This is a genomic window from Pseudolabrys sp. Root1462, assembly GCF_001426945.1.
Classification (GTDB): Bacteria; Pseudomonadota; Alphaproteobacteria; order Rhizobiales; family Xanthobacteraceae; genus Pseudolabrys.
Genome location: NZ_LMFS01000004.1, coordinates 206,632 through 264,302 on the forward strand (window position 1 = coordinate 206,632; position 57,671 = coordinate 264,302).

Consider the following 57,671-nt stretch of genomic DNA (forward strand, 5'->3'; position numbering starts at 1 on the left):
CCCCGCAAAGCGGGGAGAGGTGAAGAAAGCGGCCACCCGTTATTCGCCAGCACATGGGCCGTGAAGTCGGCGACCGCGGCGAGCGTCGCCTCCGGCGCCTCGCGCTGCGGCGAGTGCTTGGCGCCGGGCAGCAGCGCGACATCGACCGGGCAATAGCATTCGCGCTCGGCCACCTCGATCTGCTTCACCGTGCCGTATTGATCGCCCTCGCCCTGCACGATCAGGATCGGCACGCGGATGTAGGCGAGCTGTTCGGTGATGTCCCATCGGCGAAAACCGGGATCGAGCCAGGCGTCGTTCCAGCCGCGAAAGGCGTTGTCCGGATCCTTGTGCCAGCGCGCCAGCTTGGCGCGCAGATCGGTCGTCTCATACGCCGTCTTCGCTTCGGCAATCGAGGCGATGCTGACGTCCTCGGTGAAGAAATGCGGCGCCATCAGGATGAGACCCCCGAGGCGATGATCCTGATGCGAACCGGCATAGATCGCGGCGATCGACGCGCCGTCCGAATGGCCGAACAGGATGTGATGCCGGGCGCCGATTGTGTCGAGCAGCTCCGGCAGCACGTCGCGCGCCTCATCATGCATGTAGGTCAAGGGCCGCGGCAGCTTGACCGGCGACGACTGGCCGTAGCCGGCGCGCGAATAGACGAACACGCCGCAGCCGGTGGCCTTCTGGACCTTGTCCGGAAAATCGCCCCACAGGCCGACGCAGCCGAGCCCTTCGTGCAGCATGACAATTGTCGGCGCGGCGTCGGGCCGCGGGCCGATCATGCGGTATTCGAGCGAGTGGCCGGTGATGGAGAGGAAGCCGGAATCGGATAAAGCCATTTGCACCTACCTCAATCGGCCTCATGGTGAGGAGCGTTGCGAAAGCAACGCGTCTCGAACCATGCGGCCGCCCATCCTTCGAGACGCATCGCTTCGCGATGCTCCTCAGGATGAGGCGGATTGCTCCTCCGCCCGCAGCTTGAACCTCTGGATCTTGCCCGTCGCCGTCTTTGGCAGCTCGGTGCGAAACTCGATCCACCGCGGATATTTATACGGCGCCAGCTTCTGCTTGACGTGCTCCTGCAGCACGACCACCAGCGCGTCGCTGGCCTTGCCGGCGTCCTTCAGCACGACGAAAGCGCGCGGCTTGATCAGCTTCTGTTCGTCGTGCCAGCCGACCACCGCAGCCTCCAGTACGTCCGGGTGCGACGACAGCGCCGCCTCGACCTCGAACGGCGAGACATAAATGCCCGACACCTTCAGCATGTCGTCGGCGCGGCCGCAGCAGATGAAATAGCCGTCCTCGTCCTCGATGTATTTGTCACCGGAACGGGTCCACTCGCCCTGGAAGGTCGAGCGCGACTTCTCGCGGTTGGCCCAGTACATCACCGCGGCCGTCGGTCCGCGCGAATACATCTCGCCGATCTCGCCCTTCTTCACCGGCTGGCCGTTCTCGCCGACCAGTTTGATCTCGTAGCCCGGCACCGGCTTGCCGGTGGTGCCGTATTTGGTGGCGCCGGGGCGGTTGGTGAGGAAGATGTGCAGCATCTCGGTGGTTCCGAGACCGTCATAGATCGGCACGCCGTAACGCTCGTTCCACTTGCGCGCGATCTCTTCCGGCAAGGCCTCGCCGGCGGAGATGCAGCACCGCAGCTTGACCTCGGATTTCTGCGGCGCCTGCGGGTTGTTGAGGAAGGCGGCATAGAACGTCGGCACCGCGAAGAACATGGTGATCGGATGCTTCTTCAGCAGCGCGGCGACGCCATCCGGCGTCGGCCGTTCCGGATTGAGCACCGTGGTGGCGCCGACGCTGAGCGGAAACGTCATGGCATTGCCGAGACCGTAGGCGAAGAACAACTTCGCCACCGAATGCACGACGTCGCTTTCCTTGAGCCCCGCGACCGGCGTGCCGTAGAGATCGGCGGTGAGCTTGAGGCTGCCGTGGACATGCACGGCGCCCTTCGGCTTGCCGGTCGAGCCCGAGGTGTACAGCCAGAACGCCATGTCGTCGGCGACCGTCGGCGCGGTGTAGTCGTCGGCGTCTTCGCCGCCGATCAAATCCTCGAACAGGCGATAGCTCTTGGCGTCAAGAATGTGCGGGTTGGTGCGCGAGACGACGACGTGCTCGAGGTCGGGGCACTGCGCGATGATCTTTTCGAAGCGCGGAAACAGCACCTCCGATACCACCAGCGCCTTGGCGCGGCTGTTCGTCAGCATGAAATGGTAGTCGGCCTCAGTCAGCAGCGTGTTGACCGGCACGGCGATGATGCCCGCCTTGAGGCAACCGAGAAACGCGGTCGGCCAATCGACCGTGTCGGTGAGCGCCATCAGCACGCGCTCCTCGCGGCGGATGCCGAGGCCGCGCAGCGCCGCGCCGAAGCGGCTCACGCGATCGGCGAGTTGACCATAGGTGCAGGTGCCTTGCGCATCGATATAAGCCGGTTTGTTGGCACGGCCGGCGTCGAGATTGAGCCGCAGCACGTCGGCGGCGAAATTATAATATTGTGGGCTTTCGCCCACCACCGGGTCCGCGCCCGTTTCCGCCGCGATTTTTTCCGCGACCTTCATCTTGTTTTCCTCCCGAAGTATTCGGGTATTATGGCAGAAACCGCCGCAAACTGCCTAGCGCAGCATAATTCCAAAGCAGGCGGCTTGAGGGAGTGAAACCGCATGATTTCGAGCCGCGATCGTATCCTCACCACGCATGTCGGCTCGCTGCCGCGCAACGACAAATTGTCCGACCTGCTCGTGCGCCAGGAACAGGGCCAGCCTTACGATGCCGCCGAGATGGCGGCGGAATTGGACAAGGCCGTCGCCCATGTCGTCGACAAGCAGGCCAAGGCCGGCATCGACATCGGCAATGACGGCGAACAGCAGCGCGTCGGCTTCCAGACCTACGTGCCGCAGCGCATGTCGGGCTTTGCCGGCGTGTCGAACCGGCGCCGCGGCAAGGAGTTCGAGGATTTTCCGGAGCTGGTCGCAAGCCTGGTGCGGCGCTTCCCGCACACCTCGAAGCAGCAGAACGCGCCGGAGTGCCAGGGCGAACTGAAGTACCTCGACGTCAAGCCAATTAATGACGAACTGGCGCGCTTCAAGCGCATTGCCGGGAGCCAGTTCGCCGAGACCTTCATGACGGCGCCGTCGCCGGGCATCATTTCGTCGACGATGCTGAACGCGCATTACGACACGCACGACGCCTATCTCGCCGCTTTGGCGCGCGAGATGCGCCACGAATATCTCGCCATCCATAATGCCGGATTGCTGTTGCAGATCGACGCGCCCGATCTCGCCATGGACCGCACCATGCTGTATCGCGATCTCGACGACGCTCAATTCATCAAGCGCGTCGAGGCGCATGTCGCCGCGATCAATGCCGGCATCGACGGCATTCCGGCCGACCGCGTGCGGCTGCATGTTTGCTACGGCAACTGGGAAGGCCCGCACATCTACGACGTGCCGCTCGAGAAGATCCTGCCGGCGCTGTACCAGGCCAAGGTCGGCGCGCTGACCATCGAATTCGCCAATCCGCGCCATGGCCACGAATACGCGGCGTTCCGCAAGCATCCGCTGCCCAAACACATGTTGCTGCTGCCGGGCGTGATCGAAACGACGTCGAATTTCGTCGAGCATCCGGAAGTCGTGGCGCGCCGCATCGAAGACGCGGTGGCGGCGGTCGGCGACCGCGAGCGCGTCATCGCCTCGACCGATTGCGGTTTCGGCACTTTCACCAACCGCGAATGGGTGATCGAGCCGGCGGTGTGGCTGAAGTTGAAATCGCTGCGCGACGGCGCCGACCTCGCCTCCAACCGGCTGTGGGGCAGGAAAGTGGCTTAACTGACGGCCCGCCCGCTCCAGGGGACCAAAAGCAAGCCTGCCCAACCCTGTCGCCGCGCCGCCGGACCGCTATAATGCCGGCCGACCAAACCGGCCGTCGCCCGCTACCGCGACGGCCTACAACAAATAACGACTGAACGAGGAAGCCCCGATGGACCAGACCGTCCGCAAGATCAGCGCCGAGGACATCAACCCGCGCCACAACTGGGGCCGCGCCCTGCCCTCGCTCGGCATCACCGGCGTCGACTTCGAGGAGCGCGTCGATTATCGCCGCCTGCACCGCTATCGCCTCGGCCGCGCCAAGCAGGCCCTCGACAAATCCGAACTCGGCGCGCTGCTGGTCTTCGACGTCAACAACATCCGCTACATCACCTCGACCAAGATCGGCGAATGGGAGCGCGACAAACTGTGCCGCTGGGCGCTGCTGACGCGCACCGGCGAACCGATCCTGTGGGACTTCGGGTCCGCCGCGGTGCATCACAAGCTCTACGCGCCGTGGCTGGCGCCGGAGAACTGCAAGGCCGGCATCATCGGCATGCGCGGCATGGTCGATCCGGCCTTCGGCCTGATGACGAAGCACGCCAGGGAGATTGCTTCGCTGATCAAGGAAGCGGGAGTCGGCGACATGCCGGTCGGCGTCGATATCATCGAGCCGCCAATGATGTTCGAATTGCAGAAGGCCGGCATCAACGTCGTCGACGGTCAGCAGGTGATGCTGGAAGCGCGCGAGATCAAGTCGGCCGACGAAATCCATCTGCTCAACCGCGCAGCGGCGATGGTCGACGGCGCCTATCACATGATCAACGAAGAACTGAAACCCGGCGTGCGCGAGAACGACATCGTCGCCAAGGTGAACGAGTTCCTCTACCGCCACGGCTCCGACGACGTCGAGGCGGTCAACGCCGTGTCCGGCGAGCGCTGCAATCCCCATCCGCACAATTTCACCGACCGCATGATCCGCCCCGGCGATCAGGCGTTCTTCGACATTCTGCAGGCCTTCATGGGCTATCGCACTTGCTACTACCGCACCTTCAATGTCGGCCGCGCCACGACCGCGCAGCACGACGCCTACAAGCAGTGCCGCGAATGGCTCGACAACGCCATGATGCGCATCAAGCCCGGCGCCACGACGTCGCATATCGCCGAAGCGTTCCCGACCGCGCAGGAATTCGGCTTCCCCGACGAGACCTCGGCCTTCGGCTTGCAATTCGCGCACGGCCTCGGCCTGGCGCTGCACGAACGCCCGATCATCTCGCGCGTGGTGTCGATGGATCATCCGACCGAGATCAGGGAAGGCATGGTGTTCGCCATCGAAACCTACTGCCCGGCGACCGACGGCTATTCGGGCGCGCGCATCGAGGAAGAAGTCGTCGTCACCGACAAGGGCTGCAAGGTGATCTCGCTGTTCCCGGCCGAAGAGCTTCCGATCGCGAACCGGTATTGAGCCTCGACGGCCTCATCCTGAAGAGCGCTCAAACGGAGCGCGTCTCGAAGGATGGGGCCGCCTGTGGTTCGAGACGCATGCCTGCGGCGTGCTCCTTACCATGAGACGGTTAGAGCGGACGCGTCACCCCCCGGATTGCCTTCGCCGTGTGGCGCTGTGGTACAATGGCGACCACACAGGCAGCCGGCACGGAACGAATGAACAGCGACACGCCATCTACGCCGGCCATGACGGACATGCCGCGACGCTGGCCGCATGGCATCCTCGGCGCCATCGGCCGCGGCTTGCGCGGCAAATGCCCGGCCTGCGGCGAGGGCCGGCTGTTTCGCGCCTATCTCAAGGTGGCCGATAACTGCCCCGCCTGCGGCGAAGAACTGCACCATCACCGGGCCGACGATTTTCCGGCTTATCTCGTGATCATCATCACCGGACATATCCTGGTACCGATCGTGCTGGCCGTCGAGACCGAGATCGTGCCGCCGATCTGGCTGAGCGTCACGCTGTGGCCGACGCTGGCCTTTGCCACCGCGCTCGCGTTGCTGCAGCCGGTCAAAGGCGCGGTGGTCGCCGTCCAGTGGTTCGGTGGATTGCACGGCTTCGAAGCCGCAAGGAATGCGCGGCAGGCTGCGGCCCGCTAGGCCGCCCGCACCCGGGCGATGAAATCCTGCGCTTCGGCCTGCAGCGCCGCGGCCTGCCGATTGAGGTCGGCGGCGGCGCTCTGGATTTCGACCGCACCGTTGCGGGTGCGGCTGGCGAATTCGGTGACGCCTTCGATGGTCTGCGACACCTGGCGCGTGCGCACGGCGGCGCCCTCGACGGTCTGCGCGATCCTTTGCGTGGCCTCGCTCTGCACGCTGACGGCCTCGGTGATGGCGCGCGCCACCGTGTGAATGCGGGCGATCGATTGTGAAATCGATTGCGTGGTGTCGCGTACGCCGTCGATGACGCCACCGACCTGCTCGGTCTTGTTGCGAATATTCGCGAGCGCCTGCGTCGTCTGCGTTGCCAGCGACTTGACCTCCTGCGCAACTACGGCGAAGCCGCGGCCGGCTTCGCCGGCGCGCGCCGCCTCGATCGTGGCGTTGAGCGCGAGCAGATTGGTCTGGCTGGCAATGGCCTGGATCATGCCGACCACCTTATCGATGTCGCCAACGGCCTGCGTCAGGTCGTCGACATTGGACACCGCCATCTCGGCGCGGCGCGAGGCTTCGTTGACGACGCCGCCGGCGCTGGCGAGTTGGGAATCGATGTCGTTCATCGACGCCGACAGTTCATCGACCGCAGCCGATACCGTGCCGGCGACTTCGGTCGTCTCCTGCGCCACCACCGCGGCGGTGCCGGCATGGCGCCCTGATTCGTCGGCGACGTCGCCCATCGCCTGCGCCGAGCGATCGAGCTTCGACGCGGACTTGGCCAGCGCCGCGGCGACGTTCAAGATCTTGGTTTCAAAATTGCGCGCGAACTGATCGAGGGCCTGGCGCTTGTCGGCTGCGGCCTGCTCGCGGGCGCGCTGGCGCTGGGTCTGCGCTTCGAGCAGCGCCGCGGCGTTGTCGCGAAACACCAGCACCGCGCGCGCCATGGTGCCGACTTCGTCACTGCGCTTGACGCCATCGATCGGCGCGTCGAGCCGGCCTTGCGTGATCTCGTGCATGACGACGGCGAGACGCCGCAGCGGCCGCGCCACGGCACGGTGCGCCAGGATCATGGCGACGAAGATCGTGGTCAGCGTGCCGCCGACCAGCATCGTCGTCAGCAGCCGGTAGGTCCTCGCCTTCTGCTCGCTGACGGCATCGACCGCGGTGCGCACCTGACCGCCGAGAATGTCGATCAGCCGGTTCATGCTGGTGGTGGCATCGACCAGCGCCGGGTCGAATTTGAACTCCAGCAAATGGCGCGCGGCCTCGCCGTCGCCGGTCTTGATGGCGATCTGCACCTGGTTGGCGATGTCGTTGACGAGGTCGAGACGCCGGATCATGCCGCGCACGTCGTCGGCACGCGCCGGCAGCGACGTCACGACTTCGTCGAGCCAATGCATGGCGGAGGCGTATTGGCCGGCGCGCTCGTCGATGGCCTCGCGCATCGTGTCGGGATCCCGGGTCGAAGCCATCTTGTAGGTGGCAAGGCCGAGCGACTCGGCGGCGATCTTCGATTCGGTCAGGATCAGGCGGAGCGGCGCGATCTCCCGGATGATCACGTCGTTGACGCGATCGATCTCGTGCAGGCTTCGCAGGCTGTACCAGTTGGCGGCGGCGGACAGGATACCGAGGGCGCCGATCAGTAGCATCGCCTTGGCGGCGATCGGCAAACGAATCGAATATGCGCGCGGCATCGAAAGTCCTGGCGATAAGTCCTGGCGATCCGGGAAGGTCGGTCGCGCGGTATGTAGCCGCCGAGTTGTTCCCGATTGCTTAATGACGCGTTCACGCAAATGTCGCCTTTTGCTGAAATCCGCCGTGATCAAAATTCAGGCACTGTCACAATTGGCCAGGTTACCCGTCCAAGGCGCGCCGCGCCCGAGCCCACGCGGCCGGGTTGCGACCGCGGATTGAAGCTCTTTGTTACGGCTTCTTTACTTGAGCCGGCCGGCACGAAGGGCTTGAGTTATTAGGTTGTGCGCGCAAGACTGCCGATCTCCTTTCCTGTGGGGCCGGCGGCCGAATCCTCCACACCTGTGCAACAAGGGCTCCCTCGTGGGAGCCCTTTTTTTATGCGGGTCTCTGTTTATTCCAGGCGGCGGCGAAAATTTCTTCTCCGTCAGCGGGGAATAGAACGCCGCCACCGGGATTCTCCTCGGCGAGGGCGATCTGAAACGCCCATCAGCAGAGAAAGAACGGCCATGAACAAATTTATCGTTTCCATCGCCGCGTTGGCGCTCGCCACCACGGCGGCGCTGGCGCAGTCGGCCCCGGTGAAGACCGGTGACAGCGCCAAAGGCAAGGTGCTCACCGATACCAGCGGCATGACGCTCTATACGTTCGACAAGGATGCCGCCGGCAAGTCGGCCTGCAACGGCCCCTGCGCCACCAATTGGCCACCGCTGATGGCCGCCGCCGACGCCAAGGCGGCCGGCGGCTTCACCGTCATCGTGCGCGACGACGGCGGCAAGCAATGGGCGCAGGGCGGCAAGCCGCTGTACACCTGGAAGAACGACAAGAAGCCCGGCGACGTCACCGGCGACGGCTTCGCCAATGGCGCCTGGCATATCGCCAAGCCGTAAATCTTGTGCTGTCGTCCCGGGCGAGCGTATTCGAGCGCGAGCCCGGGACCCGTACGCGGTTTACTCTCGACAGGGCACGGCGTCACTCGGCTTTGATCAACCCTTTGCGCAGGTCTTCAAGGCGCTGCTGATAGCCCTCGCCGTTTCCATAGTCGTCAAACATGGCGTAGCGCGCGTGCGTGCCGATGACGCGGCGCGCATGCTTGATCGGACACCAATACTGCTCGGTGCGCGCCGCGATCTCACGAATATAGGCGATGAGGCCGTTGGCATAGGAGCAATAGGCGCAATTGAGTTTTTCGAGCGCGTTGAGATAGGCCAGATGGTGCCGATCGAAGACCAGGTAATCGGAGCGCTTCACCTTGGCGATGCCGTAAACCGGAAAGCACACCGCTTGATAGGCCGAGACGAACAGGTCGAGCAGCATGAACGGCACGATGCCGGCATAGATCACCGGCGCGGTCAGAATAACCAGCGGATTGGCGCCCAGCACATAGGGCAGCAGCTTCTGCCGCAGTTCGCGATGGCGGCGCAGCAGTTCTTCCTCGAAAGCAACCCGGCCATGTTCGAGGCCGTAGCGAAGCTCGGCGCCGCGCTTGGCGAGCTCGGCGTCAAGCTGGGCCTCGAGCGCCCGAATCTTGGCGCTCAACTCATTGATCGTGGGATTCATTGACGCGCCCCAGCCGGACACCGGATGACGTCCGCGGCAGGCAGCATGGACCGGCATGGGGCCGAATGACAGGCAATTCGCCCGTCGCAATCTACTCCAGCCCGGTGCCGACCTTGACGTTCTCCGGCTCGAGCTTCATGCCCGCCGCGAGCGCCATGGTTTCCATTAGCGCGGCAAAATCCCCCTGCAAATAGGCTTCGGGGTCCTTCTGCAAGGTGGCGGCGCCGAAATGCGTTTGCAGCACCTCGCGCGTCGCCGCCGTCACCGGCATCGGCACATCGAATTCGCGGCCGAGTTCGAGGCCCAGATCGAGATCCTTGCGCAGCAGTTCGGGCGTGAAGGTGGTGGTCCAGTCGAGATTGACCAGCGCCGGCGACTTGTACCGCGTGAACATCGAACCCATGACGCCGTTGTTCATGAAGGCAAGGAAGGCATGGCGCGGCACGCCCATCTTGTTGGCGAGCAGCGTGATCTCGATCAGGTTCTCGATGACGACGCCGAGCATGACGTTGTGCGCGATCTTGCAGACGCGCGCCAGATCGCCCTCGCCGACATAAGCAACGCCCTGCGGCGCGATGATCTGCAGCAGCGGCGTCACCGCTTTCGATGAGTCCTCGTCTCCCGACACCACGGTCGACAGCTTGCCCGCCTTGATCACCTTGGCATTGCCCGACACCGGCGCGCAGATGTAGTCGGCGCCGGCCTCGACCAGCTTGCGGCGGACCACGGCGGAATCTTCAATGGAGATGGTCGAGCAATCGACCACGATCTTCGGCGCCTTGCCGCCGCCGGCGAGCACGCCGTTCGGACCGAAATAAACTTCGTCGAGATCCTTGCCGGTGGAGACGATCGAGAACACGACATCGAGACCGGCGAGATCGGACAAGTTATCGGCGATCTTGCCGCCGCTCTTGGCGAGCGGCTCGGCCTTGGATCGCGTCCGGTTCCAGACGGTGACATCGTGCCCCGCCTTGAGCAGGCGCTCGGCCATCGGCGCACCCATGCGCCCGGCGCCGATCCAGCCGATCTTCTGTGTATTCTTGGACATTCCAACCGCCTCCCTGACATGCCGTGTCGCGTTGACCGCGCCGACTTTCTATCCCCTTTCGCATAGCCGTTCCGCGTTCGCCGCGCCAGAGGTGGGCAACGGGTGCAACAGCGCACAATTGCCTGCTATGAACGCTCCGCCGCGGCCGCGCATCTTGCCCACCGGCAGTGGGTTCGACCGCAGCGGCCGATCAGAAGAGACAAGGAAGCGCGCCATGACCGTGACCATTCCCGCCCGCAGCAAATCCGAGCCGCGCGTCGAGGACGATGCTCTGGTGCGCGGCGCCGGCCGCTTCATGGATGACCCGCGCCTGCCCGGTCAGACCTATGCCGCCTTCGTGCGCTCGCCGCATGCCCATGCGCGCGTGCTCACGGTGAACACGGACGCTGCGCTCAAGGCCAAGGGCGTGCTTGCCGTATTGACCGCCGCCGACATCAAGACCGCCGGCGTCGGCAGCCTGACGCGGCACAATCCTCTTGTCGGACGCGGCGGCGTCAAGCTGGTGACGCCGTTCCGTCCGGCGCTGGCGGGCGACAAGGTGATGCATGGCGGCGATCCGGTCGCTCTGGTGGTGGCGGAGACGCACGCGCTGGCGCTCGACGCCGCCGATCTGGTCGACGTCGCGTACGAAGAACTGACGCCGGTCGTCGATCTCAATCAGGCGATGAAAGCCGCGACGGTGCTGTATGACGATGCGCCCGGCAATGTCGCGATCGACTGGCCGGGCATGACGGAGGACAAGGCCAATGAAGCCGAGGTCGACCGGCTGATCGCCGCCGCCGCGCATGTCGCCAAAGTCACCGTTACCAACCAGCGCATGGTCGTTGCCTCGATGGAGACGCGCGGCGCCACCGGCGTCTACGACAAGAGTGCCGATCATTATACGCTCTACGCCAGTTCGCAGGGCGCCGACACGCTGCGCGGCATGGCGGCCTCGATCATGGGCGTGCCGAACGACAAGCTGCGCGTCATCACCCAGGATGTCGGCGGCGCCTTCGGCATGAAGACGCCGGTCTATCCGGAATACATCGCGGTGCTGGTGGCGGCGAAGAAGCTGGGCCGCCCGGTGCACTGGATGTCGACGCGTTCCGAGGCTTTCGTCACCGACACGCAGGCGCGCGACACCGTCACCCATGTCGAACTCGCCTGCGACGGCAACGGCAGGTTCACGGCGCTGCGCGTGCGCCACCTGTGCAATCAGGGCGCCTATGTCTCCAATGCCGGCGTGCAGATCAACACCGTGAATTTCTGGCGCTGCCTGCCGGCGATGTACGACATTCCGAAGATGGATGTGTCGGTCGCCTGTTACTTCACCAACACGTTGCCGATCGGCCCGTATCGCGGCGCCGGCCGGCCGGAAGCCAACTACGCGCTGGAGCGCGCGGTGGAGGAAGCGGCGAGGCTTCTGAAGATGGACCCGGCGCGGCTGCGCAGGAAGAACCTGATCCCGGCGAAAGCGATGCCGTTCAAGACGCCGATCCAGACTTACGATTCCGGCGACTTCCCCGCCATCGTGGAGAAGGCGCTCAAGCTCGCCGACTACGACGGCTTCGTCAGGCGCAAGCGCGAGGCGCAAAAGCGCAAGAAGCTGCGCGGCATCGGCATTTCCTGCATGCTCGAACATGCCGGTTCGATGCCGACGGAGACGGCGTCGGTGAGCTTTCCCGGGGGCGACAAGGTGATCGTCGGCTGCAACGTGCAATCGACCGGACAGAGCCACGCCACCGTGTTCAGCCGCCTGCTGGCGACCAGACTCGGCATCGATGCGAAGGCGGTCGAACATCGTCACGGCGACACCGATCTCGGTCTCACCGGCTTCGCCTCTGTCGGCTCGCGCTCGGCGATGTGCGCCGGTTCGGCGATCCTCGTCACCGCCGACCTGATGCTGGAGAAGGCATCGAAGATCGCCGCCGCGGCGCTGGAAGCGGCCGACAGCGACATCCAGTATCGCGACGGCCGTTTCGAGGTGGTCGGCACTGACCGGCGCATCTCGCTGTTTGAAACCGCGCAGCGCGCGCAGGCGATGGGCGAGAGCCTCGACACCAAGGGCAAGGCGGAAGCGCCGCTGACCTTCCCCAATGGCTGTCACATCGCCGAAGTCGAGATCGATCCCGACACCGGACATTTCGACATCGTCACCTACACCGCGGTCGACGACTGCGGCAACGTCCTCGATCAGGCCGTCGTCGAGGGCCAGGTGCAGGGCTCAATCGCCAATGGTCTCGGCCAAGCGCTGACGGAGAATGCGGTGTACGATTCAGCCAGCGGCCAGCTCGTCACCGGCTCGTTCATGGATTACGGCATGCCGCGCGCCCACGACATGCCGCTCGAACTGCGCGAGGCGACGCATGCAGTGCCGGCCACCACCAACCCGCTCGGCGTCAAGGGCACCGGCGAAGCCGGCACCACGGCGGCAATTGCCGCAGTGATGAACGCGATTTCCAATGCGGTGCCGAACGGCGCCGCCGATCACATGGACATGCCGGCGACGCCGGCCAAGGTGTGGGCAGCGGTCCAGAAGGGGATGGGGAAGTAGTTTCCCCGTTGTCCCCGCGAAGGCGGCATTGAGCGTCGTCCCCGCGCAGGCGGGGACCCATAACCCCTGCGCTCGTTGATGAGCACCGCGGAAGAAAGTAACGATGACATCGCTGACGACTTCTGCTGCGGCGTATGGGTCCCCGCCTGCGCGGGGACGACAGAAATGAAAAACGGCCGGGCATGAGCCCGGCCGTTTGCGTTTGAAGCGCTGGATCGTCCGCCTGCGCGGACGATGACTAAGCCTGCGAGATAAACTTCGTGTTCAGATAAGCCTGCAGGCCTTCGATGCCGCCTTCCGAGCCGTAGCCGGAATCCTTGACGCCGCCGAACGGCGTTTCCGGCGTCGACACCGCCACCGAGTTGATGCCGACCATGCCGGCCTGGATGGCGTCGCCGACGGCGTTGGCGGTCGCCGACGAATTGGTGAAGGCGTAGGAAGCCAGACCGAACGGCAGCGAGTTGGCGCGCTCGATCACCTCGTCGAAGGTCTTGAACGAAACGATCGGCGCCAGCGGCCCGAACGGCTCCTCAGTCATGATCTTGGAGTCGTCCGGAATGTCGGTGATCACGGTCGGCTCGAAGAAGAATCCCTGATTGCCATGGCGGTTGCCGCCGGCCGCGATCTTGCCGCCGCGCGCCTTGGCGTCGTTGACGAACGACTCCATCGCATCGAGGCGGCGCGGATTGGCGACCGGGCCCATCTTGGTATCCTTGTCGAGGCCGTCGCCCAGCGTCAGGCCCTTGGCGTATTCGACGAAACGCTCGACGAACTTGCTGTAGTTCTTTTCCTGCACGTAGAAGCGCGTCGGCGAAATGCAGACCTGACCGGCGTTGCGATATTTGAATGCGGCGATGGTGTCGGCGGCCTTGATCGGATCGGCGTCATCGAACACCAGCACCGGCGAGTGACCGCCGAGCTCCATGGTGGCTCGCTTCATGCCGCGCGCGGCCAGCGCCGCCAGATGTTTGCCGACCGGCACCGAGCCGGTGAACGACACCTTCTTGACGATGTCGGAAGGAATGATGTGCTCCGACACTTCAGCCGGCACGCCGAACACGAGATTGAGCACGCCCGCCGGTACGCCGGCGTCGGCGAAGCACTTCACCAACTCGACGGCGCCGCCCGGCACTTCTTCCGAAGCCTTGATGATCAGCGAGCAGCCGGCCGCCAGCGCGCCGGCGATCTTGCGGATCGGTGTGAGCGTCGGGAAATTCCACGGCGTGAAAGCGGCGGCAACGCCGACCGGCTCCTGCAGCACGATCTGTCGGATGCCCTTCATGCGGCCCGGCACGATGCGGCCATAGGCGCGACGGCCTTCCTCGGCATACCAGTCGGTAATGTCGGCCGAGGTCATCACCTCGATCCGCGATTCCGGAAACGGCTTGCCCTGCTCCTGGGTCTGAACGCGCGCGATGTGATCGGCGCGCTCGCGCATCAGATTGGCGGCTTTGCGCAGGATGTTGGAGCGGTCATAGGCCGAAGTCCTGCTCCAGGTTTTGAACGCCTTGTCGGCGGCGGCCAGTGCGTGATCGAGATCCGCCTTCGACGCATGCGGCAGCTTGCCGAGTACCTTGCCCGTCGCCGGATTGATGACGTCTTCGCTCTTGCGGTTTTCGGCGCCCAGCCACTGCCCATCGATGTAAAGCTTGAGATCGGTATACATGCGAACCTCGTCGTTTTCGGTGACTGAGAAAATCTCGTGGCGTGCCTTAGCACTTTCAACCCCGACCGGCCACAGGGCCGGTCCGCCGCACCCTCGTTGATGCAGCGCAGCATCCGGGGCCGCGAACGATAATTCGCGCGGCGCTTCAGGAGCGGACGAACTCAGGAGCCCGTGAATTTGGGCTTGCGCTTTTCCATGAAGGCCTGCCGGCCCTCGATATAGTCCTTGGACGCAAAGCAGGCCTGCACCATGGCCTCGGCTTTCGCCATGTCGCGGTCGGGCGCGTCCTTCAGCACTTCGCCGACGATGAACTTGATCGAGTCGACGGTCAGCGGCGCATTGCCGGCGATGGTGTCGGCATAGTTCTGGACGTAGCTTTCGAGCTCGCCGTCCGGCAGCACGCGGTTGACGAGGCCCATCTCCTTGGCCTCCTGCGCGGTGAATTGCCGCGCGGTGTAGAAAATTTCCTTGGCGTAGGACGGGCCGACGACATCGACCAGCTTCTTCACGCCGGAATAACGATAGCCGAGCGACAGCTTGGCGGCCGGTACGGCGAATTTCGAACCCTCGGTGCAGATGCGCATGTCGCAGGCCAGCGCCAGACCGACCCCGCCGCCGATGCAATAGCCGCGGATCATGGCGATGGTCGGCTTGGGGAAATTGTAGAAAGCGCCGTAGGCGCGATCGACCGCTTCGTTGTAGCGGTCGGACGCCGCCTTGCTGGCGCGCTCGTCGGCGAACTTGGAGATGTCGGCGCCCGAGACGAAGGCCTTGCCGCCGGCGCCGGTAACGACGACGACGCGAATGTTGTTGTCGTTCTTGAACTCGTCGAGATAACCCTCGGCCGCTTCCCACATGTCGAGCGACACGGCGTTGTGCCGCTCGGGGTTGTTAAAGGTGAGATAGCCGACCTGGCCTTCCTTGCGGGACAGCATCTTGTCGGTCTTCACGGGCGCGTTCATTCGTTATCCTCTTGATCTCTGTGCTCTGTCATTCCGGGGCGCGAGCCCAGCGAGCGAACCCGGAATCCAGATATAAACTCGGTGTCCTTGTCCGGATTCCGGATTCGCCGCCTTCGGCCGCGGCCCGGAATGACGGGGTTGGGTTACACCGCCTTCGCGTCGTGAAGGGCGGTGATCTCGGCGTCGGCGAAGCCGAATTCCTTCAACACCTCGTCAGTGTGTTCCCCTTGCTTCGGCGGCGTCACTGCGACCTTGCTCGGGGTACGCGACAGCGCGAAGGGCTGGCCGACAAAGGTCTGCGTCTCGCCGTTCGGCTTCTTGCCGTCCCACGCCATCTTCAGATGCTTGACCTGCTCGTCGGCGAACACCTGATCGATCGAATAGATCGGCCCCGACGGCACGCCGGCTTTCTCGAACAGCGCGATCCATTCGGCGCTGGTCTTGTGCACGGTCTTCTCGGCGATCGCGGCGTTGACGGCCTTGCGATTCTTCGAGCGCAGGCTGTTGGTCTTGTAATCGGGATTGGCGATGAGCTCCTGCGCGTCGATGGCGTTGCACAACCTTTCCCAGATCACCTGGCCCGCGGCGGCGATGTTGATGTAGCCGTCGGCGGTCTGAAACACGCCGGTGGGAATCGTCGTCGGATGATCGTTGCCGGCCTGGCCGGCGACCTCATGCTGCTGCAGCCAACGCGCCGCCTGGAAGTCGAGCATGAAGATCTGCGCCTGCAGCAGCGAGGTGTTGACCCACTGGCCCTCCCCCGACACTTCGCGCTCGAGCAGCGCTGTCTGGATGCCGAGCGCACAGAACAGACCGGCGCAAAGATCGGCGACCGGAATGCCGACGCGCATCGGGCCGCGGCCCGGTTCGCCGGTGATCGACATCAGGCCGCCCATGCCCTGCGCGATCTGATCGAAGCCGGGGCGGTCGCGATACGGACCGTCCTGGCCGAAGCCGGAGATGCTGGCGAGGATGATGCGCTTGTTCACCTTCTTCAGTGACTCGTAATCGATGCCCAAACGGTCCTTCACGTCGGGGCGGAAATTCTCGACCACGACATCCGCCTTCTCGACCAGGCGCTTGAAGGCCGCGAGGCCCTGCGGCGACTTGAGGTCGAGCGTCATCGAGCGCTTGTTGCGATGCAGGTTCTGAAAGTCGGCGTTCTCGCGCGGCCCGCCCGGGCCCTCACCTTTCTCCAGATGCGGCGGCGTCTCGATCTTGATGACGTTGGCGCCCCAGTCGGCGAGCTGCCGGACGCAAGTCGGGCCCGAACGTACCCGGGTAAGATCGAGGACGGTGAAACGAGAAAGGGCGGTAGAAGCCCGGGAAAACGGCATATTTCAAGCTCCGGCGGTCAGAAACGTCATAAAACAGGCCCCCAGACCATCCCCGATCCAGCCCAGGATGTCTATTCGCAAGGGAATTGCCGCCGCCAGGCAGGGTTCCGTTCACGATCCGGACGGATATGACCGAAACACGCCTTGAAATGAACACGCGGCGCTGTCATATCAGCTTTGCGGATGAAGGCTCGATTCGAGCTCCGCGGGCTGCGTGCACGAATTTCATTCAAACCGATATTCGCCCCGCCTCTTCCGTCTCACACGAGACCCGACACGACAACCCTGGCAACGCGGGATGTCACAAACCCCGCGATCCGCCGCGCGCACCACGCGTGCCCGGCCGTGTCGCCGCATTTAGAAAAGAGACCTTTTGACTAACTTCAACGACTTCGGCCTCGCTGAGCCGATCCTCCGTGCCCTCACCGAGGAAAACTACTCGACCCCCACTCCGATCCAGGCCCAGACCATTCCCTTCGCGCTTCAGGGCCGCGACATCGTCGGCATCGCGCAGACCGGCACCGGCAAGACCGCGTCCTTTGCGCTGCCCATCCTCAACCATCTGATGAAGATGCGCATGCGCCCGGCTCAAAAGGCCTGCCGCGTCCTCGTGCTGTCGCCGACCCGCGAACTGTCCGGCCAGATCGCCGATAGCTTCCGCGCCTATGGCCGTCACATCCGTCCGATGGCGATCGAACTTGCGATCGGCGGCGTGCCGATCAACCGTCAGGTGCGCGGCATGGCGCGCGGCGTCGAAGTCCTGGTGGCAACGCCGGGCCGTCTGCTCGACCTCGTCAACCAGCGCGCGGTCAACCTGCAGCAGGTCGAAATCCTGGTGCTCGACGAAGCCGACCGCATGCTCGACATGGGCTTCATCCGCGACATCCGGAAGGTCGTCGCGATGCTGCCGAAGCAGCGCCAGACGCTGTTCTTCTCGGCCACCATGCCGGGCGAAATCGCCAAGCTGGCCGGCGAAATGCTCAACGATCCGGCGAGCGTTTCGGTGACCCCGGAATCGACCACCGTCGAACGCATTACCCAGAGCGTGATCCTGACCGACCGGGCTTCGAAGCCGGGCCTGCTGGTCGATATGCTCAAGACCGAAACCGTCGACCGCGTGCTGGTGTTCACCCGCACCAAGCATGGCGCCGACAAGGTCGTGAACCAGCTTGAGAAGAGCGGCTTCGCGGCCGCCGCGATCCACGGCAACAAGTCGCAGAACCAGCGCGAGCGCGTGCTCGCTCAATTCCGCGACGGCTCTTTGCGCATCCTGATCGCCACCGACATTGCCGCGCGCGGCATCGACGTCGACGGCATCAGCCATGTCGTCAATTACGACCTGCCGAACATTCCGGAATCCTACGTCCATCGCATCGGCCGCACCGCGCGGGCCGGCCGCGACGGCGTCGCGATCTCGTTCTGCGATCACGAAGAGAACGCGTTCCTGCGCGATATCGAGCGCACGATCCGCATCAAGATCCCCTCGACCGACAAGCGCACGGGCGGCCCTCGCGCCGCCGCCGAGCCGGCCGGACGTCATCACGCCAACGGTCGCAACGGCGAAAGCCGCCATCGCGGCCGCGGCGGCAACGGCCAGAGCCGGGGTCACCAGAACGGCGGCCAGCGCAATGGCCAAGGTCACGGCGGTCAAGGCCAGGGCCAGCAAGAGCGGCCGCAGCGCGCCAAAGGTCAGCACAGCGGCCAGCCCAGTGGCGGCCGTCAGCCGGCTGCCGCTGTCGGTGCTGCTGCTGGCAACGGTCAGGGCAAGGACATCGGGGGCATGAAATTCATGCAGCGCGGGCAGAACCGGCCCCGCAGCCACGCCCCCCGCTAAGGATTGCCTGCTAAATTCCCCGTCCCGAGGTCAAATCGGCCTTGGGGCGGGGTCACTTTTTCGGATAAAGGTAGCCCGCCCACGGCGCGGCTGACCGGGAGAGGATTTGGATGCCGAAAGAAGAAATGCTGGAATTCGACGGGACGGTGACCGAAGTGTTGCCGGACGGCAATTTCCGGGTAAAGCTCGATAACGAGCACGAAGTGCTGGCCTATACCGCGGGCAAGATGCGCAAATTCCGCATCCGCACCGGCGTCGGCGACCGCGTCATCGTGGAAATGTCGCCTTACGACCTGCAGCGTGGCCGTATCAGCTTCCGCCACAAGGGCGACGCGCCAACGGCGGCGCCGCAACAGCGACGGCCGAATTTCCGCCGCCGTTAATGACTCCGTACCGGCAGGCGGATCCCCGCCTCGCCCGCACCTAGCGACAATGCGATTGCCGCCCCGACAATCATTTGATTTCGTCGGTAATCACCTTGAATCCCACCATCGTGCAGAGGCCGAACGACGTCACGATAGCGACGTCGGTGGCATCGCGCCCGCGCGCCATCAGGATGCGGCCGACGCGCGGCACGTTGTTGCGCGGATCGAACAGGTGCCAGGCGCCGCCGAGATAGACCTCCATCCAGGCCGCGAAGTCGCCCGGCGGATAAGGCGGCGGCATCCCGATATCGCCGAGATAGCCGGTGCAATAGCGCGCCGGAATATTCAGGCAGCGGCAGAAGGTGATGGCGAGATGCGCGAAGTCGCGGCAGACGCCGCGCCGCTTGTTGTAAACCTCCCAGGCCGACATGGTCGGATCGGCATGCTCGTAGCCGAACGTGATGTGGTTGTGCACGTAGTCACAGACCGCCTGCACCAGCGACCATCCGGCCGGCAGGTGGCCGAAGGTCTTCCATGCGACGTCGCCGAGCCGGTCGGTTTCGCAGTATCGGCTTCCAAGCAGATAGATCAGCACGTCCGGCGGCAACTCGGCGAGCGGATGCTGATAGGCATTGGCGACGACGGGATCGGTCCTGCCGCTGTCCTCGATCGTGAAATCCGCCGTGATCTGCAGCCGGCCTTCCGGCGCGGTGATGACGTGGCAGAAATTGCCGAAGCTGTCGTGATAGGTGCGCGCCGGCAGCGGCGGCTTGAAATTGATGCGGTCCCAGCTCAGAAGGTCGGGCGTGCGCGAAGGATGCACGCTCAACTGCAGAATCATGGGCGTAGGCTGCGGACAGTTATAGGCGATCTCGTAGCCCGCGCGAATTTTCATACAAACTCCATCGCCGGCGTGACGTCGTCCGCCGGACGCATGCTAAGAAAAAAGCGGCTAATAAGTTCCGAAACGTAACGTCGCGTGCGCCCGACGTTCAAGGGCGCTTCCGTCGGCGGCACCTGCACTCTACCAGATTGCGGCGGCAAGGTCGCTCGCGAATAACAGCCGAAAGGCCCGTAATGCCAGCCACTCTGTTGTCACCCGACGAACCGTCGCCCGTTACCGTCCACAATGCGGGCGGCGCCTCGCCCTTGCTTCTGGTCGCCGATCACGCCGGCAATCGCATTCCCGCCGCGCTCGGCGACCTCGGCGTTTCAAAGATCGAGCGTGCGCGCCACATCGGCTGGGACATCGGCATTGCCGGCGTATCGCGGCGCCTCGCCGACGCACTCGATGCGGTATTGATCCAGCAGAATTATTCGCGCCTGGTGATCGACTGCAACCGCCCGCCGGCCGCGCCGTCGTCCATGCCGGAGATCAGCGAACTGACGCCGGTGCCCGGCAATATCGGGTTGAGCGATGCCGACCGGGCCCGGCGCGTCGCCGAAATCTTTCAGCCCTACCATCACGCGATCGAAGTCGAACTGACCCGCCGCCTGCAGGACGGGCGCCCCGTGGCGCTGGTCGCGATGCACAGCTTCACGCCGGTGTTCAAGGGCTTCGTGCGGCCATGGCACGCCGGCGTCCTCTACAATCGCGACGACCGGTTTTCGAAAAGGCTGAAAGCCGTGCTGGAAGCCGAGGGCGATCTCATCGTCGGCGACAACGAGCCTTATCGCGTCGACGATCTGACCGACTACACGATCCCGGTGCACGGCGAAAAGCGCAACCTGCATCACATCGCCATCGAGATCCGGCAGGACCTGATCGCCGACGAGACCGGGCAAGCCGCCTGGGCGGCGCGACTGGCGCGGCTGTTGCCGCTGACTTATCGGGCGCTGTGAAGGCTGCGGCATCGCGGCACGCGTCCGCGGCATCGCGCCGCCGTTTGCCGCTCGCCGCCTCACAAAGCCCACATTACAATCGGGTAATCGCCGCCTCGTCTTTCATCGGGTGCGCCATGGAATTCGCCGGCCTTCGTCTCGCATGGACTGTGCTGCTCGCCGGCATGATCGCCGCGGCGCCCGCTATGGCATCCGCGCAAGAGGCCGCACCGACGGCCGCGCCGCCAAGGCAGAACGAAAAGCACGACGCCGGCCCCGGCATTCTCAAACTGCTGCCGGCCGACGCCGTTACCCAGCATTCGATCGACACGCCGCAAGGCCGCATCGACTACACGGCAACCGCCGGCACGCTCGCCTTCTATGACCAGTCCGGCAGCCAGAGCGCCTCGGTGTTCTACACCGCCTATGTGGCGAAGAACCGCGGCGCCAATCGGCCCTTGACCTTCGCTTTCAACGGCGGCCCGGGCGCGGGCTCGGCCTTCCTGCATCTCGGCGTCGTCGGCCCGCGCATTCTCGAACTCGGGCCCGACGGTCATGACGCGACGCGCGCCGAACTGCGCGACAATCCGCAAACCTGGCTCGCCTTCACCGATCTGGTGCTGATCGACCCCATCGGCACCGGCTGGAGCCGCGCCGCCAAGAGCGACGACGCCAAGAATTTCTGGGGCGTGCGCAGCGATGCCGACGCCATGGCCAAGGCGATCGCGCTCTATGTATCGCACAACAACCGCTCCTCGGCGCCGAAATATCTGCTGGGCGAAAGCTACGGCGGCTTGCGCGCCCTGAAGACGGCGCGCGCGTTGCTGCGCGATCAGGGCCTCGCGGTCAGCGGCATCGTCATGCTGTCGCCGTTGCTCGAAGGCTGGCTCACCTTCGGCGACGACACATCGGCGTTGCGCGCGGCGCTGCAATTGCCGTCGCTGGCCGCCGCCGAACTCGAGCGCAAGCACACCTTCACGCCCGAGGCGCAGGCCGCCGCGGAAAACTTCGCGATGACCAATTATCTTACCACGCTCGCCGGCCGGCCGCCGCAGGGCGACGACGCGCAGAAATTCTACGGCCGCGTCGCCGAGGTCAGTGGCGTGCCGGAACAGACCATCGCCAACGCGCGCGGCTTCATCAACGACTTCGTCAAGACGGTGCGATTGGGCAAGATCGTCAGCCGCTACGACGCCGATTACGCGGTGGACGATCCCAACCCTGAACGAACGTCGGACCGCGGTTCCGATCCGATCCTCGACGGCGTGGCGCGTGCCTATGGCGGCGCTTTCGCCGACTACGCCCGCAACGAACTCGGTTTCAAGACCGAGATGACCTATACCCTGCTTGCCAACGATATCAGCGGCAAATGGGACTGGGGCCACGGCGGACGTTTCGCGGTCAGCGGCGAGGATGACATTCGCACCCTGCTCGCCTTCAACCCGTCGTTCCGCATTCTCGTCGCCCACGGCTATGCCGACATGGTCACGCCCTACGGCATGACGCGTTACGTCCTCGACCACCTGCCGCCGATCGGCGCCGCCGGGCGCGTTCAGCTCAAGCTCTATCGCGGCGGCCACATGTTCTACATCGCCCAGGATTCGCGGAGAGCCTTCAGCGCCGACGCTGCGGCGTTCTATCGGGCGGCGGAATAAGCCAGCCACCGGCTCCCTTGAACTACCGGGCGGCCATCTGTCATGGTGGCGCGGCCGGATGTTCTGGGGGCCGTTGCGTGGACTTCTATCTCGTCGTTTCCGAACTTGTCAGCGCGACGCTGCGATGGCTGCACGTCATCGCCGGTATCGCCTGGATCGGCTCGTCGTTCTACTTCATCCACCTTGACCTCAGCCTGCAGAAGCGCGTCGGCTTGCCCGACGGCGTCAAAGGCGACGCCTGGCAGATTCACGGCGGCGGCTTCTACCAGATGATCAAATTTCTGGTGGCGCCGAAGCATATGCCGGATGAGCTCACCTGGTTCAAATGGGAAGCCTATGCCACCTGGCTGTCCGGCTTCGCGTTGCTGGTCGTCGTCTATTACCTGCAGGCCGACCTGTTCCTGATCGACAAGTCGGTGCTGAACATGAGCGCGCCGACCGCGGCGGCGATCGCTTTCGTGACGCTCGTCGTGAGCTGGCTCATCTACGAGGCTTTGTGCCGCTCGCCGCTCGGCAAGCACGCGGTCGCACTGGCTCTGGTCGGCTATGTTTATCTCGTTGCGCTGACCTACGGCTTCACCCATGTGTTCAGCGGCCGCGGCGCCTTCACCCAGATCGGCGCGCTGATCGGCACCATCATGGTCGCCAACGTCTTCGCCGTGATCATGCCGAACCAGCGCAAGACGGTGGCCGCACTGATCGCCGGCGAGAAGCCCGATCCGGTGTGGGGCGAGCTCGGCAAGCAGCGTTCGGTGCACAACAACTACCTGACGCTGCCGGTCGTGTTCCTGATGCTGTCCAATCACTATCCGCTGTTCTTCGCGACGAAGTACAACTGGATCATCGTCGCCATCGTGCTGATCATCGGCCCGGTGATCCGGCATTTCTTCAATGCGCGGCACGAAGGCAAGGAGAGTCCGTGGTGGACCTGGTTCGTCGCCGCCTTCGCGATGATGCTGGTGCTGTGGCTGACCACGACCGGACCGAAGGATGCCGGCAAGACCGGCGCGCTGGAACAGAAGCCGACTTTCGCGCAGGTCAACGAGATCGTGTCGTCACGTTGCAGCATGTGCCACGCCGCCGAGCCGGTCTGGGCCGGCATCGGCGAGGCGCCGAAGGATATTCGGCTCGACAGCCCGGAAGCGATCAGATTGCACGCGAAGCTGATCGCGCTGCAGGCCGGCCGCTCCAGCGCCATGCCGCCGGGCAATGTCACCGAGATCACGCCGCAGGAGCGGCAGGTGCTGGCGGCGTGGTATGCGGCAGGAGCGCCGGCAGAATGACGCCCATCACCCTCGACCAGCTCAACGCCCTGTCAGCCACCGATTTCACCGCGGCGCTGGCCGACATCTATGAGCATTCGCCCTGGGTCGCCGAAGCCGCGGCGAAGCAACGGCCGTTCGCGACGCTCAATGCCCTGCATGAGGCGATGGTGGCGGCGGTGAAAGCCGCGCCGGATGACGCGCGCATGAAACTGATCGCCGCGCATCCCGATCTCGCCGGCAAGGCGGCGCGCGCCGGTTCGCTCACCAGGGATTCGACGGACGAGCAGATGAGCGCCGGACTCGATCGTTTGAGCGAAGCCGACTACGCGCGCTTCCACAAACTCAACGACGCCTACAAGGCAAAGTTCGGCATTCCTTTCATCGTTTGCGTCCGCCGGCACACCAAAGACTCGATCCTTGACGAGTTCGAGCGCCGTCTTGCCCAGGTCGATGCCGCCGAAACCGACACCGCGCTCGGCGAAATCTTCCGCATCGGGGCGCTGCGCCTCGACCAGCGCATTACCGCGGCGGATAAAGTGCCGATAACCGGCCGGCTCTCCACCCACGTGCTCGACACCCATAGCGGCCGGCCCGCCCAAGGCGTGGCGGTCGAACTATGGGAATTGTCGCGCGACGGCAGCGAGCGCCTGATCGTCCGCGCCACGACCAACAGGGACGGGCGCACCGATGCACCGCTGATCGGCGGCCGGCCAGTGCCGCGCGGCACCTACGAACTGCGCTTTGCCATCGGCGGCTATTTCCGCAACTGCGGCGTGCCGCTACCCGACCCGCCGTTTCTCGACATCGTGCCGATCCGCTTCGGCGTCGCCGAGCCGGAGGGTCATTATCACGTCCCGCTGTCGGCCTCGCCCTGGGCCTACGGAACCTATCGCGGCAGTTGACCTCCTGCCCAAACGGCAGGCCGCGACGCCGCAATTGCCGCGTGGATAGGCAGGGGCTGGCGACAATTGGTGCCTTCAACTGCCGCCGAAATTGGCACAATATTGGCTTGTCGTTTTTCTAGACGCCGCCCGGGGGACAAGGCGCCGTCGCAGTCTGAGTCACGGGACAGCCTTCCACATGTCGGATCAGGGGTCGGCCAGTCATTCCGCGCGTGCGCCTCTGCTCCAGGCCATTGGCATCACCAAACGCTACGGCAGCTTCCTCGCCAATGACGACGTCTCCATCGACCTCTTTCCCGGCGAAATCCATGCACTGCTCGGCGAGAACGGCGCCGGCAAATCGACCCTGGTCAAGACGATGTATGGCCTCATCCAGCCGAGCGCCGGCGAGCTGCGCTGGCTGGGTGAAAAAATCGAACTCGCCGGCCCGGCCGATGCGCGTGCGCGCGGCATCGCCATGGTGTTCCAGCACTTCTCGCTGTTCGACAATCTGACGGTGGCCGAAAACGTCGCCCTCGGGCTCGACGGTTCGGAAAGCTTTGCCGCGATGTCGGCGCGGCTGGCGCAGGTGTCGCGTGACTACGGCCTGCCGCTCGATCCCAAGCGCGAAGTGTGGCGGCTGTCGGTTGGCGAACGCCAGCGCATCGAGATCGTACGCGCCCTCATGCAGAACCCGAAGCTGCTGATCCTCGACGAGCCGACCGCGGTGCTGACGCCGCAGGAGGCCGACCAGCTCTTCTCCGTGCTCGAACGCCTCAGGAGCGAAGGCCGCGCCTTGCTCTACATTTCGCACAAGCTCGATGAAGTGAAGCGGCTGTGCGACACCGCGACCATCCTGCGCGGCGGCAGGAAGGTCGCAACCTGCAATCCGCGCGCGGAGACTGCGGCGTCGATGGCGCGCATGATGGTCGGCGCCGATATCGGCGAGGTCAAAGCGACGACGGCGCGCGCCGTCACCGTGCCGCGGCTGCTGATCCGCGATTTGTCGATGGAGCCGGACGACCCGCACGGCACTTATCTGCGCAATGTCGCAGTCGAGGTGTTCGGCGGCGAAATCCTCGGCATCGCCGGTGTTGCCGGCAATGGTCAGGATGAATTGTTCGCCGCGCTGTCCGGCGAACGGCTGTGCCCGCACGAGGACAACGTCATCATCGACGGCCACGCGGCTGGCCACCTTTCCGTGACGCAGCGGCGCAAGCTCGGCGCCGCCTTCGTGCCCGAGGAACGTCTCGGCCACGGCACCGCGCCGCGCATGAAATTGTCGGAGAACGCGCTGCTCACCGGCCACGCCGCCAGCCGCATGGTGAAGCACGGCTTCGTCGACCGCCCCGCAACGTTGAAAGCCGTTGACGCGACCACCGCGACCTTCGACGTGCGCAAGGCCAAGCGCGATCCGGAAGCTGCCAGCCTGTCCGGCGGCAATCTGCAGAAATTCATCGTCGGCCGCGAAATCCTGCGCGAGCCCGGCGTGCTGGTGGTGAGCCAGCCGACCTGGGGCGTCGATGCCGGCGCCGCCGCGGTCATCCGTCAGGCGCTGCTCGATCTGTCCGGCCGCGGCACGGCCGTGCTGGTCATCAGCCAGGACCTCGACGAGCTGATCGAGATTTCCGACCGCATCGCGGTGATGTTCCACGGCAGCCTGTCCGAGCCGATCGCCGCGGCGAAGGCCACACGCGAGAAGCTCGGCCTGCTGATGGGCGGTGCCTCGCCCGAAAGCGCGAAGGAGGTTTCTCATGCAGTTGGTGCTTGAGAAACGCGCCGAGCGCTCGACCTTCATCGCGCTCGCCTCGCCGCTGCTCGCCATCGTCCTCACGCTGGTGACGATATCGATTCTGCTGCTGGCGCTCGGCAAGAACCCGCTCGCGGCGCTCTATGTCTATTTCATCGAGCCGCTGACCGATCCCTACACCCTGATGGAAATCGCGGTAAAGGCTTCGCCGCTGGTGATGATCGCGATCGGATTGTCGCTGTGTTATCTCGCCAATGTGTGGAATATCGGCGCCGAAGGCCAGTTTATCATGGGCGCGGTGACCGGCAGCTATCTCGCCGTCGTCACCAATGGCAGCGACGTCGGGCACTGGCTCGTCATCGTGATGCTGATCATGGGCGCGCTCGGCGGCGCGCTGTGGGCGCTGATACCGGCGATCTGCCGCGTGCGCTTCGGCGCCAACGAGATTCTCACCTCGTTGATGCTGGTCTATGTCGCCGACCTGATCATGGATTACCTCGTGCGCGGGCCGTGGCGCGACCCCAAGGGTATGAACTTTCCGACCACGGCGTCGTTCGATCCGTCGGCGACCGTGCCGGTGATCCTCGACGGCGGGCGGTTGCATGCCGGCGTCATCGTCACGCTCGCCGTGGTGGTGATCGCGGCGGTCATGCTCGGCCGCACCATCAAGGGCTTCGAGATCCGTGTCGTCGGCGCGGCGCCGCGCGCGGCGCGATTTGCCGGCTTCAAGTCGGACCGGCTGGTGATCTTCACCTTCCTCATTTCAGGCGCGCTGGCCGGGCTTGCCGGCATCATCGAAGTCGCGGGGCCCGTCGGCGTGCTGCAGCCCGGCATCTCGCCGGGTTATGGCTTCACCGCGATCATCGTCGCCTTCCTCGGCCGGCTCAATCCGCTCGGCATCCTGATCGCGGGCCTGTTCCTGGCGCTGACCTTCATCGGCGGCGAAGGCGCGCAGATCTCGATGAAGATCCCGCTCGACCTGACCAAGGTGTTCCAGGGCGTGCTGCTGTTCTACGTGCTCGCCTGCGACAGCCTCATCCTCTACCGCATCCGCCTGATCGGCTCGCAACCGAAAACCGCATGAGACGAATGCATGCTGATCGTTGAAGCCATCATCCTGTCCGTGATCGCCGCCTCGACCCCGCTGCTGCTGGCGGCGGCGGGCGAACTCGTCGTCGAGCGTTCCGGCGTGCTCAATCTCGGCGTCGAGGGCATGATGATCATGGGCGCGGCCTGCGGCTTTGCCGGCGCCTTCCTCAGCGGTTCGACCTTCGTCGGCGCGCTCACCGGCATCGCCGCCGGTATGGCGCTATCCTTCGTCTTCGCGGTGCTGACGCTCGGCCTGGCGGTCAACCAGGTGGCGGCGGGACTGGCGCTGACCATTCTCGGCATCGGATTGTCCGGGCTGATCGGTGCCAGCTTCGTCGGCCAGAAGATCGTGCCGGCGCCGCATCTCTATATCCCCGGCCTGTCTGACATCCCGGTCGCCGGCAAGATCCTGTTCGCTCAGGACGGCTTCGTCTATTTCTCGGTGCTGCTCGTCGTCGGCATCTGGTGGTTCCTGTACCGCACGCGCGGCGGACTGATCCTGCGCGCGGTCGGCGACAGTCACACCTCGGCGCATGCGCTCGGCTATCCGGTGCTGAAGATCAGGCTGATGGCGGTGCTGTTCGGCGGCGGCTGCGCCGGCCTCGCCGGCGCCTTCCTGCCGCTGGCCTATACGCCGTTCTTCATCCCCGGCATGACCGCCGGCCGCGGCTGGATCGCGCTGGCGCTGGTGGTGTTCTCGTCGTGGCTGCCGGGCCGGCTGGTCGCCGGCGCCTATCTGTTCGGCGCGGTCAGCATCCTGCAACTGCACGCCCAGGCGCTCGGCCTCGGCATCCCGTCGCAGCTCATGACATCGCTGCCTTATCTCGCGACCGTGATCGTTCTCGTCATCATTTCCCGCGCCCGCGGCAGCGCGGGCTCGGTAGCGCCGGCCTCGCTCGGCGTCGTCTTCGTACCGGATCGATAAGCAATCCCTGACGTCACATTCAACTGGAGCTGAGCATGAAAAAACTTCTGATGACCGCCGCGGCGGCGGCCCTGGCACTCGCCGCAACCGCGATGAACGCATCCGCCGCCGACAAGCTGAAGGTCGGCTTCATCTATCTCGGCCCGGTCGGCGATCTCGGCTGGACCTATATGCACGAAGTGGCGCGTCAGGCGCTGGTCAAGGAGCTCGGCGACAAGATCGAGACCACCTATCTCGAGAACGTCAACGAAGGTCCGGACTCTGAGCGCTCGATCGTGCAGCTCGCCCGCACCGGCCACCAGCTCATCTTCACGACGTCGTTCGGCTACATGGACCCGACCGTGAAGGTCGCCAAGCAGTTCCCGAAGATCAACTTCGAGCACGCCACCGGCTACAAGCGCGCCACGAACCTCGGCACCTATTCCGGCCGCTTCTATGAAGGCCGTTACATCCAGGGCGTGATCGCCGCCAAGATGTCGAAGACCGGCACGATCGGCTACATCGGCTCGTTCCCGATTCCGGAAGTGATCTCCGGCATCAACGCCACGATGCTCGGCGCGCAATCGGTCAACCCGAACATCAAGGTCAAGATCATCTGGGTGAACACCTGGTTCGACCCCGGCAAGGAGGCCGACGCCGCCAAGGCGCTGGCCGATCAGGGCGCCGACGTGCTGATGCAGCACACCGATAGCCCGGCGGCGATGCAGGTCGCGCAGCAGCGCGGCATCTACGCCTTCGGCCAGGACAGCGACATGATCAAGTTCGGCCCGAAGTCGCAGCTCACCGCCATCGTCAACAACTGGGGGCCCTATTACATCAAGCAGACCAAGGCGGCGCTCGCCGGCACCTGGAAGTCGGAAGACACCTGGGACGGCCTGAAGGAAAAGATGGTGGTGATGGCGCCCTACACCAACATGCCCGATGACGTGAAGAAGCTCGCGGAAAAGACCGAAGCCGACATCGTCGCCGGCACGCTGGTGCCGTTCAAGTGTCCGGTGCTCGGCCAGGACGGCAAGCCGGTGGAATGCAAGGGCGGCACGCATCTCGATGCCGGCCAGATCCTCGGCATGAACTTCTACGTCAAGGGCGTGGACGACAAAATGCCGGGCAAGTGAGGCTTGCTTATCCCTCCCCGCCTTGCGGGGAGGGATAAGAGGAGCAAAGCGCGAGTGCGTTTGTGGACCTTTTAGCTTTGCACCATCTTCGCCGCCGCCTGATGGCGGCGCATGAGACCGGCGACGTCGAGGCCGGGAATGGCGCCGTCGATCACCGTCCAGGTGCCGTTGATCATGACGCGGTCGGCGCGATGCGCGCCGCACAAGACCAGCGCCGCGAGCGGATCGCCGTAGCCGGAAAAGCGCAACTCATCGAGTTTGTAGAGCGCCAGGTCGGCGCGCTTGCCGAGCGCGATCTCGCCGAGTTCGGGACGGCCGACGCAAGCCGCCGAACCTTGCGTCGCCCAGCGCAAGGCATCCTTGTGGCTGACCCTGGTGACGCCGTAGCGCCCGCGCTGCAGCAGGAACGCGGCGCGCACCTCCTGCATCAGATTCGATTCATCGTTCGACGCCGAGCCATCGACGCCGAGACCGACGGCGACGCCGGCGGCTTCCAGTTCGCACACCGGGCAATGACCCGAGGCGAGCGTCTGGTTCGAGCAGGCACAATGGCTGATCGACACCTTGCCTTTGGCAAGGCGCGGCATTTCCGATTTGTCGAAATGCACGCCATGCGCCAGCCAGGTGCGTTGATTGAGCCAGCCGCAATCCTCGAGATAGTCGAGCGGCCGGCAGCTGTAGAGCTGCTGACAGAAGGCATTCTCGTCCTCGGTCTCGGCGAGGTGCGTGTGCAGGCGGACGTCGAGCTTCTCCGCCAGCGCCGCCGTGGACTTCATCAGCGACGTGGTGACGGAAAACGGCGAGCACGGCGCCAGCGCCACTTGCGTCATCGCCGAATCGCCGCGCTGGTGATAGCGCGCCACGACGCGCTCCGAGTCGGCGAGAATGGTGTCCTCGTCCTGCACCACCGAATCCGGCGGCAGGCCGCCGTCGCGCTCGGACAGGTTCATCGAGCCGCGCGTCAGCAGCACGCGGATGCCGAGCCTCGAGGCCGCTGCGATTTCGATATCGACGCCGTCTTCCATTCCCTTGGGAAACACATAGTGATGATCGGTGGTCGTGGTGCAGCCGGACAGCATCAGCTCGGCCATCGCCACCGTGACGGCGGCATCGAGCGCCGCCGGCGTCATCTTCGCCCAGATCGGATACAGCGCCTTGAGCCACGGGAACAATTCGCGGTCGAGTGCGGCCGGGACGGCGCGCGTCAGCGTCTGGTAGAAATGATGATGCGTGTTGATCAGACCGGGAATGACGACATGGTCCCGCGCGTCGAAAGCCTTGGCATTCGCCGTCCTGGGCTCCTTGCCCTTGCCGACCAGTTCGACAATGGCGCCGTCGCTGACGACGACGCCACGCTCGGCGCCATCGGCCAGAATGGCCATGGGGTCCTTGATCCAGAGTGCATCGATCATTCGAAAATCCCTTCGCCGTCATCATATCGGGACTTGCAAGTCCGGGACCAGCACCCCTCTCCGTTCGTCCCCGCGAAAGCGGGGACCCATTCCTGGATTCCCGCTTTCGCGGGAATGAAGGCAGGATGTATCAGGCGGCCGCAATGGACCTGAACACCATCACTGCCGTCGAGAGGCCGACATCGCGCGAGGCGCTGCGCGTCTGGCGCGACGGCGACGCATTCCTGGCCGGCGGCACCTGGCTGTTCTCCGAGCCGCAGCCGAAGCTGACGCGGCTGATCGACCTGTCGACACTGAACTGGGAGCCGCTGCGCGCCACCGGCAACGGGCTTGAGATCGCCGCGACCTGTACCATCGCGCAACTCGATGGCTTTGCCGCGCCGCCAGGCTGGATAGCCGCGCCGCTGATTGGCCAATGCTGCCGCGCCTTCCTCGCCTCGTTCAAGATCTGGAACGTCGCCACCGTCGGCGGCAATATCGTCATGTCGCTGCCGGCCGGACCGATGATCTCGCTGACCTGCGCGCTCGACGGCGAACTCCTGATTTGGGGACCGGATGGCAGGGAACGCCGCGTCGCCGTCGTCGATTTCGTCAAGGGCCCCGTCAGCAACGACTTGAAGTCCGGTGAGATCGTCCGCGCCATTCATCTGCCGCTCGCTGCACTGACGCGGCGCACCGCGTTCCGCCAGATTTCGCTGCAGAGCCACGGCCGCTCCGGCGCGCTCCTCATCGGCACGCGTGACGCCGGCGGAGCCTTCATGCTCACGGTCACCGCATCGACACCGAAGCCGTATCAGTTCCGCTTCGACGCCCTGCCCGGCGCCGATGAATTGACCGCGCGTACCGACACCACCATCGCCAACAACTGGTTCGACGACATTCACGGCCTGCCGGCGTGGCGGCGCGCCATGACACTGCAATTCGCCCGCGAGATTCTCGCCGAACTCGGTGGAGGCGCGGCATGAGCGTCACCGTCAACGGCAAACCGTTTGATGACCAGCCCGCGCCGGGCCAATGCCTGCGCACCTTCCTGCGCCAGCTCGGTCATTTCGGCGTCAAGAAAGGTTGCGACGCCGGTGACTGCGGCGCGTGCACCGTCTATCTCGACGGCGAGCCGGTGCATTCCTGTCTGGTGCCCGCCTTCCGCGCCGAAGGCCGCGAGGTGACGACCATCGAAGGTCTCGCTCAAGGCGGCGCGCTGCATCCGATGCAGCAGGCCTTTCTCGACGCGCAGGGCTATCAGTGCGGCTTCTGCACCGCCGGCATGATCATGACCGCCGCAGCGCTCAACCAGGAACAGAAGGCCGATCTCGGCCGCGCGCTCAAAGGCAATCTGTGCCGATGCACCGGCTATCGTGCCGTCGAGGACGCCATCGCCGGCCGCCGTGACACCGAGGATGCCAGGCCCGGCCGCGGCGTCGGCCACAACGTACCGGCGCCGGCCGGGCCCGATGTCGTCACCGGCCGAGCGCGTTTCACGCTCGATGTTGCGATCGACGGTCTGCATCACATCAAGCTGCTGCGCTCGCCGCATGCCCATGCCCGCATCCGCGCGATCGATAAAAGCGCGGCGCTGGCGGTGCCCGGCGTCGTCGCGGTGCTGACACATGAGGACGCGCCGGCAACGCTCTATTCCAGCGCCCGCCACGAGACCCGCGACACAGATCCCGACGACACGCGCGTGCTTGACGATGTCATGCGCTTCATCGGCCAGCGCGTCGCCGCCGTGGTCGCGACAAGCGAAGCCGCCGCCGAGGAAGGCTGCCGCAAGCTTGTCGTCGATTACGAAATATTGCCCGCGGTGTTCGATCCTGAGACGGCGATGCAGCCCGGCGCGCCGCGCCTGCACGACAAGGGTCCGCAAGCGCGCATTGCGAATGCGTCGCGCAACCTCGTCGCCGAGATGCATGGCGCGACCGGCGACGTCGCCCAGGGTTTCACCGCGGCCGACGCTATCCACGAGGGCACGTATTTCGTGCCGCGTGTGCAACACGCCCACCTTGAAACGCTGTGCGCCATTGCCTGGATCGACGAGAGCGGCCGGCTGAATGTTCGGTCCTCAACCCAGGTGCCGTTCCTGACGCGGCTCGAACTGGCGCATGTCTTTGGCCTCGACCGCGACAAGGTGCGCGTGTTCTGCGAGCGGGTCGGCGGCGGCTTCGGCGCCAAGCAGGAAATGCTCACCGAAGACATCGCGGCGCTCGCCGCGCTGAAGACCGGCAAGCCGGTGAAGCTCGAATTCACGCGCGAGGAGCAGTTCGTCGGCGCCACGACGCGGCATCCGATGAAGGTGACGGTGAAGATCGGCGCCCGGCGCGACGGCGCCTTGACCGCGATCGAGATGCACGTCGTCTCCAACACCGGTGCTTACGGCAATCACGGCATGCCCGTGCTCGAGCATGCCTGCTCGGAAGCGGTCAGCGTCTATCGCTGTCCGAACAAGAAGATCGACGGCTACGCGGTCTATACCAACACGGTGGCGGCCGGCGCGTTTCGCGGCTACGGCCTGCCGCAGACCGGCTTCGCCGTTGAATCGGCGATTGACGAAGTGGCGCGCATGATCGGCATGGACGCGCTGGAATTTCGCCGCTGCAATGTCGTGCGCAAGGGTGAGCCGATGATCGGCCTGCACGAAGCGCCCGACGATGTCATCTATGGCAGCTACGGGCTCGACCAGTGCCTGGATCTGGTCCAGGCGGCGCTGATGCGCGGTGACGGCGATGAAGCGCCGCCCGGCTGGTCGGTCGGCGAAGGCACGGCGCTCACCATGATCGACACGGTGCCGCCGGGCGGGCACTACTCCGACACATATATCTGGCTGGAAGCCGACGGCACCTACAACATGACCATCGGCACCGCCGAATTCGGCAACGGCACCTCGACGGTACACCGGCAGATCGCCGCCAGCGTGCTCAATGCCAGCCCGCTCGCCATCGCCTTCACGCAATCCGACACCGATCATGGCGGCCATGATACCGGCGCCTATGGCTCGACTGGCACCGTGGTGGCAGGCCGCGCCACCCAGCGCGCGGCGGAAGCACTACGCGACAAACTGCTCGACTTCGCGGCGACGCAATCCGGCGTCGACCGCGCGCAATGCAAGCTCGCAGGCGACGCCGTCGATTGCGGTGGCAAGACGATAGCGCTCGGCGAACTGTTCCGGATCGCCGAAGCCTTCGTCGTCGATCTGTCGGCGCACGGTACGACCAACGGCATTCCGCGTTCGGTCGCTTTCAACGTGCACGGTTTTCGCGTCGCGGTGAACACGACGACCGGCGAGGTGAAGATCATCAAGAGCGTGCAAGCTGCCGACGCCGGCACCGTCATCAATCCGATGCAGTGCCGCGCCCAGATCGAAGGTGGCGTGGCGCAGGCATTGGGCGCCGCGATGTTCGAGGAGGTTGTGGTCGACACCGAGGGCCGCGTCACCAATCCGTCATTCCGGCACTACCGCATCCCGGCTTTCGCCGACGTGCCGCACACCGAGGTCCTGTTTGCCCGGACCAGTGACGAACTGGGCCCGTTCGGCGCCAAATCGATGAGCGAAAGCCCGTACAATCCGGTCGCGCCCGCGCTCGCCAATGCCATCCGCGCCGCCACGGGCGTGCGGTTCTATCGCCTGCCGCTCAAGCCCGACCGCATTCATGCGGGCATCACAGCCGCCGGCTAACCAAGTCAGGCTAAATCGCTGGAATTGGGACCGTTTTGAGCGCCCAATGGGCAGGCAGGCGGCCCGAAACTTGCTTCTTCAAAGGGCAAACGTCCGGCCGCCAAAGCGCATAAACTGGCCTCGCAACAGGTAAACGGGTCTCCATGTCCATCCTCGCCGGTCTCCATCACCTGACGAGTTACAAATACGACAAGCCGATTGCGCTCGGGCCGCAGATCGTCCGCCTCCGCCCAGCGCCGCACAGCCGCACCAGGATCCCGAGCTACTCGTTAAAGGTTACGCCGGCCGACCACTTCGTGAACTGGCAGCAGGATCCGCACGGCAACTGGCTCGCCCGCTTCGTCTTCCCGGAAAAGACCACCGAGTTCTCGGTCACGGTCGATTTCACCGCCGATCTCGAAGTCGTCAATCCGTTCGATTTCTTCGTCGAACCTTACGCCGACAAGTGGCCATTCGCTTACGCCGACGAACTGAAGGACGACCTCACGCCCTATCTGAAGACCGAGCCGGTCGAGCCGCTGTTGCAGACGCTGATCGATTCAATCTCGCGCGAGCCGCGCAACACCGTGAACTTTGTCGTCGATCTCAATCAGCGCATCAACAAGCTCGTGAAATACGTCGTGCGCCTCGAGCCCGGCGTGCAGACGCCGGACGAAACCCTCTCGTGCGGCAGCGGTTCGTGCCGCGACTCGGCCTGGCTGATGGTGCAGTTGCTGCGCCACATCGGGCTCGCCGCGCGCTTCGTCTCCGGTTACCTGATCCAGCTCCGCCCCGACATCAAATCGCTCGACGGCCCAAGCGGCACCGAGGTCGATTTCACCGACCTGCATGCCTGGACCGAAGTCTATCTGCCGGGCGCCGGCTGGATCGGACTCGATCCGACCTCCGGTCTGCTGTGCAGCGAAGGCCATATCCCGGTGGCGGCGACGCCGCACTACCGCTCCGCGGCGCCGATCACCGGCCTGGTCGAGCCGGCCGAAGTCACGTTCAATTTCGAGATGGCGGTCGCGCGCATCGCCGAACAGCCGCGCGTCACCGCGCCGTTCTCGGATGAAGCGTGGAACGCGCTCGACGCGCTCGGCCACAAAGTCGATGCCGATCTCAACACCTGGGACGTGCGGCTGACAATGGGTGGCGAGCCCACCTTCGTCTCGATCGACGACTATCAGTCGGCTGAGTGGAACACCGCCGCGCTCGGCGCGCAGAAGCTGATCCGCGCCGACGATCTGGTGCAGCGCCTGCGCACGCGCTTTGCGCCCGGCGCGCTGCTGCATTACGGCCAGGGCAAATGGTACCCGGGCGAAGAGCTGCCGCGCTGGGCCTATTCGCTGTACTGGCGCCGCGACGGCCAGCCGGTGTGGCGCAACCTAGACCTGATCGCGCGCGCGAAGACCACGCCGCCGCCGACCTCGCTCGACCTTCAGGCTTTCGCCGAAGCGGTCGCCGCGCGCATCGGCCTGCGTCATGAATTCGTGCAGCCGGTCTATGAAGATCCGGCCGAGCGTCTGCTTAAGGAAAGCGCGCTGCCGGAGAACGTCGATCCGGCCAATCCGAAGATCGACGATGCCGCAGAGCGCAACCGCATCATGCGCAGCTTCGAGAAGAAGCTGACGCATCCGGCCGGCTTCGTCATTCCGGTGCAGCATTGGACCGCGCAGGCCAGCGCCGGCTGGCTGTCGGAAATCTGGAATACGCGGCGCGGCCGGTTGTTCCTCATTCCCGGCGACTCGCCGGCCGGCTTCCGCCTGCCGCTCGGCCAGCTGCCGTATATCGCGCCGGCCGATTATCCGCATCCGATGCCGGCCGATCCGTTCAGCGCGCGCGGCCCGTTGCCGGCCGCGGCCGCAGCGTCCGAGCCGACCAAGGCGCCGCCCCTGCAGCCGGAAACCCTGGTGGCGCAGGCCGGCCCGCGCGCGCTGGCGCAATTGCAGGCGAGCCACATTCCGGTGCGCACCGCGCTGACCATGGAAATCCGCGACGGCCGGCTTTGCGTGTTCATGCCGCCGACCGAACGGCTCGAGGATTATCTAGACCTGCTCACTGCGGTCGAAGCCACGGCCGAAGCGCTCAACATTCCGGTGCACATCGAAGGCTACCCGCCGCCGAACGACCCGCGCGTCAGCGTCATCAAGGTGACGCCCGACCCCGGCGTCATCGAAGTCAACGTCCATCCGGCGGCGAACTGGCGCGAGGCCGTCGATATCACGCGCGGCCTCTACGAGGACGCCCGGCTGGCGCGGCTCGGCACCGACAAGTTCATGATCGACGGCCGCCACACTGGCACCGGCGGCGGCAATCACGTCGTGCTCGGCGGTCAGCTCGCCTCCGACTCGCCGTTCCTGCGCCGGCCCGATCTGCTCAAGAGCCTCGTGCTCTATTGGCAGCGTCATCCGTCGCTGTCCTATCTGTTCTCCGGCCTGTTCATCGGTCCGACCAGCCAGGCGCCGCGCATCGACGAAGCGCGCCAGGACATCCTCTACGAACTCGAAATCGCGATGTCGAACGTACCGGCGCCGGGCAACGGCAGCACACCGCCGCCGTGGCTGGTCGATCGTATCTTCCGCAACATCCTGGTCGACGTCACCGGCAACACGCATCGCACCGAAATCTGCATCGACAAGCTGTTCTCGCCGGACGGCCCGACCGGCCGGCTCGGTCTCGTCGAATTCCGCTGCTTCGAAATGCCGCCCGATCACCGCATGTCGCTGGCGCAACAGTTGCTGTTGCGGGCGCTGGTCGCCTGGTTCTGGCGCGAGCCGCAGGACGGCAGACTGGCGCGCTGGGGCACCGGGCTGCACGACAAGTTCATGCTCGAGCATTACGTCTGGTCGGATTTCCTCGACGTCCTCGAGGATCTGAAGCGCGCCGGCTACGCCTTCGATCCGGTGTGGTTCGACGCCCAGCGGCAATTCCGCTTCCCGCGCTACGGCGTCGTCGAACACGGCGGCGTCGCGCTCGAACTGCGTCACGCGCTGGAGCCGTGGCATGTGCTCGGCGAGGAAGCCGCCGGCGGCGGCACCACGCGCTTCGTCGACTCGTCGGTCGAACGTCTGCAGGTCAAGGTGGACGGCTTCATCGAAGGCCGCCACGCCGTCACCTGCAACGGCCGGCGCCTGCCGCTGCGCTCCACCGGCCGCAACGGCGAATACGTCGCCGGCGTGCGCTTCAAGGCGTGGAATCTCTCGGCCGCATTGCAGCCGACGGTGCCGGCCAACGCCCCGCTGACCTTCGACATCGTCGATCTGTGGAGCCGTCGCTCGCTGGGCGGCTGCGTCTATCATGTGGCACATCCGGGCGGCCGCAATTACGAGACATTTCCTGTGAACTCGTACGAAGCGGAAGCCCGGCGGCGGGCGCGCTTCGAGGATATCGGCCATACTGGCGGGCGCTACGAGCCGGCGCCGGAAGCGCCCTCGCTCGAATTGCCCCATACGCTTGACCTGAGGCGGCCGGGCTGGCTCTAACCCTGGATCATGGCAACGTCGCGCGACAACACGGTCACGGAGCAGACAGCAGCGGGTTCGGAAACAAGCCTCGACCGCTTCGTCGCCGGCTACCGGCCGCTGCCGGGCATCGTCGATGAGATGATGGACGAAGCCGGCAAGGTGCGCCCGCACTGGGCGCCGCTCTTGTCGATGCTGGCCGAGCTCGGCCCGGAGGAAATCAATCGCCGCTTCGGCGCCGCCGATCGCTATCTGCACGACTCCGGCGTGTTCTATCGCGTCTATGAAGATCCCGCCGGCGCCGAGCGGCCGTGGCCGCTCAGCCATGTGCCGCTCATCATCGAGCACGGCGAATGGAAGGCGCTGGAGGCCGGCCTGATCCAGCGCGCGCGCCTGCTCGAGGCCGTGCTTGCCGACGCCTACGGCCCCGGCGAGATGATGCGCGACGGCCGCCTGCCCGCGGCGCTGGTCGCCGGCAATCCGGAATTCCTGCGGCCGCTGGTCGGCGTCGAGCCGCCGGGCGGCGCGCATTTGAGATTTTATGCGGTCGATGTCGGGCGCGGTCCCGACGGCCGCTGGTGGGTGCTCGGCGATCGTACGCAGGCGCCGTCGGGCGCCGGCTACGCCATCGAAAGCCGGCTGGCGCTGTCGCGCGCCATGCCCGACATCTACGCGCGGACACGCGTCGAGCGCGTCGCGCCGTTCTTTCAGGCGTTCCAGGCGGAGCTGTTCAACTACAACCGGCAAGACGATGCCCGCGTCTGCCTGCTGACGCCCGGGCCGCTCAACGAAACCTATTTCGAGCACGCATTCCTGGCGCGCTATCTCGGCCTGCTGCTGGTCGAAGGCGAAGACCTGATCGCGCGCGACGACGGCGTCTTCATCCGCACCATCTCCGGGCTGCGCCGCACCGACGTGCTGCTGCGCCGTATCGACTCCGATTTCGCCGACCCACTCGAGCTCAACGCCGCTTCGCGACTCGGCGTCGCCGGTCTGGTGCAGGCGGTGCGCGACGGCAAGGTGGTCATTGCCAATGCGCTCGGCGCCGGTCTTGTCGAAGCACGCGCCATGCTCGCCTTCCTGCCGGCGCTGGCGCCGCAGGTGCTCGGCGAAGAGTTGATGGTGCCGAATGTCGCGACCTGGTGGCTCGGCCGCAAGGACGTGCGCGAGGACGTGCTGCGCGGCCTCGACGAACTGGTGATCGCGCCGGCCTTCGGCGCGCAGGTCGCGGACCTGCGGCTGGGCACCGGCGTGCTCGGCGCCGAACTCAGCGACGGCCAGCGCGCCGTGTTGATGCAGGCGCTGGAAGATCGGCCGATCGACTATATCGCGCAGGAAGCGGTGACGCTGTCGACCACGCCGGTGTGGCGCGACGGCCGCCTGCAACCGCGGCCGTTCTCGCTGCGTCTGTATCTGGCGCGCATCGGCGATGGCTGGCAGGTGATGCCCGGTGGCTTCGTGCGCATCGCGGAAAACGCCGACGCCCGCGCCATCAGCCTGCAGCAGGGCGACCTGACCGCCGACGCATGGGTGCTGGCCGACGGCCCGGTGTCGACGGCGACGCTGCTGCCCGCACCTGAGCATGTGCCGGTGCAGCGCATGACCGGCATGTTGCAGAGCCGCGCCGCCGACAATCTGTTCTGGGTCGGTCGCTATGTCGAACGCGCCGAAGCAACGTTGCGGCTGACGCGCGCCATGCTCAACCGGCTTGCCGACGCCTCCGACGTCGCGGCGCCCCTGGTCTCGTCCATTGCCGACCTCTTGCAAACCTGGAGCGCGGCGCCGCTCGACCGCGCCTTCTCGCCGCCGACTCTGGTGGCGCGCTCGGTGCTGATGAACCCGGATTTCTCCGGCGCGCTGCCGCGATTGACGAAAGCCGCGCGGAGCGCCGCCTCGGTGATCCGCGAGCGCTTCTCGCCCGACGCTTGGCGCGCCATCGACGAACTCGTGACGCTCATCGCCGCGCCGCTGCCGAACGGCTCGTCAGACAGCGCCATGATCGAGCGCGTCGAAGCCGCGCTGCGCATCATCGCCTCGTTCTCGGGACTGGCGCAGGAGAACATGACGCAGCTCGCCGGCTGGCGCTTTCTCGAACTCGGCCGCCGCATCGAGCGCGCGGTGCAGACCTGCCGCTTTGTGCGCGCGTTCGCCGCCAAGGACACAACGGGAGGCGCGCTCGACGTGCTGCTCGAACTCGCCGACAGCCAGCTCACCTACCGGCAACGCTATGTGATGATCGCGGCGCTGGCGCCGGTGATCGATCTGGTGATGCTCGACCCGTCCAACCCGCGCTCGGTTGCGTTCCAGCTCGACCGCATCGAAACGCATCTGGCGGCGTTGCCGAAGCGTGAAATCGCCGGGCGGCTGTCGCCGGTGCGGCAGATCGCCGTGTCGCTCGCGACGCGCCTGCGCACCGCCGACGCCGCCAACATCTCGGCCGACGAGATCATCGAGATCGAGAACGAACTGATGCGCCTGTCGGAGATGATCGGTTCGACCTATCTGACGCATAACGAACGCGCGCCGGCCGACCGGGACACGGTGTCATGATCTACGATATCCGCCAGGTCACCACCTGCACCTACGCCTCGCCGGTTGCGCACGCGCACCACGTGCTGCGGTTGACGCCGGTCAGCCGCCCCGGCCAGCGCGTCCACCTGAGCGCGCTGCGGATCGAGCCGCCGCCGGTCAAGGCCCGCGAGGGCGCCGACTTCTTCGGCAACCGGCTGACCTCGATCACGATCAACGAACCGCACTCGACGCTGGCCGTGAAAGTGTCGGCGCGCATTGCCGTGGATCCGGTCGCCAAGCGTGACCCCGCCGCATCTCCGGCCTGGGAAGCCGTCCGCGACGAGGTCTTCGCCGCGACCGACATATCGCCGCTATCGCCCGTGCATTTCCTGTTTGCCAGCCGCATGGTGTCGCTCGATCCGGAAATCCGCGACTACGCGCGGCAGAGCTTTTCGCCGGGCCGGCCGATCGTCGAAGCGGCGCTCGATCTCAACCATCGCATCAAGACCGACATGATCTACGAGATCGGTGCCACCACGGTGACGACCACCGCGCCGATGTCATTCGCCTTGCGGCGCGGCGTCTGCCAGGACTTTGCCCACATCATGATCTCCGGATTGCGCGGCCTCGGCCTGCCGGCCGCCTATGTGAGCGGCTATCTGCGCACCACCCGCGACCCCGAGCAGACCCAGTTGCAGGGCGCCGACGCCATGCATGCCTGGGTGATGGTGTGGTGCGGCGAGGCCATCGGCTGGATTGGTTTCGATCCGACCAACGACATGATCGCGTCCGACGATCATATCGCGCTGGCGGTCGGCCGCGATTATTCGGACGTCGCGCCGATGGATGGCGTCATCGTCGCTGCCGGCGGCCAGCGTATCACCGTGTCGGTGAGCGTGACGCCCGTGCAGCCCACCGCGGCGCTGCTGCCGCAGAACGCCCTGTAGCGCGCGGCGCGGTCACACGCGCAGGAATATCCGGCGCTGGAACAGGAAGCGCGCGATCAGGATGGCGATGCTCACTTCCGCCAGCCGGATCAGAAAGGCGTGCGCGGCCGGCACGGTCACGTTGTCGAGGCCAATCATCGCATAGCCACCGACCAGGCGCTGCGCCACCGCGTTGAAACCCATCAGCGCGTTCAGCAGATAGAGCGTGATCGCGTTGGTGCCAATCCAGACAAAGGGCGTGATCCCTGTCCGCAGGTTCCAGACATCGATGATCTGAAAGAGCAGGCCAAGCGCGATGAAGCTGTAGCCGCCGGCCACCAGAACGAAGCTCGAGGTCCAGATCGCCTTGATGATCGGAAATTGCAGCGCCCATAGATAGCCGGCGATCAGCAGCGCGATGCCGGTGCCGATCAGCAGGATCGAGCGGCGCTGCGTCGCCAGACGCTTTTCGGTCAGCACGCCGCCCGCCAGCACGCCGAGCAGGCAGGTGGCGATGGCCGGCAGCGTACTGAGCGGACCTTCGGGATCGCGCGTCTTGTCCCACAGCCGGCCGGGCAGATAGTTGAGGTCGATCCAGTTGGCGAGATTCTGGTCCGGCCCATAGTGCCCCGCGCCGATACCTGGCACGGGAATGAACGTCATCAGCGCCCAGTAGCCGGCCAGCAGCGCGACGACGATGGCAACAATGCCGCGCCGGCCGACATGCAGGAAGATCAACGAGGCCGCGAGATAGCAGATGGCGATGCGCTGCAACACGCCGAGGAAGCGCACGTCGGCAAGACCGTGGGTCAGCCCGCCGTAATAGACGAGGCCGAGGACATAAAGCGTGAGGGCGCGGCGCAGGATGCGCAGTTGCGCAGCGCCGCTGCCGCTGCGTTCGACGAGTTGCGGCACCGACAGCACGATCGACACGCCGGTGATGAAGATGAACAGCGGGAAGATGAAATCGTAGAACGTGAAGCCGTCCCAGACCGTGTGATGAAACTGATCGTTGAGCGCGTGACCGATTTCGAGCCAGGGCGAGCCGAAGTGGCGCAACATCGCCGCCAACGTCAGCATCAAGCCGTCGCCGCCCAATATCCAGATGAAATTGAAGCCCCGCAGCACATCGACCGAGACCACGCGGTCGGATCGCACAGCGGGAACGGTGTTGTCGCTTTGCATCGGCGCACCCGCGGTCGCGCGGGACAGCGCCCGCCGCAGGGACGGCAAAATAAGCCGGCTGGTCCGATCGTAGTTTAACCTAGATCAACCGGCGAAACCGGGCGCAAAAAGGCCCTGAAAGACCGCGTCCTTCAGGGCCTGTCGATCGTCAGAAGCTGATATTGGCGGCTTTGATGATCGGCTCCCATTTCTTGATCTCGGCCTCGGTATAGGCTTTCAGATCGGCCGGGCTGCCACCGGCGGCGGTGATGCCGAGATTGGCGAGGAACTCCTGCGTCTTGGCATCCTTCAGCCACGCATTGGTAACCGCGTTCAATTTGGCCACGACATCGTCCGGCGTCTTTGCCGGCACCAGCATGGCGTACCAGACGCCGGCTTCGAAGCCCGGCAGCGATTCGGCAACCGTCGGCACATTCGGCAGCTTCGACCAGCGCTCCGCCGAGGCAACGGCCAGTGCCTTGATCTTGCCCTCCTGAACGGCCGGCACGTAACCGGCGAGCGAATCCATGCCGACGTCGATGTGCTGGCCGAGCAAGTCGGTCAGGATCGCGGCGCTACCGCGATATTGCGTCCGGGCGAAGTCAATGCCGGCGTTGCGCGCGAGCAGTTCGCCGGTGATGTGACCGAGCGTGCCGTTGCCCGGGAAGCCGGCCGTCACCTTGCCGGGATTGGCCTTGGCGTAGGCGATGAAATCCTTGAGCGTTGCATACGGTGCGTCCGGCCGCGCCGTAATGATGACCGGCGCCTTGGCGACGAGCACGACCGGCGCGAAGTCGCGCTGCGGGTCATATTCCATCTTCTTGTACATCAACTGATTGGTCGCGGCCTGTCCCGTTGTCGCGAACAGGATGGTGTAACCATCCGCCGTCGAACGCGCGACACCCATGGCGCCGAGATTGCCGCCTGCACCGCCCTTGTTTTCGACGATCACCGTCTGGCCGAGCTCTTCACCCAGCTCGCGCGCGAGGCTGCGCGCAATGACATCCGATGTGGTGCCCGCCGTGAACGGCACGACCAGCGTGATCGGACGCGACGGCCATGTTTGCGCGAAACCCGGCGCCGCCTGCGTGAGAAAAAGAGCGGTGCCGAAAGCACCAAGTAGCGCGCTGCGCCGATTGATCATGAGAATTTCCTCGCCTCTTTAATTCTTATCCAGGTCGGCAACATATTTTTTCCAGTTATCGGTGCGCAAGGGCATATCGGCGAAAGTCTTGCGTTTGTCGGCAGCGACACCGATTATTTCGGCGGCATCGATGTTCTTTCGCTGCAAATACGCTTCCAGTTCCGCCAGCGCGAACGACAACGACGCAGTTCCGCGCAACATCACGTTCGACGCCATCTCCACAGCGCTGGCGCCGGCCAGCATCATGCGTGCGACATCGAGTCCGTTGCGCGCGCCGTTGGTCGCGATCAGCGGCTTGTCGGCGCCGAGTTGCTGGCGCGATACGGCAAGCCAGTGACAGGTGAGCGGCAGATTCCAGTAGCCGCCGACGCCCAAAGTGGTGCCGAGGAACGGCTCCATGGTCTCGACATCCGGAATGAGGCCGAGCAGGCGGCCGGCCATCACCACCGCCTCGCCGCCGGCGCGGAACGCCGCCGCCGCCAGATCCGGCACGCGCTCGCTCTGGCCGGTGATCTTGACCCACAGCGGAATCTTGATGGCCTGGCGTACCGCGGAGACGATCGTGGTGACGCGCTCGGGATCGAGCTCGGTGGCGACCACGCCTTTGGCCTGGCTCGCATAAGGCGTGCCGATGTTGAGTTCGAGAATGCGTATGCCGGCCTGCTCGATCTGTTTCGCCATCGCGACCGTGCGGTCGAGGTCGGCGACGATGAGGCTGGCGATCGCGTAGGAATCCATGGTCTTGGCTTCGCGATCGAGCGCGGCCGACTGCTCGAGCCAGGCGTCGAAGGCCTGCGGGGTCAGGCCGGAGCGCGTCGCCATGAAGGCCGTCGACGGCGCGTCCTTGGTCCACGGGATTTCGCGCCACTGATCGTCGAGCAGCATGTATTCGGCGCGCTGCAACTGGTCCTTGCCGCGCTCCATCTCGTTGATGGACTTGACGACGACGGCGCCGACGCCGGCGCCGAGCGCGCGGAGCACGCCCGAAGCACCTATCATGTGCTCCGCCGCCCCGGCGATCAGCGGGTTCTTCAAAGCGGTCCTGCCGACCATCACATCAAGGCGGGCCATTCGTTTCCTCCGTGGATTTGTCATCTGCGCGCGAGCCGTCTCTTAGACGATCTCCGCATCCGCCGACATAGTAGCGGGGGCGGCCGCAGCTTGCAGATTCGCCGCGTTGTTTCGGTATCGCGAACGCCGGTCGGCGGGATGCGCGATCCGCTCAGCCGAGCGCGCCACGCGCGTCGACGGGCCACAACGTTTCCACCCGCGCGTGCGGCGTACCGAAATCGCGCACGCCGACATACCAATCGTGGAGATTAACCGTCGGATCGCAGTGACCGGGCACAAGCAGCAGCTTGTTGCCCCAGGCCGGCGGCTGCGCGCCTGCCGCCACCGTGATGATGCCGTGTTCGTCCGAGGGCCTTTGATAGGCGAGACCGGGCCGTTGCCACACATCGGGAAAGCCGCTGTCGTTCGACAACGCCTTGTGCCCGGCATCCACCACGACCTGCTCGGTCGAGGTCGCACTCATGACCGTCGCCAGTACGAACAGTGCATGTTCGAAGCGCGGCGCGTTGCCGCCTTCGTCGGAAACATTCCTGGCGTAATCGGCGTCCATGAAAATGTAAGAGCCGGCCTGCAATTCGTTCCAGACACCCGACCCGCCTTCGAGCAGGAATGTGCCGGTGCCGGCACCGCCGATCGTATCGCAGGCAAAGCCCGCGGCTTTGAGATGCGCGACGGTATCGGCCACGCCACGCTGCGCGGCGCCGATCGCCGCCTGGCGCTCCGCCGGGGTGCGCAGGTGTTGCGCGCGGCCGTGATAGGCCTGCAAGCCGCCGAAGCGGAGATTAGCGCAACGCGCGATCTCGGCCGCGAAAGTGACGGCGAGCGGTCCGGGCGCGATGCCGCAACGTCGGCCGCCGACATCGATTTCGATGAGGACGTCGATGCGCGATCCGGCCTGACGCGCCGCTTCATTCAGCAGCGCGACTTGATCCAGATGATCGACGCAGACGCCAATTTTTATCTGCCGCGCCAGCGCCGCAAGCCGTGCGAGCTTGCGGCCGCCAACCACCTCGTTGCTGACAAGAATATCGCGAACCCCGCCCGCGGCCAGCGCTTCCGCCTCCGCAACCTTCTGGCAGCAGATGCCGACTGCGCCGAGTGCGACCTGCTTGGCCGCGATGATGGCCGACTTGTGCGTCTTGGCGTGCGGTCGCAGTCGCACCCCGAGCGCCTTCACCCGCGCGGCCAGCAGCGCCATGTTGCGCTCCATGGCGTCGAGATCGATGACCAAAGCGGGCGTGTCGATGTCGAAGAACGGTGCGCCGATTTCGGCAGGCGGCAGGGCTGGCATTCGAAATTCCGGGGCTCTTGTCGCAGAATTTTGCCGCAAAAATGGCGGTCCCGAGAGGAGTCGAACCTCCGACCTTCGGTTTAGGAAACCGCTGCTCTATCCTGCTGAGCTACGGGACCGTGGGCGGCGATGTAGCACAATGTTTCGCGGCGTGCACCGTCCCGAGATCGGCCCGGTGGCGCGACACGGCTATTGCCGCCGGGCGCGCCTGAGTTTCTCGATCGCGGCCCGGATCGGTGCAAAGGGTCCGTATTTGTGCTGCGCGGCGCTGAAGCCGTCCGCATAGGGGCCGAACGGCGCATCGACCGGCTTGGCCAGCAGATCCGGAAAATCCTTGTCCAGTCCGGCGCGGTTCGGTCTGGGCTGCGACACGATAAAGGCCGCGACGTCCCAGGATTGCTGCGGCGTCAGCCGTGAGTTGAGATAGTCGACCCCGTGGGGCATGTTGAAGTGAACGAAGTTGGCGATGGTGGTGAGCCGCGCCATGCCAGCGCCATCGTTGAAGCTGTCTGCGCCCCACAGAGGCGGTACGGCGTAGCCCATGGCGCCTTGCGGCAGACCGTTGCGAATCCCGGAGCCATCCGCGTTATGGCATCCGAGACAGACACGCGCATAGATCACTTTGCCACGCTGCGGGTCGGCGGCGCGCGACAGTTCCGGCATCTTTCCGGTGCCCATGCCCGGCAACTGTTCCCGGCCCGGCACACCGGTGCTCAGAAACTTGATATAGGCGACGATGGCGCGCATCTCGGGTGCGTCATCGGGCATAGCGCGGCCGTTCATGCTGCGCGTCATGCAGGAATTGATGCGGTCCTCGATACTGATGTCGCCGCCCGAACGCGCGGAATATTGCGGGAATTGGCCAAACAGCCCGAACAGCGGCAGGCCGAATTTCTTCGTGCCGGCCTGAAGGTGGCAATTGGTGCAGGCGAGATTGTTGCCGGCGTAGCGCTTGACAGGATCGGGCACGTTCGGCCCGACATACGCGTAGGTGGCGGTGACGAGATCACGGCCTTGGCGTATCTGCATTCCGGCGTCATCGCGCGGTAAGGCGCCGACCTCGGGGACGGTCCATACGGATTGACCACTCGCCGCGCCCTCTAAACCCAGCAGCACGGCAAAGACCGCAAAACCTCTGCGCCAAAATATCGAAATCATGGCTGGTTCGCCCCGCGTTGCAGCGCGAACTTTCGGAGCGAAAGCATTCAAGGTCAAGTCGCCACCTCCGACGGCACCGGCGCGGATCGGCCATCAGTCGCGCCCGTGCTATGGTGCCGCGATTCAAGGATCACCGCAGGCAGCTTCATGACCCCGCCAATTCCCATTTTCGACGGCCACAACGACGTTTTGCTCCGGCTATACAACTCCACCTCGGCGGACCCCGTCACCGACTTCCTGCAGGGCGAGAGCAGCGGTCACCTCGATCTGAAGAAGGCGCGCGCCGGCGGTTTTGCCGGCGGCCTGTTCGCGCTGTATTCGCCATCGCCGCGGCCGGCCACCACAGCCGATCCGGCAAATGCCGCCTTGTCCCGCCCCTTGCCACCGCCGCTGCCGATGGAGGACGCACGCGCGTCGGTCGTCGGCGAGCTGGCGATGCTGGTGAAGATCGAACGCGCGTCGCAAGGCGCGGTCGCGATCTGCCGCAACGTCGCCGAGATCAGGGCCGCCATGGGGCGCGGCGCGCTGGCCGCCGTGCTGCATATCGAGGGCGCCGAAGCGATCGACGGCAAGCTGCACTTTCTCGACGTGCTTTATGCCACCGGTCTGCGTTCACTCGGTCCGGTGTGGAGCCGGCCCAACATCTTCGGCCACGGCGTGCCATTCCAGTTTCCATCGAGTCCCGACATCGGCGATGGCCTGACCGCCGCCGGTGAAGAACTCGTCCGCGTCTGCAACGACCTCAAAGTTCTGATCGACCTGTCGCACATCACCGAGAAGGGTTTCTGGGATGTGGCGCGCTTGTCAAAGGCGCCACTGGTCGCGACGCACTCCAATGTGCACGCGCTGTGTCCGTCGCCGCGCAACCTCACCGACAAACAGCTCGCCGCGATCCGCGACACCGGCGGCATGGTCGGGCTGAACTTCGCCACCGGTTTCCTGCGCCCTGACGGTAAAATGCGCGGCGATACCGACATCGAGCTGATGGTACAGCACCTCGATTATCTGCTCGACAAGCTCGGCGAAGATCACGTCGGGCTCGGTTCCGACTTTGACGGCGCCATGGTGCCGCAGAAGATCGGCTCGGCGGCAGGCCTGCCCGTCCTGTTCGACGCGCTGCGCGCCAAGGGTTATTCCGACGCGCTCATGACCAAGGTCGCCTCGGAAAACTGGCTCAGGCTGCTCGAACGGACGATCGGCTGAGCGCCGCGCCGGCGTCAGGTTTGCCAGCGATTTCAGGTTGTTCGCCCGGCGCTCCCGCCCGCCTGGCCGCGCCCCTGTTGCAGCATTCGAAATTCTGTACCTATGATTTTGGTATGGCCGACCGCATCGGGGCCGGGCCAAAAGGTCAATGATGGACGAAGCGGCCAGCCAACAGCAGAAGCGAACGCCGGACGAGGACATCGCCGAGGCGGTGGAAAGCGACATCATCTTCGGCCGTCTCAAGCCGGGCGAGCGCCTGCGCGAGGAAGCGTTGCTCGAACGCTTTGGCCATACCCGTCATTTCATCCGGCTGGCTCTCACCCGCCTCGAGAAGAAAGGCATCCTCGTCCACACCCGCAACGTCGGCGCCGCGGTGCGCGCCTTCACGATTCCGGAAGTGGAAGAAGTTTACGACGTCCGCGAAATGATTCAGCGTCAGGCAGCCTTGCGCATTGCGCTGCCGGCAGAGGCTGACGACATCGCCCGCATTGCTGCGATCCAGCGCGACTACGCGGCCTGCGTCAAAGCCGGCGACCTGCGGGGCATCCATGCCTGCAACGACCGCTTCCATCTCGCCATCTTCGCGCTGTGCAAGAACAGCCACCTGCTGGCGCTGGTCAAGCAATACATGGATCTGACTTACGTCATCCGCACGGTGACCTTCTCAGATCCGAAGGCACTGGAAGCATCGCGCAAACAGCACGAGCTGATGATTGAGCAGCTCAGGGGTCGCGACAACTGGGCGCTGGCAGAACTGTGCGTGCAGCATCTGCGGCCGAACAAGGACAAATATCTCGGACGGCTGCGGGAAACCGAAGCGGCCCGCGCCCGCAAACCCGCCGAGTGATCTCGCGCCCTCTGATATTGTTAACAAAACTGGTCATAGCCGCCGCTTTTGCAGCGCAATACCCGACCGCGCCGGTCAGATTATTGACAATCTGACGGACGCGACGGCACACTACAAAGAAAAGCTTTCGGCCAAAGGCCATCACCAAAGCATTGTCAGGGAGGGAGTCCGATGCTCATCCGGAAATTGTCGATCCTCGCCATTCTGCTCGCGGCCGCCGCAATGGCGTCTCCGGCGGCGGCACAAAAGCGTGAATTCTCGTTCGCCTACGACCAGCCCAAGCAGAGCGGCTACGGCATCGGCGCCGCGATGTTCGACAAGAAGTTGCAGGAGCTCAGCAAGGGCACGATGTCGATCAATCAGTATCCGAGCGCGCAACTCGGCACCGAAGCTCAGACCATGCAGAAGGTGCAGACCGGCGATATCGACTTCGTGATCCTGTCCACCGCCAACGCCTCCACCGCGCAGCCCGAGTCGGGCGTGTTCTCGCTGCATTTCATCTTCCGCGACGAAGCGCACGCCATCAAAGTGCTCGGCGACGCCAAGGTGATCGCCGCCATGCGCGACCTCTACGCCGCCAAGATCAAGGGCGCGCACATGATCGCGCTCGGAACGCAGGGCCTGCGTCACATGTACGGCAAGAAGGCGATCGAGAAGGTGGCCGACATCAAGGGCATCAAGATGCGCGTGCAAGCGACCGTGACCGAAGACACGCTGTTCCCCGCCTATGGCGCTCAGGTCGTGCACATGCCGTTTGGCGAAGTCTATACCGCGCTGCAGACCGGCGTCGTCGACATGGCCGAGAACGGCATCAACAACTACCTGGTCAACAAGCACTACGAGCCGGCGCCGGTGCTGTCGCTCACCGAGCACGAAGCCAATCACTCGGCGCTCTTCGTCAGCGACAAGGTGTGGTCGAGCCTCACCGACGAGCAGAAGAAGTGGGTGCAGACTGCGGCCGACGAGGTGTCGCAGAAGGAGCCCGAGGCCGCGTTCAAGCTCGAGCACGAGGCGCTGGCCAAAGTCGAGAAGATGGGCGTCAAGGTCGTCAAGAACGTCGACAAGACGGGCTTCGCGAAGATCAGCAAGCCAATTCAGGACAAGTTGGCCAGCGATCTCGGCCCACACGCGGTCAAGGTGCTCGCGCTGGTGCGGGGCGTGCAATAGCCGCTGCAGCAAGCGCCGCAGGCGGGGGCCTTCCCCACGGCTCCCGCCAATTCCACCTGCCGCGAAAGTTCAGCCATGCCGCGCTTTGACAGCCTCGTCATCCAGGACCAGCGCCATCTCAAATGGCGCGCCCTCGACCCGGTCGAGCAGGGCCTGATGATCCTGTGCGGCATCTGCATCGCCACCTTCAGCTTCCTGGTATTTGCGGACGTCATCACCCGCGCCATCGGCCGTCCCTGGCTGTGGGTGCAGGAAGTGACGATGACCTTCTTCATCTACGGCATCTTCATCGGCGTCGCCGCGGCGACCCGCCGCAACGACCACCTCTATCTCGCCGTGCTTGCCGAATCGATGAGCGGCGGCGCGCGCGTGTTCTTCGAGATGTTCAATCGCTTCTGCGTACTCGGTGTCGCGTTTGCGATGATCTATTACGGCTACCTGAATTTTCTCGACGGCTTCAAGAGTCTGCGCATGCCGTCGATGACGCCGATCGCCACGCTCTATGCCGCGATCCCGCTCAGCGGCGTCTTCGTCGCCCTTTTCACCCTCGAGCAGATGGTCAACGGGCTCAAGCACGGCTTCATCGACCCGAATGGCGGCCCGGAAGAGAAGAGGCAGTCGCTGTGACCACCAACGGCTTCCTTATTCTTCTGATGGGATTCCTGTTCCTGTTCCTCGGCTACATGGGCGTTCCCGTGGCCTTCGCGCTGATCGGCGCCGTGCTGCTGGTCACGTCGTTCACGCCGGTCAGTCACGCCTCGATGATCGCTCAGGTCTTCAACGGCATGGATGTCGAAGCGCTGATGGCGATTCCATTTTTCCTGCTGGTCGGCGACCTGATGACCTCGGCGAACGTCACCCAGCGCATGATCACGCTGTCGCAGACTCTGGTCGGCCATCTGCGCGGCGGCCTCGCCCAGGTCGTCACGCTGTTCAGTATGTTTTTTGCCGGCATCTCCGGCTCGTCGGCCGCCGACGTCGCGGTTCTGAGCCGCTCAATCGCGCCGGAAATGGCTCGCGAAGGCTACGACCGAGCGTTCACTGCGGCGCTGATCGCTTCCGCCGCTACCATGGCCAACCTGATCCCGCCCAGCATCATGGCCGTGGTCTATGGCGCCACCGGCAACGTGTCGATCGGCGGTCTGTTTCTCGGCGGCGTCGCGCCGGGCGTGTTCATCGGCATCGGCCTGATGATCTACAGCCACTTCTTCGGCCCGCTCGGCCTGAAACACAAGCGCGCGACCTTCGCGCAGTTCACCGAAGCCGGCAAGCGCAGCGCGGTCCCGTTGATGATTCCGATCATCATCATGGGCGGCATCCTCACCGGCTGGTTCACGCCGAGCGAGGCCGGCATCATTGCCGTCGCCTACATTCTCATCGTCATCATTCCGCTCCTCAACCCGAAGCACTGGCGTTACCTACCGCGCGATTTCGCGCTCACCGGCTTGCTGTATTCGATCCCGCTCATCACCATCGGTGCCGCTTCCGCGTTCGGCTGGATGCTCGCCTATCTGCGTGGTCCCGCCGTGGTCTCGGAATGGATCGCCTATTACGCGGGCAACGATCCGCACCTGATCATGCTGCTGCTGACTGCGTTGTTCATCCTTGTCGGCGACTTTATCGACGCGGTGCCGGCCATCATCATCTTCATGCCCCTCATCTTGGAGCTGACCAAGAATGCGGACATCAACGCCGTCCACATGGGCGTTGTGATCATCACGACCCTTGCCTTCGGCCTGATCACCCCGCCATACGGTCTGTGTCTGTTGATGGCGGCCAAGTTCGTCAACGTGAAGTTTTCGCGGGCCATGCTGGCCTCGTTTCCGATCTACGTCATCTTCTTTGCCGCCATAGCTTTCGCCATTTACTTCCCGGAAATCGTGCTATGGCTGCCGAAACAGCTGCTGCCGCAATCGGTGGGTTGCTTCCGCAATCCCAGCGGCGCGGGCTGGATCTGCCCCTGACGCGCGATGCAATGGACGACGTGAATGAGTAACGGACTTCGGCAAGGCCTCACCAGTTACGGCGACACGGCGTTCTCGCTGTTCCTGCGCAAGGCCTTCATCAAGGGCATGGGCTATTCGGACGACGCGCTCGAGCGGCCTATCGTCGGCATCACCAACACCTATTCCGACTTCAATCCCTGCCACGGCAACGTGCCGCAACTCATCGAGGCGGTGAAGCGCGGCGTCATGCTGGCCGGCGCCATGCCAATGGTGTTCCCGACGATCTCGATCCACGAAAGCTTCGCCTTTCCCACCTCGATGTTCCTGCGCAACCTGATGGCGATGGACACCGAGGAGATGATCCGCGCGCTGCCGGTCGATTCCGTCGTGCTGATCGGCGGCTGCGACAAGACCATCCCGGCGCAGGTGATGGGCGCGGCCAGCGCCGACAAGCCTGCGATTGTCTTGCCGACCGGGCCGATGCTGGTCGGCCACTTCAAGGGCGAGCAACTGGGCGCCTGCACCGACTGCCGGCGCCTGTGGGGGGAATTCCGCGGCGAACGCATGAGCGGCGAGGACATCGAACGCGCCAATGAACGGCTGGTGCCGTCGGTCGGTACCTGCGGTGTCATGGGCACGGCCTCGACCATTGCCTGCATGATGGAAGCGCTCGGCCTGTCGCTGCCGGGCAGCGCCTCGATCCCGGCGGTCCATGCCGACCGCATCCGCATGGCGGAGCTGACCGGCAAGCGCGCCGCCGAGATGACCAAGGGCGGGCCGAAACCGTCGGAGATCCTGACCGAGGCCGCGTTCCGCAATGCCATTGTCATGCTGCAGGCGATCGGCGGCTCGACCAACGGCGTCGTGCATCTCTCCGCCATCGCCGGCCGCACCCCGCACAAGATTACGCTCGAAACCTATGACGAGGTCGGTCGCAGCACGCCGGTGCTGGTCGATCTCAAGCCGACCGGCCAGCACTACATGGAGCACTTCCACCAAGCCGGCGGCGTGCCGCGGCTGATGCAGGAATTGAAAGATTTGCTGGCGCTCGATGCCCAACACGTTGCCGGCGGCACGCTCGGCGACGCCATCAAGACCTTCGAGGATGTGCCGGGACAAACCGTCATTCGCTCGCGCAATGCGCCGCTGAAAAGCGAAGGCGGCCTGGTCGTGCTGCGCGGCAATCTGGCGCCGCGCGGCGCCGTGCTCAAGCAGGGCGCGGCTGCCGCCAAGCTGATGCAGCACGAAGGCCGCGCCGTGGTGTTCGATTCGGTCGCCGACATGACGGCGCGCATCGACGATCCGGCGCTCGAGGTCACCGCCGACGATATTCTCGTCATGCGCAATGCCGGCCCGGTCGGCGCGCCGGGCATGCCGGAAGCCGGTTACATTCCGATTCCGAAGAAGCTGGCGCAACAGGGCGTCAAGGACATGGTGCGCATTTCCGATGCGCGCATGAGCGGCACCGCGTTCGGCACCATCGTGCTGCACATCAGCCCCGAAGCGGCCACCGGCGGTCCGTTGGCGCTGGTGAAGACGGGCGACCGCATCCGTCTCGACGTCAAGGCGCGGCGCATCGATGTTCTGATCGACGACGCCGAGTTGACGAAGCGGCGCGACGCCTGGCGAGCGCCGCCGGTGCCCGAGGTAGCGCAGCGCGGCTACGCCAAGCTCTATCGGGAGCATGTCCAGCAGGCCGATGAAGGCTGCGACTTCGACTTCCTGGCGCGGCCGGACGGCGCAGCGCGCTGAGCGACGCACGGCGCGTATTGACGACCTCAGGTTGTTATCCCGACAATCGTCCGCATGGGTATGGGGCGGCTGATCGCGGGGGTCATCGCGGGCATTGCGACCGCTATGCCGGCGTCCGCCGAACAGCCTTGCACCGGGACGCCCGTCCAGGGGGGTACCGTCGCCGCAGTTCAGGACGGGCGCACGCTCACGCTTGCGGACGGTCGCGAGGTCCGGCTCGCCGGCATCGAGGCACCAGCTGACGGCGACGTCCTGCGGACCCTCGTCGAAGGCCAGCCACTGCGGCTGACGGGAACCGGAGAAGATCGCTACGGCCGCCTCGTCGCCTACGTTTTTCGATCCGCCGACACCGAACCGGTGCAATTGGCCTTGCTGGCGGCTGGTCAGGCGCGCGTTTCGGCCCGGATCGGGGCTAAAAGCTGCGCAGATGCACTTCTGGCGGCGGAACTCGGCGCGCGAAAGGCCGGCCTTGGCCGGTGGGCCGACCCCAATTTTGCCCCTTTAAGTTCCCAAAATTTAACCATGATTTCGGCGGCACGGGGGCACTTTGCCCTCATTCAAGGCCGAGTCTTGTCGGTTCGGGAGAGTGGGGCCACAATCTACGTGAATTTCGGGCGGCGCTGGACGCGCGACTTTTCCGTCATTATCCCAAAGCGCGCCCGCGGTAGCTTTGCCGCCGCCGGTATCGACATCAAGACACTCGAACACCGCCGCATCAGGGTGCGCGGCATCGTCGAGCAACGGAGCGGCCCGATCGTCCAGGCGATCGCGCCCGAGCAAATCGAATTGATCGACTGAGCATATGCGTAACGTGGCAAGTGAGATGAGGGAGTGGATGCTGCGCGCGCGGCCAGCCTGGCTCGTCGTGCCCGTGCTGCTCACCTTGCTCGCCGGCTGCGCGCAGGTCTCCGACTCGCCGCGCCAGGTCTCGCTGCCGATCCCGAAGACGCTCGATCGTGACGAAGCGGCGCCGGCAGCGGTGCGCGAGAACGCGCGCATCCTCGCCTCCTACGGCGGGCTTTATGAAAATCCGAAGATGCAGGCCGAGATCGAGAAGATCGTGGCCCGGCTGGTTGCCGCCTCCGAACGGCCCGACCTGAAATACCAGGTGACGATGCTGAACTCGCCGGCGGTCAACGCCTTCGCGCTGCCGAACGGCAATCTCTATGTGTCGCGCGGGCTGATCGCCCTCGCCGCCGACAAGGCCGAACTAGCTTCGGTGCTGGCGCATGAGATGGGTCACGTCATTGCCCGCCATGCCGCCATTCGTGCCGAGCAAGCGCGGCAGACGGCGCTCATCAGCCAGGTGGTGAGCGAAGTTCTCTCCGATCCCAACATGGGCGCGCTGGCGCTCGCCAAATCGCGGCTCACTTTGGCCGCGTTCTCGCGGGCGCAGGAGTTCGAAGCCGACGGCATCGGCATCGGCATTTCGGCGCGCGCCGGATTCGACAGCTACGGCGCGGCGCGCTTCCTGACGGCGATGCAGCGCAATGCCGACGTCAAGGGCGCCAGCAACGCGGCCGGCGTCGATCCGCACGTCGCCGACTTCCTCTCCAGTCATCCGGCAACGCCGGAGCGCGTGAAGAACGCCGTCGCCAATGCGCGGCAGTTCTCCGGGCCCGGTAACGGCGAACGCGATCACGACGCCTATCTCGCCGACATCGAGGGCATGGTCTATGGCGAAGACCCCAGCGAAGGCTACGCCCGTGGCCGTCACTTCCTGCATCCCAAGCTCGGCTTCACCTTTACCGCCCCGCCCGGCTTCTCGCTCGACAACACCGCGCAGGCCGTGCTCGGTCTCAAGGACGGCGGCGGCGAAGCCATGCGGCTCGACGTCGTCAGCGTGCCGGCCGAGCAGCGGTTGAGCGACTATCTGAAATCCGGCTGGATCGACAACGTCGACGCTTCGAGCGCCGAGGATTTCTCGATCAACGGCTTCCCCGCAGCGACTGCTTCCGCCAAGGGTGAGCGCTGGTCGTTCCGGTTGTTCGCCGTGCGCTTCGGCAGCGACGTCTATCGCTTCATCTTTGCGGCTCGCGACCTGACGGCGGCGAGCGACAAGTCGTTCCGCGAATCCGTGATGACGTTCCGCCGCATGAGCGTGAGGGAAAGCGCCGGCGTCAAACCGCTGCATATTCGCGTCATCGCGGCGAAGGCCGACGACACGATCGAGACGCTGGCGCAGCGCATGGCGACCGATCACAAGCTCGAGCGCTTCCTGCTGCTCAACGGCTTCCAGAGCCACGACAAGCTGAAGCCCGGGCAAAAGGTGAAAGTGGTGATGGAGTAGCCACCGCTGTCACGCAGCAAAACAAAACGGCCGGAGTTTTCACCCCGGCCGTTTGCATATCCATCCTTGCGATGCGCTCAGTTCTCTCCCGCCTCGCGGTTGAGCGTGAATTCCCGCGGCACCTCGGGACCCCACAGGTAGAAGGAGTCCTCAGGCTTGTGATCGGCCGCGGCCCAGCGATCTTCCTTCGGGATATAGTCGATGTCGCAGGAGTACTCGGCGAACGATCCCCACGGATCCATGATGTAGTGGAAGTAGTTGGAGCCGAGCACGTGACGCCCCAGGCCCCAACCCTTCTGGTAGCCCTTGTCGTGCATGCGCATCGCGCCGAGGCCGATGTCGTTGACCGACGTGACGTCCCACGAACAATGGTGGAAGCCGGGCGCCGACGACTTCACCAGCGCCAGCAGGTGATGATCGCTGCCGTGGATGCCGTGCATGAAAGCGACGAGGTCGGATGCACGATCCGACAGGCGCAGGCCGAGCGTGCGCTCATAGAACTCGATCGACTTCAACACGTCGCTGGTGAAGATCAGCACATGCGACAACCGGCGCGGCCGCACCGCCGGCGACGCGGCGCGCGTCGTCGCCGCCGCCTGACCCGGTCCGACGGTAACCCACTCGCTGACGGCTTTCTGATCCGGCGACACCTTGGGCGCCACCTTCACTTCCATCAGGATTCCTTCGTGATTGCGGAACCAGAAGCCGTTGCTTTCGAAACCCGGCGGCGGATCGATGAGCTTGATGCCCTGGCCTTCGATCCGCTTCTTCAGGCGGTCAATGTCCTCGGCGTAACAGCCGAACGACAAATGATGCAGCGCCTTGGTTTTACCTTCGATCACCGAGCCCCAGGCGTGCTCGTGACCGAAGGTCTTGAGCTGCAAGGTATTGCCCTTGCGCACCATGTTGAGGCCGAAATTTGTATAGAATTCGTCCGCCGCGTTCATGTCCGGAACCGCGAGCACGAACTGATCGAGCGAGTGGATGCCGAACTCGTCGGAGCTGGCGGTCGGCGCGACATAGCCGCCGATGGCAGTCATATTCAGGCTCCCTAGACCTTGTTTAGCTTTCGGCGCGCATAATACCCCCGCCCCTGACTGGCGCAAAGGGTTCCTCAACTGTGATTTGCCCATCCGGCCCACTCCGGCGGGCCGTGGAGTGAGGGGGTGGAACGCAAGCCTGCCATTCCCACTTGTCCTGCAATGGAAATGTCAGGACGCGACGGGTTGGGCTTTTCGGTGGCGATCTATATGGGCGCTATCGTTGGCACCATGG

Annotated in this window: 45 protein-coding genes and 1 tRNA gene (1 of these 46 running past the window's edge); 29 read left to right on the plus strand and 17 right to left on the minus strand. The window is 65.0% G+C overall.

Annotated features, from left to right (window positions below; translation table 11 throughout):
- On the minus strand, positions 1-827 hold an 827-nt coding region (locus ASD45_RS21900; RefSeq protein ID WP_082541113.1), incomplete at its 3' end, for an alpha/beta hydrolase.
- A gap of 105 nt (positions 828-932) precedes the next feature.
- Positions 933-2,555, minus strand: a complete 1,623-nt coding sequence (locus ASD45_RS21905) for a benzoate-CoA ligase family protein (RefSeq protein WP_082541114.1) — start codon at positions 2,553-2,555, stop codon at positions 933-935.
- Between the two features lie 102 nt (positions 2,556-2,657).
- On the opposite strand from ASD45_RS21905, the gene ASD45_RS21910 reads away from it, so the two are divergent.
- From ASD45_RS21910 to ASD45_RS21920, 3 genes are all read left to right on the plus strand, one after another.
- Positions 2,658-3,821, plus strand: coding sequence for a cobalamin-independent methionine synthase II family protein (locus ASD45_RS21910; RefSeq protein ID WP_056913826.1), 1,164 nt, complete (start codon positions 2,658-2,660; stop codon positions 3,819-3,821).
- A gap of 151 nt (positions 3,822-3,972) precedes the next feature.
- A complete protein-coding gene (locus ASD45_RS21915) occupies positions 3,973-5,265 on the plus strand; it encodes a Xaa-Pro peptidase family protein (RefSeq protein ID WP_056913827.1) in 1,293 nt (430 codons plus the stop codon).
- A 197-nt stretch (positions 5,266-5,462) separates the two neighbouring features.
- A complete protein-coding gene (locus tag ASD45_RS21920; protein WP_082541115.1) occupies positions 5,463-5,903 on the plus strand; it encodes a DUF983 domain-containing protein in 441 nt (146 codons plus the stop codon).
- Here ASD45_RS21920 and ASD45_RS24140 read toward each other — a convergent pair.
- Positions 5,900-7,594: a HAMP domain-containing methyl-accepting chemotaxis protein gene (locus tag ASD45_RS24140; RefSeq protein WP_056913828.1), complete on the minus strand. Its 1,695-nt coding sequence runs from the start codon at positions 7,592-7,594 to the stop codon at positions 5,900-5,902. The genes ASD45_RS21920 and ASD45_RS24140 overlap by 4 nt on opposite strands.
- 507 nt (positions 7,595-8,101) lie before the next feature.
- Between ASD45_RS24140 and ASD45_RS21930 the strand changes: the two genes are divergently transcribed.
- Positions 8,102-8,482: a hypothetical protein gene (locus ASD45_RS21930; RefSeq protein ID WP_056913829.1), complete on the plus strand. Its 381-nt coding sequence runs from the start codon at positions 8,102-8,104 to the stop codon at positions 8,480-8,482.
- An 82-nt stretch (positions 8,483-8,564) separates the two neighbouring features.
- On the opposite strand, the gene ASD45_RS21935 is transcribed toward ASD45_RS21930, so the two are convergent.
- Complete coding sequence (locus ASD45_RS21935; protein ID WP_056913994.1) at positions 8,565-9,152, minus strand: hypothetical protein; 588 nt, start codon at positions 9,150-9,152, stop codon at positions 8,565-8,567.
- A gap of 91 nt (positions 9,153-9,243) precedes the next feature.
- Positions 9,244-10,200 (minus strand): NAD(P)-dependent oxidoreductase, encoded by a 957-nt coding sequence (locus ASD45_RS21940; protein ID WP_056913830.1) that lies wholly within the window; start codon positions 10,198-10,200, stop codon positions 9,244-9,246.
- 214 nt (positions 10,201-10,414) lie between these two features.
- Here ASD45_RS21940 and ASD45_RS21945 point away from each other — a divergent pair, with 214 nt between their 5' ends.
- Positions 10,415-12,736 (plus strand): xanthine dehydrogenase family protein molybdopterin-binding subunit, encoded by a 2,322-nt coding sequence (locus ASD45_RS21945; protein ID WP_162249484.1) that lies wholly within the window; start codon positions 10,415-10,417, stop codon positions 12,734-12,736.
- A gap of 238 nt (positions 12,737-12,974) precedes the next feature.
- On the opposite strand, the gene ASD45_RS21950 is transcribed toward ASD45_RS21945, so the two are convergent.
- The 3 genes from ASD45_RS21950 to ASD45_RS21960 form a co-directional block, all read right to left on the minus strand.
- Positions 12,975-14,402 (minus strand): NAD-dependent succinate-semialdehyde dehydrogenase, encoded by a 1,428-nt coding sequence (locus tag ASD45_RS21950; protein WP_056913832.1) that lies wholly within the window; start codon positions 14,400-14,402, stop codon positions 12,975-12,977.
- 161 nt (positions 14,403-14,563) lie between these two features.
- Positions 14,564-15,364, minus strand: coding sequence for an enoyl-CoA hydratase (locus ASD45_RS21955; RefSeq protein WP_056913833.1), 801 nt, complete (start codon positions 15,362-15,364; stop codon positions 14,564-14,566).
- A gap of 143 nt (positions 15,365-15,507) precedes the next feature.
- On the minus strand, positions 15,508-16,701 hold the full coding sequence (locus tag ASD45_RS21960) for a CoA transferase (protein ID WP_056913834.1): 1,194 nt from the start codon (positions 16,699-16,701) through the stop codon (positions 15,508-15,510).
- A 373-nt stretch (positions 16,702-17,074) separates the two neighbouring features.
- Here ASD45_RS21960 and ASD45_RS21965 point away from each other — a divergent pair, with 373 nt between their 5' ends.
- Both ASD45_RS21965 and infA read left to right on the plus strand, forming a co-directional pair.
- Positions 17,075-18,535 (plus strand): DEAD/DEAH box helicase, encoded by a 1,461-nt coding sequence (locus ASD45_RS21965; protein WP_056913835.1) that lies wholly within the window; start codon positions 17,075-17,077, stop codon positions 18,533-18,535.
- Between the two features lie 110 nt (positions 18,536-18,645).
- Entirely contained in the window at positions 18,646-18,918 is a 273-nt protein-coding gene (gene infA / locus ASD45_RS21970; protein WP_056913836.1) for a translation initiation factor IF-1, read from the plus strand.
- Positions 18,919-18,988: 70 nt separating this feature from the next.
- Here the strand turns inward: infA and ASD45_RS21975 are convergent, their stop codons facing one another.
- A complete protein-coding gene (locus ASD45_RS21975; protein WP_056913837.1) occupies positions 18,989-19,795 on the minus strand; it encodes a transglutaminase family protein in 807 nt (268 codons plus the stop codon).
- Between the two features lie 182 nt (positions 19,796-19,977).
- On the opposite strand from ASD45_RS21975, the gene ASD45_RS21980 reads away from it, so the two are divergent.
- The 8 genes from ASD45_RS21980 to ASD45_RS22015 all read left to right on the plus strand — a co-directional run bounded on the left by ASD45_RS21980 (position 19,978) and on the right by ASD45_RS22015 (position 29,401).
- Positions 19,978-20,742 carry an N-formylglutamate amidohydrolase gene (locus tag ASD45_RS21980; RefSeq protein WP_056913838.1) on the plus strand — a complete coding sequence of 255 codons (765 nt, stop codon included), beginning with the start codon at positions 19,978-19,980 and terminating at the stop codon, positions 20,740-20,742.
- Positions 20,743-20,858: 116 nt separating this feature from the next.
- The gene (locus ASD45_RS21985) at positions 20,859-22,376 is read left to right on the plus strand and encodes a carboxypeptidase (RefSeq protein ID WP_056913839.1); all 1,518 of its coding nucleotides are present in this window, start codon (positions 20,859-20,861) and stop codon (positions 22,374-22,376) included.
- 77 nt (positions 22,377-22,453) lie between these two features.
- Positions 22,454-23,659 carry a urate hydroxylase PuuD gene (locus ASD45_RS21990; RefSeq protein ID WP_056913840.1) on the plus strand — a complete coding sequence of 402 codons (1,206 nt, stop codon included), beginning with the start codon at positions 22,454-22,456 and terminating at the stop codon, positions 23,657-23,659.
- On the plus strand, positions 23,656-24,543 hold the full coding sequence (gene uraD, locus ASD45_RS21995; RefSeq protein ID WP_056913841.1) for a 2-oxo-4-hydroxy-4-carboxy-5-ureidoimidazoline decarboxylase: 888 nt from the start codon (positions 23,656-23,658) through the stop codon (positions 24,541-24,543). The genes ASD45_RS21990 and uraD overlap by 4 nt, the downstream gene beginning before the upstream one ends.
- A 178-nt stretch (positions 24,544-24,721) precedes the next feature.
- Positions 24,722-26,293 (plus strand): ABC transporter ATP-binding protein, encoded by a 1,572-nt coding sequence (locus tag ASD45_RS22000; RefSeq protein ID WP_056913842.1) that lies wholly within the window; start codon positions 24,722-24,724, stop codon positions 26,291-26,293.
- Positions 26,277-27,356: an ABC transporter permease gene (locus ASD45_RS22005; RefSeq protein WP_056913843.1), complete on the plus strand. Its 1,080-nt coding sequence runs from the start codon at positions 26,277-26,279 to the stop codon at positions 27,354-27,356. The genes ASD45_RS22000 and ASD45_RS22005 overlap by 17 nt, the downstream gene beginning before the upstream one ends.
- A 9-nt stretch (positions 27,357-27,365) precedes the next feature.
- On the plus strand, positions 27,366-28,286 hold the full coding sequence (locus ASD45_RS22010; protein ID WP_056913844.1) for an ABC transporter permease: 921 nt from the start codon (positions 27,366-27,368) through the stop codon (positions 28,284-28,286).
- A gap of 35 nt (positions 28,287-28,321) precedes the next feature.
- Positions 28,322-29,401 carry a BMP family ABC transporter substrate-binding protein gene (locus ASD45_RS22015; protein ID WP_056913845.1) on the plus strand — a complete coding sequence of 360 codons (1,080 nt, stop codon included), beginning with the start codon at positions 28,322-28,324 and terminating at the stop codon, positions 29,399-29,401.
- Positions 29,402-29,472: 71 nt separating this feature from the next.
- On the opposite strand, the gene ASD45_RS22020 is transcribed toward ASD45_RS22015, so the two are convergent.
- A complete protein-coding gene (locus ASD45_RS22020) occupies positions 29,473-30,813 on the minus strand; it encodes an 8-oxoguanine deaminase (RefSeq protein WP_056913846.1) in 1,341 nt (446 codons plus the stop codon).
- Positions 30,814-30,956: 143 nt separating this feature from the next.
- On the opposite strand from ASD45_RS22020, the gene ASD45_RS22025 reads away from it, so the two are divergent.
- The 5 genes from ASD45_RS22025 to ASD45_RS22045 all read left to right on the plus strand — a co-directional run bounded on the left by ASD45_RS22025 (position 30,957) and on the right by ASD45_RS22045 (position 41,384).
- A complete protein-coding gene (locus ASD45_RS22025; protein ID WP_056913995.1) occupies positions 30,957-31,778 on the plus strand; it encodes an FAD binding domain-containing protein in 822 nt (273 codons plus the stop codon).
- Complete coding sequence (locus ASD45_RS22030) at positions 31,775-34,483, plus strand: molybdopterin cofactor-binding domain-containing protein (RefSeq protein ID WP_056913847.1); 2,709 nt, start codon at positions 31,775-31,777, stop codon at positions 34,481-34,483. The genes ASD45_RS22025 and ASD45_RS22030 overlap by 4 nt, the downstream gene beginning before the upstream one ends.
- A gap of 143 nt (positions 34,484-34,626) precedes the next feature.
- A complete protein-coding gene (locus ASD45_RS22035; protein WP_056913848.1) occupies positions 34,627-37,947 on the plus strand; it encodes a transglutaminase family protein in 3,321 nt (1,106 codons plus the stop codon).
- Positions 37,948-37,956: 9 nt separating this feature from the next.
- Positions 37,957-40,476, plus strand: coding sequence for a circularly permuted type 2 ATP-grasp protein (locus ASD45_RS22040; RefSeq protein ID WP_056913849.1), 2,520 nt, complete (start codon positions 37,957-37,959; stop codon positions 40,474-40,476).
- Positions 40,473-41,384 (plus strand): transglutaminase family protein, encoded by a 912-nt coding sequence (locus ASD45_RS22045; RefSeq protein WP_056913850.1) that lies wholly within the window; start codon positions 40,473-40,475, stop codon positions 41,382-41,384. The genes ASD45_RS22040 and ASD45_RS22045 overlap by 4 nt, the downstream gene beginning before the upstream one ends.
- Before the next feature lie 12 nt (positions 41,385-41,396).
- Here the strand turns inward: ASD45_RS22045 and ASD45_RS22050 are convergent, their stop codons facing one another.
- The 6 genes from ASD45_RS22050 to ASD45_RS22075 all read right to left on the minus strand — a co-directional run bounded on the left by ASD45_RS22050 (position 41,397) and on the right by ASD45_RS22075 (position 47,062).
- Positions 41,397-42,548 (minus strand): DUF5009 domain-containing protein, encoded by a 1,152-nt coding sequence (locus tag ASD45_RS22050; protein ID WP_156381040.1) that lies wholly within the window; start codon positions 42,546-42,548, stop codon positions 41,397-41,399.
- 148 nt (positions 42,549-42,696) lie between these two features.
- Complete coding sequence (locus tag ASD45_RS22055; protein WP_056913852.1) at positions 42,697-43,671, minus strand: tripartite tricarboxylate transporter substrate binding protein; 975 nt, start codon at positions 43,669-43,671, stop codon at positions 42,697-42,699.
- A gap of 18 nt (positions 43,672-43,689) precedes the next feature.
- On the minus strand, positions 43,690-44,742 hold the full coding sequence (locus tag ASD45_RS22060) for a tRNA-dihydrouridine synthase (RefSeq protein WP_056913853.1): 1,053 nt from the start codon (positions 44,740-44,742) through the stop codon (positions 43,690-43,692).
- 151 nt (positions 44,743-44,893) lie between these two features.
- The gene (locus ASD45_RS22065) at positions 44,894-46,033 is read right to left on the minus strand and encodes a DSD1 family PLP-dependent enzyme (RefSeq protein WP_056913854.1); all 1,140 of its coding nucleotides are present in this window, start codon (positions 46,031-46,033) and stop codon (positions 44,894-44,896) included.
- A gap of 42 nt (positions 46,034-46,075) precedes the next feature.
- A tRNA-Arg gene (locus tag ASD45_RS22070) sits at positions 46,076-46,152 on the minus strand.
- A 70-nt stretch (positions 46,153-46,222) separates the two neighbouring features.
- Positions 46,223-47,062, minus strand: a complete 840-nt coding sequence (locus tag ASD45_RS22075) for a c-type cytochrome (RefSeq protein WP_244485615.1) — start codon at positions 47,060-47,062, stop codon at positions 46,223-46,225.
- Positions 47,063-47,338: 276 nt separating this feature from the next.
- On the opposite strand from ASD45_RS22075, the gene ASD45_RS22080 reads away from it, so the two are divergent.
- The 8 genes from ASD45_RS22080 (at position 47,339) to ASD45_RS22115 (ending at position 56,396) form a co-directional block, all read left to right on the plus strand.
- Entirely contained in the window at positions 47,339-48,394 is a 1,056-nt protein-coding gene (locus ASD45_RS22080; RefSeq protein WP_056913856.1) for a dipeptidase, read from the plus strand.
- Between the two features lie 148 nt (positions 48,395-48,542).
- Complete coding sequence (locus ASD45_RS22085) at positions 48,543-49,241, plus strand: GntR family transcriptional regulator (RefSeq protein ID WP_056913857.1); 699 nt, start codon at positions 48,543-48,545, stop codon at positions 49,239-49,241.
- A 171-nt stretch (positions 49,242-49,412) separates the two neighbouring features.
- Entirely contained in the window at positions 49,413-50,408 is a 996-nt protein-coding gene (locus ASD45_RS22090) for a TRAP transporter substrate-binding protein (protein WP_056913858.1), read from the plus strand.
- 75 nt (positions 50,409-50,483) lie between these two features.
- Positions 50,484-51,035 (plus strand): TRAP transporter small permease, encoded by a 552-nt coding sequence (locus ASD45_RS22095; RefSeq protein WP_056913859.1) that lies wholly within the window; start codon positions 50,484-50,486, stop codon positions 51,033-51,035.
- 26 nt (positions 51,036-51,061) lie between these two features.
- Positions 51,062-52,372, plus strand: coding sequence for a TRAP transporter large permease (locus ASD45_RS22100; protein WP_056913996.1), 1,311 nt, complete (start codon positions 51,062-51,064; stop codon positions 52,370-52,372).
- Positions 52,373-52,396: 24 nt separating this feature from the next.
- Entirely contained in the window at positions 52,397-54,106 is a 1,710-nt protein-coding gene (locus ASD45_RS22105; protein ID WP_056913860.1) for an IlvD/Edd family dehydratase, read from the plus strand.
- A 54-nt stretch (positions 54,107-54,160) separates the two neighbouring features.
- Positions 54,161-54,904, plus strand: a complete 744-nt coding sequence (locus ASD45_RS22110; protein ID WP_056913861.1) for a thermonuclease family protein — start codon at positions 54,161-54,163, stop codon at positions 54,902-54,904.
- Between the two features lie 37 nt (positions 54,905-54,941).
- Positions 54,942-56,396, plus strand: coding sequence for a M48 family metalloprotease (locus ASD45_RS22115; RefSeq protein WP_056913862.1), 1,455 nt, complete (start codon positions 54,942-54,944; stop codon positions 56,394-56,396).
- 77 nt (positions 56,397-56,473) lie between these two features.
- On the opposite strand, the gene ASD45_RS22120 is transcribed toward ASD45_RS22115, so the two are convergent.
- Positions 56,474-57,436 carry a VOC family protein gene (locus tag ASD45_RS22120; protein WP_056913863.1) on the minus strand — a complete coding sequence of 321 codons (963 nt, stop codon included), beginning with the start codon at positions 57,434-57,436 and terminating at the stop codon, positions 56,474-56,476.
- Between the two features lie 126 nt (positions 57,437-57,562).
- Here ASD45_RS22120 and ASD45_RS22125 point away from each other — a divergent pair, with 126 nt between their 5' ends.
- Positions 57,563-57,671, plus strand: partial view of a hypothetical protein gene (locus ASD45_RS22125; RefSeq protein WP_156381042.1) — the 5' portion only. Its footprint extends 314 nt past the window's final position; 109 of the gene's 423 nt are visible here — the first part of the coding sequence; its start codon is at positions 57,563-57,565; its stop codon lies beyond the right edge, outside the window.

What these genes read in the sequence shown, in the direction of transcription:
- ASD45_RS21960 (WP_056913834.1), bottom strand. Translation starts at nt 16,701, where the DNA reads ATGCCGTTTTCCCGGGCTTCTACCGCCCTTTCTCGTTTCACCGTCCTC.
- ASD45_RS22020 (WP_056913846.1), bottom strand. Translation starts at nt 30,813, where the DNA reads ATGATCGATGCACTCTGGATCAAGGACCCCATGGCCATTCTGGCCGAT.
- ASD45_RS22035 (WP_056913848.1), top strand. Translation starts at nt 34,627, where the DNA reads ATGTCCATCCTCGCCGGTCTCCATCACCTGACGAGTTACAAATACGAC.
- ASD45_RS22075 (WP_244485615.1), bottom strand. Translation starts at nt 47,062, where the DNA reads ATGCAGATACGCCAAGGCCGTGATCTCGTCACCGCCACCTACGCGTAT.
- ASD45_RS22025 (WP_056913995.1), top strand. Translation starts at nt 30,957, where the DNA reads ATGGACCTGAACACCATCACTGCCGTCGAGAGGCCGACATCGCGCGAG.
- ASD45_RS22095 (WP_056913859.1), top strand. Translation starts at nt 50,484, where the DNA reads ATGCCGCGCTTTGACAGCCTCGTCATCCAGGACCAGCGCCATCTCAAA.
- ASD45_RS21910 (WP_056913826.1), top strand. Translation starts at nt 2,658, where the DNA reads ATGATTTCGAGCCGCGATCGTATCCTCACCACGCATGTCGGCTCGCTG.
- ASD45_RS21930 (WP_056913829.1), top strand. Translation starts at nt 8,102, where the DNA reads ATGAACAAATTTATCGTTTCCATCGCCGCGTTGGCGCTCGCCACCACG.
- ASD45_RS22055 (WP_056913852.1), bottom strand. Translation starts at nt 43,671, where the DNA reads ATGATCAATCGGCGCAGCGCGCTACTTGGTGCTTTCGGCACCGCTCTT.
- ASD45_RS22050 (WP_156381040.1), bottom strand. Translation starts at nt 42,548, where the DNA reads ATGCAAAGCGACAACACCGTTCCCGCTGTGCGATCCGACCGCGTGGTC.
- ASD45_RS22015 (WP_056913845.1), top strand. Translation starts at nt 28,322, where the DNA reads ATGAAAAAACTTCTGATGACCGCCGCGGCGGCGGCCCTGGCACTCGCC.
- ASD45_RS22090 (WP_056913858.1), top strand. Translation starts at nt 49,413, where the DNA reads ATGCTCATCCGGAAATTGTCGATCCTCGCCATTCTGCTCGCGGCCGCC.
- ASD45_RS22000 (WP_056913842.1), top strand. Translation starts at nt 24,722, where the DNA reads ATGTCGGATCAGGGGTCGGCCAGTCATTCCGCGCGTGCGCCTCTGCTC.
- ASD45_RS22085 (WP_056913857.1), top strand. Translation starts at nt 48,543, where the DNA reads ATGATGGACGAAGCGGCCAGCCAACAGCAGAAGCGAACGCCGGACGAG.
- ASD45_RS21940 (WP_056913830.1), bottom strand. Translation starts at nt 10,200, where the DNA reads ATGTCCAAGAATACACAGAAGATCGGCTGGATCGGCGCCGGGCGCATG.
- ASD45_RS22080 (WP_056913856.1), top strand. Translation starts at nt 47,339, where the DNA reads ATGACCCCGCCAATTCCCATTTTCGACGGCCACAACGACGTTTTGCTC.
- ASD45_RS22010 (WP_056913844.1), top strand. Translation starts at nt 27,366, where the DNA reads ATGCTGATCGTTGAAGCCATCATCCTGTCCGTGATCGCCGCCTCGACC.
- ASD45_RS21935 (WP_056913994.1), bottom strand. Translation starts at nt 9,152, where the DNA reads ATGAATCCCACGATCAATGAGTTGAGCGCCAAGATTCGGGCGCTCGAG.
- ASD45_RS22045 (WP_056913850.1), top strand. Translation starts at nt 40,473, where the DNA reads ATGATCTACGATATCCGCCAGGTCACCACCTGCACCTACGCCTCGCCG.
- infA (WP_056913836.1), top strand. Translation starts at nt 18,646, where the DNA reads ATGCCGAAAGAAGAAATGCTGGAATTCGACGGGACGGTGACCGAAGTG.
- ASD45_RS22005 (WP_056913843.1), top strand. Translation starts at nt 26,277, where the DNA reads ATGCAGTTGGTGCTTGAGAAACGCGCCGAGCGCTCGACCTTCATCGCG.
- ASD45_RS22065 (WP_056913854.1), bottom strand. Translation starts at nt 46,033, where the DNA reads ATGCCAGCCCTGCCGCCTGCCGAAATCGGCGCACCGTTCTTCGACATC.
- ASD45_RS21920 (WP_082541115.1), top strand. Translation starts at nt 5,463, where the DNA reads ATGAACAGCGACACGCCATCTACGCCGGCCATGACGGACATGCCGCGA.
- ASD45_RS21985 (WP_056913839.1), top strand. Translation starts at nt 20,859, where the DNA reads ATGGAATTCGCCGGCCTTCGTCTCGCATGGACTGTGCTGCTCGCCGGC.
- ASD45_RS22060 (WP_056913853.1), bottom strand. Translation starts at nt 44,742, where the DNA reads ATGGCCCGCCTTGATGTGATGGTCGGCAGGACCGCTTTGAAGAACCCG.
- uraD (WP_056913841.1), top strand. Translation starts at nt 23,656, where the DNA reads ATGACGCCCATCACCCTCGACCAGCTCAACGCCCTGTCAGCCACCGAT.
- ASD45_RS22110 (WP_056913861.1), top strand. Translation starts at nt 54,161, where the DNA reads ATGGGTATGGGGCGGCTGATCGCGGGGGTCATCGCGGGCATTGCGACC.
- ASD45_RS21945 (WP_162249484.1), top strand. Translation starts at nt 10,415, where the DNA reads ATGACCGTGACCATTCCCGCCCGCAGCAAATCCGAGCCGCGCGTCGAG.
- ASD45_RS22030 (WP_056913847.1), top strand. Translation starts at nt 31,775, where the DNA reads ATGAGCGTCACCGTCAACGGCAAACCGTTTGATGACCAGCCCGCGCCG.
- ASD45_RS21915 (WP_056913827.1), top strand. Translation starts at nt 3,973, where the DNA reads ATGGACCAGACCGTCCGCAAGATCAGCGCCGAGGACATCAACCCGCGC.
- ASD45_RS22115 (WP_056913862.1), top strand. Translation starts at nt 54,942, where the DNA reads ATGCTGCGCGCGCGGCCAGCCTGGCTCGTCGTGCCCGTGCTGCTCACC.
- ASD45_RS24140 (WP_056913828.1), bottom strand. Translation starts at nt 7,594, where the DNA reads ATGCCGCGCGCATATTCGATTCGTTTGCCGATCGCCGCCAAGGCGATG.
- ASD45_RS22100 (WP_056913996.1), top strand. Translation starts at nt 51,062, where the DNA reads ATGGGATTCCTGTTCCTGTTCCTCGGCTACATGGGCGTTCCCGTGGCC.
- ASD45_RS21905 (WP_082541114.1), bottom strand. Translation starts at nt 2,555, where the DNA reads ATGAAGGTCGCGGAAAAAATCGCGGCGGAAACGGGCGCGGACCCGGTG.
- ASD45_RS21950 (WP_056913832.1), bottom strand. Translation starts at nt 14,402, where the DNA reads ATGTATACCGATCTCAAGCTTTACATCGATGGGCAGTGGCTGGGCGCC.
- ASD45_RS22120 (WP_056913863.1), bottom strand. Translation starts at nt 57,436, where the DNA reads ATGACTGCCATCGGCGGCTATGTCGCGCCGACCGCCAGCTCCGACGAG.
- ASD45_RS21980 (WP_056913838.1), top strand. Translation starts at nt 19,978, where the DNA reads ATGCCAGCCACTCTGTTGTCACCCGACGAACCGTCGCCCGTTACCGTC.
- ASD45_RS22040 (WP_056913849.1), top strand. Translation starts at nt 37,957, where the DNA reads ATGGCAACGTCGCGCGACAACACGGTCACGGAGCAGACAGCAGCGGGT.
- ASD45_RS21975 (WP_056913837.1), bottom strand. Translation starts at nt 19,795, where the DNA reads ATGAAAATTCGCGCGGGCTACGAGATCGCCTATAACTGTCCGCAGCCT.
- ASD45_RS21955 (WP_056913833.1), bottom strand. Translation starts at nt 15,364, where the DNA reads ATGAACGCGCCCGTGAAGACCGACAAGATGCTGTCCCGCAAGGAAGGC.
- ASD45_RS22105 (WP_056913860.1), top strand. Translation starts at nt 52,397, where the DNA reads ATGAGTAACGGACTTCGGCAAGGCCTCACCAGTTACGGCGACACGGCG.